Here is a 56,247-nt window from a genome sequence, read left to right as displayed (position 1 = left end):
CGAAAGCAAAAGCTGCGACGGCGGCGGCTGTGTAGTTGCCGACGCCCGGCAACCTCAGGAGCTCGTCATAAGTGTCAGGAACCTTGCCGCCGTGCTGCTCACGGATTGCGACGGCGGCCGCGTGCAGCCGCAGGGCACGGCGTGGATAGCCGAGCCGGCCCCAATGGCGGACGGCTGCGCCCGATGGTTCATCGGCAAGGTGGGAGGGTGTGGGCCAGCGTTCCATCCAATCGAGCCACACCGGCAGCACCCGGACGACGGGTGTTTGCTGAAGCATCACTTCGCTGACCAGGATGCCCCACGGGCTGCAATCGGGCGCGCGCCACGGAAGGTCGCGGGCAGTCTCGGCGAACCACTGATCGAGGGTTTGGTGGAGGCCTGCCAGCGGGCCTGAATCGGGAAGTGTCATGCTGCCATCCACTGTAGTGGAATCCGGACGCATCGCCGTCCCTGGAGTGGCCGACGAGCGTACGGGGGGCAATCCTGCTGGGCTCGGCCGACGGTCGGACGCCGCTCTTGCACACCAGATCCTCACCGGCCTCCACGCCCGAACCGGGGCAGCACCGAACAACATCTACGCGAGCCGCCGTGGTGACCCGCCCAGTCGCTTAACTCCGATAAGCCCCCATATGTTCGATGCGGATCGGTCGAGTCAGGGTTAAATCCGAGACATACTCTGGCAATTGTCAGAAGAGCAGAATAGGGCGAAATTTCCGCTCGTGACCTTCTCAAATCCCACCCTGAAGCTCGGGCTTGTGACGACAGAGCCGGAGTTCGAAGTATGCCCATAGTTTTCATAGGCCGATTTCGCCACAGAGTGAGCATGGGTCATCGCGTCGATTCCCCCATGGGCGCGAAAGCTCCGTGTCATCCCGTACTGGAACTCAGAGATCACAAGTGACCTCAGCCAAGGTCTTGCTGTTCTCGTTGTCGCCCACAGCAATTCACTTCGAGCCATCGTGCGGCATCTGGAACATACTTCAGACTCTGATCTGATGCACCTGAACGTGACCATTGCCGCCCCGCTGGTCTATCGCTTCAATGAGAATCTCCTCCCGATTTCACACCGGGACCTAGCTCTTCCGCCGGTGAGGGCTAACTAAACATCGGCAGCCAGTTCCAGCACCTGGCCAACACGGAGTGTTGGGGCACGGGGCCTCACAGAGGATCTCCGCTGGATTCACTGAACCCGGCTTCGCCAGCGTCGGATCCTCCAACCACGGCGATGGCGCCGACCAGGAGGGCGGCGTTGGCCCAGAAGATTCCGAGCACACCCAAGGGCGCTGCGAAGGAGCCAACAGCCAGTGGCAGGGCGATCTGGGCCAGTCTGTTGACGGTCATGCGGAGCCCAAGGACCGCGCCGTGATTGGCAGTGGCTGTCAGGGATACTACCCAGGCCATGGTCAGGGGCTGTGGAATGCCGAGGCCAAGGCCGAGCCCCACCATGACAGCAATGGCACCCCAAGGTCCTACAAAGGGAAGTGCGGCCAGGGAGGCGACGGCAGCCGCCATAGAGATGACCAGAATGGCCTTGCGGCCAAAGCGATGAATGAGCCGTGAAAGACCAAGCCGGCTAAGAACCGATACTGCAGCGCGCAGCGCCAGCAAGAGACCCACGGCGGCGGCACTGACGTTCTGCTCGGTGGCCCAGACCGGGACAAAGGCATACATGAGGTCAACGGTCACCAGCACGGCGCCGCTGACGACAAGTGAACGCCAGAGTCCCGGGGATTTGAGGACATGGGTGACTTTGATGGGCCCTGCAACGGAGCGCCTCCCTTCACGGAGACGCGCGTCCGTTCGGCGGAGAAAGAAATATGCGGGAGTCGCCAGGGTGCTGAAGCACAGGCAGACCACCAGGCCCAGGCTGGTGTCTGGCTGGGCTCCTTGCGCGACACCCAGTGAGGCGATGATGGTCACTGCGGGCGGTCCGATGAGCTGGCCAATTGAGGCCGCCGCTGTGAGGGTCCCGAAGGCGCTGTCAGAAGAGCCGCCTTTACTGATATGGGCGACAAAAGCCTGCTGGCCCACCATGACCATGAGGTGCCCCAAGCCAATGACGGCACTGGCGATCAGCAGGACCGGAAGGCCGCGGAGGGTCAGCATGGTGAGCGTTCCGGCGGCTGCAGTCAGCAGCCCGGTGAACGCCACGGCAGTGCCGCCAAATTTGTCTGCTGTCCGTCCAGCCGTGAGTGCCAGCAGCAGTGCCGGGAGCGCAAAGCTGGAGGCTAATAGTCCCAAGAAGGCGGGGTCGGCGCCTTCTGCCAGCGCCCGGTATCCGATGATCAGCCGGATGCCCACCCATGAGGCCTGGGCCATGATCGTCTGGGAGCTGAGGGCTAAGCGCCACCTGTCATTCACGCCCGGAGGGGAATCTCATCTGCGCCACCGAGCAGTCTGGTGAGGTCCTCGATCGCATCGCGTGCCGCCCGATACCGCGCTGGGTCCAGGTGGAAAATGGCGAGCTGCAAGGAATAGGCGAGCATAATTGGAACGAGCTGAGTGCGGTATTCTCCATCGTCACCCCGCCTGGCCGTGATGAGGTGATCGGGGCTGGGCCGGAAGCGGTAGCCGGGAACGTCCGAAAGCAGGATGGTCTTCCCGCCCCTTCGGGCAGCTTCGGAGACCAGTGCGGCGAGTTGGCTTGGCGCCTCACGCAGGGCCAGCCCGATCAGGGTGCTGTTGCTGTCAAAGCTGGCAAAACGTTCGGCCATGTCTTTGGGGGTCGTGCCCAGCGAAACAGTAGTCAGGCCCAGCCTCCGCAAGCGTCGGGCCAGAAGGTCCCGCGTTGGCTTGTCATCTTCGCGGGAGAACAAGTAGATCGTCTGCGATTCATGCAATGTCCTAGCGGCAGCATCCAGTACTTCTTGGGGGACGAAGTGGGGAAGACGCTTCAGGGCCAGGATTTCGTCAGCGACGAAAGCGGAGAGGTCGTAGCCCGAGTCACCCCGCATGACGCCGCCGTGGTGTTCGGTGATCTCCGTTTCGTCCTTGCGGAGATCGTTCCGCAGGTCGGGATAGCCGCGGTATCCGAGCTTCTTTGCGAGGCGAACCACCGTGGACTCGTGAGTTTTGGCCCGCTCGGCTACTTCCGCGGCCGGTATGCCGGACATGGTGCCTGACATGAGCACGTTCATGACGCGTTCTTCCGAGGCGCTGAGGCGGACGGTGCTGCTGGCAACTACTGCTTTGAAACTCAAGATGGCTCTCCTTTGAGGCCCAGCGGAAATTCCTGTGATGCTTGACACTCTCTCATGAACCTGCAATCCTGTGCAAGGTTGCAAGTTCGTCATGATGGCGAATGCTGCATCACTATTTTCTCCACTTTGCCGCAGAGAGGCGGACAACGAAGATGCAAACCCTCCAAGCACCCGTTGCGCTTGAATGGACGGTCGCTGCGGCGGCTGTCGCAGGCGGGCTGACCATGGCTGTGGTCGGCGCAGGGTATGGAATGACTAACACCTCCGGCGTTGGCGCCGGATTCTTTCCCACTGTCGCTGGATCGCTCATGGCGTTGGCAGGTGTTCTGTGGGCGGGGCAGCTATTGGCAGCCCGTCGGACCATCGCAGTAGTTCCTGCAGGCGATACCCAGGAGTCCGTACCACCCCACCACGATTCTGAATCCGCTTTAGTAGCACTGCTGGATGACGACAACAGCGACGAACCTGACGCCGGCGACTTCCCGGACCGCCAGGGCTGGATCCGTGTAGGGATCATCACCGCATCACTTTTGGGAGCAGCGCTCCTCCTGCCCCTCTTGGGCTACACGGTGGTGATGACGCTGATGCTCGGGACCATCCTCTTCTTCGTCAGTATACGCAAGCTCTGGCTCGCCGCTGTTGTCGCACTTGGCGCCGCATTGGCATCCCGTCTGGTCTTCGAGGTGTGGCTCGGAACGGCACTGCCCACCGCCAGCATCGAATTCCTCGCAGGGTTGGGACTCTAGCCATGGGATTCGATCAGCTTCTGGGTGGACTCGCCACCGTCTTCACTCCTGAACACCTTCTCTTTGCCCTTCTGGGGTGCGTCCTCGGCATGCTGGTGGGTGTCCTGCCGGGCTTCGGCCCGGCGGCCGCCGTGTCACTGCTGATACCGGTAACTTTTGGACTGGATGCCACTTCGGCGATCATCATGCTGGCCGCCATCCTTTACGGTGCAGCTTACGGCGGAACCACGACGGCGGTCCTGCTGCGGATCCCTGGCGAAGCCTCCTCCATCGCGACTACTTTGGACGGCTACCAGATGGCCAAGAAGGGGCGCGGCGGCCCGGCTCTGGTCATCGCAGCGCTGGCATCGTTCGTCGGCGGCCTCATCGGCGTGGTGGGATTCGTCGTCGTCGCACCGTTCAGCCGTCTGGCTCTCGAGTTCGGAGCTCCGGAACTGTTCCTCGTTTCCCTTCTGGGCTTCGCCCTGATCACCAGCTTTGCCGGCAACAATCCTGCCAAGGCTTTGCTCAGTGCGGCCGCGGGACTGGCGATCGCGACGGTGGGTGTTGACTCCGGTGTAGGGATCGCACGCTTCACCTTCGATATGCCTGAGCTGTTTGACGGCCTGGGCCTGGTAGCTGTGGTGATGGGTGTCTTCGGCCTCAGCGAAGTCCTCGGACAAGCGCAGAAGGGGCCGTTGGGTGTCCCCAGCCCCCTCAAGGTTGCCAGGCTGCTGCCCACGCGGACGGACCTCCAGCGTTCGGCCCTCCCGTCCATCCGAGGATCCATCATCGGATTCTTCATGGGACTTCTCCCCGGGTCCCCGGGCGCCGCGACGTCCCTGGCCTCCTACGCTGCCGAGAAGAAGCTTTCCAAGCACCGGTCCGAGTTCGGCAAGGGTGCCGTGGAAGGTATCGCGGGTCCGGAATCGGCGAACAATGCCCTGGCCGTGTCCTCCATGATTCCGCTGTTCACCCTCGGGATCCCCACATCGGCAACGGTGGCCATCATGGCCGGAGCGTTCACCATGAACGGGCTGATCCCAGGGCCGCTGTTATTCCGGGACAACCCGGACGTGGCATGGGCGATCATCGCCAGCCTCATCGTGGGCAACCTCATCCTGCTGGTGCTCAACGTCCCGCTGGCCCGGGTTTGGATCGCAGTATTGAAAGTCCCGTTCCACTACCTGATGGCAGCAATCCTCGCCTTCATGTTCCTGGGCACCTACTCCATCAACGGCAGCGCCTTCGACATCCTCATCATGCTGGCCGCCGGTGTCCTGGGATACATCTTCCAGCTGACCAAGGTTCCGCTCACCCCGCTGGTCCTGGGCCTGATCCTTGGACCGCTGCTCGAAGAAAACTTCCAGCGGTCCCTGGCACTGTCGCAGGGCGACTATAGCGTCTTCCTCCAGGGTCCCATCAGCCTGGTCCTCATCGGCGTCATAGCCATCGCCATCCTGTTCGGCGCCGTCCGTCCACTCATCGCATCACTGCTGAAGAAGAAATCAACCACCCCCATCGCACCAAAGGAGCTTGCGAAATGAAGAAGGCCACAACACTGATCACCACGGCCGTCGCCGCATCCATGGCCCTGGCGCTCTCTGCCTGTGGCGGCCAGGCCGGCAGCACCACGAGCGCAGCAGCCGTCGACTTCCCCAAATCGGGGACCACCATCGAATGGATCGTCCCGTCCGCGGCAGGAGCGGGCAATGACATCCTTGCCCGCATCGTGGCACCGGCAATGCAGGAAGACCTTGGAGCCAACATCAAAGTGGTCAACAAGGAAGGCGGAAGCCAAGTCGTCGGACTGAACTATGCAGCCCAGGCAAAACCCGACGGCCAAACTTTCGTCAACACCAACATTCCCTCCATACTCGGACGCTACCTGGACCCCAGCAAGAAAGCCGCATTCGACCGGAGCAGTTTCACCCCCATTGGCTCTTTCGCCACAAACTCCGTAGTGATCGGCGTCAACAAGGACAGCAAGTACAAGTCCATCAAGGAACTGTTCGACGCCGTGAAGGCAGCACCGGGAAAGATCACCGTGGGCACGGACTCGCGCGCCGGTGACGATCACATCAACCTGCGCTTGTTGGAGGACCAGTTGGGACTGGACTTCAACATCGTTCATTACAACAGCGGGGCCGATAAGGTAGCCGCCATCGTCTCCGGCGAAGTCGACTTCGCCCTTGGAGGAGTCTCCAGCTTCTTCGGCCAGTACAAATCAGGCGACATCAAGCTCCTTACCGTCATCGAAGACACGCCGAGCTCGTTTGTGCCGGATGTGCCCACCCTGAAGAGCGCCGGCTACGACGTCAAACCCATGTCCAGCACGTTCTCGCTATCGGTCCCGTCCAAGACTCCCAAGGAGATTGTCGCCAAGCTCGAAGCTTCCCTGAAGAAGGCCGCCGAGACCCCTGCGGTTCAGGAAAAGCTGAAGGGCGCAGCTACACAGCCTGCCTGGGTCTCCGCGGCGGACGTCAGCAAGCTCTGGGAGCAGCGCGAAGCCGAGATCAAGCCCATCATCGCCGAACTCCTTCAGCAGAAGTGACCGTGGACTCCATCAGAAAGGCCGGCGAACCCATGCAGCCGACACACCACTCCCTGACTACAGCAGACCTCGTACGGCGACTTGGAGCCATTCCGGCGGCCAACATCGGAGATGCCCAGGAAAGGATCGGGGTAGCCTCCGGACTGTCGCCCATATGGACCGGGGCCAAGCTCGCGGGCCCGGCCTACACGGTTTGGACCCGGCAGGGAGACAACCTGTTCATCCACAAGGCCCTCGAAGAGGCACAGCCCGGCCATGTAATCGTGGTCAACGGCGGCGGCGACCAATCACGGGCCCTCATCGGAGACATGATTGGCATCCGGGCGCGGAACCAAGGCATTGCAGGGTTTGTCATCGACGGAGCCGTCCGGGACGCTGACGCGCTGGCCGACTGTGGCCTCCCGGTGTTCGCCCGTTCCGTGACACCGGCGGGGCCGTACAAGTTCGGCCCCGGCCGACTGCAAGTGCCGGTGGCAATCGACGGCGTTGTAGTGGCGCCTGGGGACATCGTTGTGGGGGACGCTGACGGGATCGTTGTGGTCAGGCGCGAGGAAGCAGAGCACGTCCTCGCCGAAGCAGAAAAGATCGAGGCCAGGGAAGTCGCGAAGAGAGTCTCTTACGAGGCGCCTGTGGCGTAGGTTTTGATCACTACCTAATAACTGAAGATACCGGAGCCCTGGCCACTATGAATGGCCGGGGCTTCGGTGCGTGTCGTGGGTAACCAACGACGGCAGGGCTCTCATGAGGAAGTCATGTGGAAAAGGTCAGCCGTTCTATGGCCTTGAATCTCGAATTGCTTGCGCAACGCTCTCAAGATGCAGCCTCATGGCTTCTGCAGCCCCCTGGGGATCCTGGCGGCAAACAGCGTCGATGATGGCAAGATGTTGTGGCAAGGACACGCTGGGGCGACCTGGCTGCCGGGCAAGCTGGAATTGGTATCTGACAGCCTGTCCTCTGAGTCGCCGAATCGTGGCAGCCGCTGTTTCCTGTGCGCTGATCTCAATGATTTTGGCGTGCAGTCTCTTGTTGCAGGCCGAGTACGCCTCCCGGTCATTGCGGGCGACCGTGTCCTCCATCTCGCGGGCCAGAGTCCTGAGTCCTTCAGCCTCAATGTCGCTGATCTTCTCCGCGGCTTTTCGTGCGCAAAGTGCTTCCAACGCTCCGCGAACTTCCGTGATTTCTATGGCCTCCTCCATGGAAACCGCCCTGACGCGGGCACCGCGGTTTTGGACCCGCTCTACCAGTCCCTCAACGCTGAGCTCCGTCAGAGCCACGCGCACGTTTCCTCGGCTCGCACCGTAATCGACAGCCAAATCGGCTTCCACGAGCCTCTGTCTTGGAACAAGCTCACCGCTCACGATGGCTCTCCTCAAGATTTCCACCAGTTGCTGAGCCGAAAGCGACGGCCCTTTCGAGTCGGTCACCGTCGTCATGATGCACCCTCCTTCGCGCCTGACTCCAGTGTAAACAATTCCGTCACAGAGATGAGCCGCTTGAAAGCAAGAAAAATAGTTAGAGGGATTGCTAACAATTTTGCCAACGACTATTGTGTGTACTGCATCACCATCTACGAAAGGGAACGCTGTGGTTCCGACAGTCATCCGAGAGGCACTGGAAGCTGGCCCCCGCCAAGCCGGCAGTCAGTTTGCGGTCCCGTGTTGGGTTATGCGCGGAGGAACGTCGAAAGGGCCGTTCTTCCGCGCTGACGATCTACCCGCCGACGTGGACGCCCGAAACGCCATTCTTCTGGCAGCAATGGGTTCACCGGACCAGCGGCAGATCGACGGTTTGGGCGGGGCTCATCCTTTGACGAGCAAGGCTGGGATTGTCGCAGTGAGCCACCAGGACGGTGTGGACCTTGAATTTCTGTTCGCGCAGCTGCAGCCCGGGAGTAGCACGGTGGACACCTCTGCCAACTGCGGAAACATGCTGGCAGCTGTGGTTCCTTTCGCTATCGAAGCCGGGCTGCTGGTCCCCGTCGAGGACACGACAACCGCGCGGGTTCTCACACTGAACACAGGGGTCATTTCTGAGATTTCCATTTCGACGCCGTCCAGTGGGGAAGGCCGCTATGTCGAGTATGGCGGGGATACGAGGATCGATGGCGTCCCCGGAACCTCGGCTGCGGTAGTCATCAACTTCCTCGATACAGCCGGCTCGGTGTGCGCATCATTGCTTCCCACCGGAAACCTGCGGGACACGGTGGAGATCGAGGGTTTCGGTTCAGTGGACGTCACCTGCATCGACAACGGGCAGCCGCTGGTGATCATCGACGCAATCGTGCTGGAGCGCACGGGCCGGGAACCCGTCGTCGAACTTGACGCTGATACGGCGCTCAAAGAGCGGTTGGAAGCGCTCCGCCTGGACTGCGGGAAACTCATGGGACTCGGCGACGTGAGCGGCAAGAACTATCCCAAGATGACGCTCGTATCTGCACCGGCGAGCGGCGGCGCGATCGGAACCCGCAGCTTTATCCCCCATGCCTGCCATGAGTCGATCGGGGTACTGGCCGCCGTGACGGTGGCGACCGCTGCAGTGCTGCCCGGAACTGTGGCGCATGCTGTGGCGGCTCTGCCCGCCGGTGCGAAGCCGGCTGTTTCGGTCGAACACCCCAGCGGCGAATTCACGGTCCAACTGGAGCTTGACCCGGCCGATCCCACGCGCGTGACGAAGTCTGCGCTGCTAAGGACAGCACGCTTGATCATGGCCGGCGACGTCATGGTTCCTTCACGTCTCTGGCACTCGCCAACTGAATCGCCCAAGGAGCACCAACAATGATTATCGACATCCACGGCCACTACACCACGGCCCCTCCCGCTCTCGGACAGTGGCGCGACCGCCAGATAGCCGGATTGAGCGACCCGGCTTTGGCACCGCGTCCCTCGGAGCTGAAGATTTCCGACGCCGAGCTGCAGGAAAGCATCGAGCGGAACCAATTGCGGCTCATGGATGAGCGTGGGATAGACCTGACGGTCTTCTCGCCCCGGGCGTCCTTCATGGCGCATCATGTTGGATCCTTCGAAACGTCCGCTGAGTGGGCGGCCATCTGCAATGAACTTTGTTACCGTGTCAGCCAGCTGTACCCGGAGCGCTTCGTACCGGCAGCGATGCTTCCGCAGTCGCCGGGCGTCGATCCGGCGAGTTGCATTCCGGAATTGACCCGCTGCGTCGAGGAATACGGTGCTGTGGCCCTGAACCTGAACCCCGACCCGTCCGGCGGCCACTGGACTGCACCTCCGTTGACGGATCGATACTGGTACCCCATTTACGAAAAGATGGTGGAATACGACATCCCTGGCATGGTCCACGTCAGTACCAGCATCAACCCGGCTTTCCACACCACCGGCGCCCACTATCTGAATGCCGACACCACGGCATTCATGCAGCTGATCCAGGGCGATCTTTTCGCCGACTTCCCCACTCTGAAACTAGTGATTCCCCACGGCGGGGGAGCTGTTCCCTACCATTGGGGACGCTTCCGTGGGCTGGCCATTGCGATAGGGAAGCCCTCACTGGAAGAGCATCTGCTGGGCAATGTCTTCTTCGATACCTGCGTCTATCACCAGCCAGGCATCGATCTCCTGTTGGACGTCGTCCCCACCCGCAACGTCTTATTCGCGTCCGAAATGATCGGCGCCGTCCGCGACGTCGACCCCTGCACGGGCCACAACTTCGATGACACTGCCCGGTACCTCGACGCAGCCGGACTCACCGATCCCGATCTCGCAGTTATTCAGGAACACAACGCCCGTACCGTCTACCCCCGCCTCAACGCACTGCTCAAACAGCAGGGCCGCTAGCTACAAGGAGCTCAGAACCATGCAGGAACTAGGAGTAGTCCACCGCAATGTCACCCGCGCCGCGGACGTTGATGTTAAAGCCCTCTCGGAATTCGGTGTCAGCACCATTCACGAGGCCATGGGCCGGTTGGGGCTTATGCGCCCCTATATCAGGCCCGTGTTTCCAGGCGCCAAACTGTGCGGCACCGCCGTTACAGTGCTGCTGCAACCTGGTGACAACTGGATGATGCACGTAGCCGCCGAGCAGATCCAGGCCGGCGACGTTCTGGTAGCGGCCTGCACCACAGAAAGCGATGACGGCTTCTTCGGCGATCTGCTGGCCACTTCCCTCCAATCCCGGGGTGCTGCCGGTTTGGTGATCGACGGCGGCTGCCGGGACATCGCCACACTGCAGGAAATGAACTTCCCCGTCTTCAGCCGCGCCATCAACTCCAAGGGCACCGTCAAAGCGACACTGGGTTCAGTCAATATTCCCGTGGTGTGCGCCAACGCCCTGGTCACCCCAGGCGACGTTGTGGTTGCAGACGTCGACGGCGTCGTGGTGGTCCCGGCTGACCGTGCTGCAGAAGTCGCTGAAGCAGCCCGCAAACGGGAAGACAATGAAGAGAGCAAGCGTCAGCGCTTTGCCGCCGGAGAACTGGGCCTTGATATCTATTCGATGCGCGGACCGTTGGCCGATGCGGGGCTGCGTTATGTCGACTAATACAGGAACCACCGTGGAAACTTTTACAAAGACCCCTGGATGGCTGGACTGGTACAGCAACCCGTCCACGCCGCGTTTCCAGCTTCCCGCCGGAGCTGTGGACGCCCACTGCCACGTCTTCGGTCCGGGGGAGGAGTTCCCGTTCGCCCCGGAACGGAAGTACACCCCCTGTGACGGCGGTAAAGAGGATCTTTTTGCGCTCCGGGACCACCTCGGCATCAGCCGGAATGTGATTGTTCAGGCAACCTGCCACGGTGCTAACAACAGCGCCATGGTGGATGCCGTCCAGGCCGCCGGCGGCCGGGCACGCGGTATCGCCACCGTCCGGCCCGACATTTCCGATGCCGAACTCAACCGTCTGCACAGGGCGGGGGTGCGCGGCGTTCGATTCAACTTCCTGAAACGACTGGTCAGTTCCGCACCCCAGGAAGATCTGGCCACCATTGCCAGGAAGATCGCCCCTCTGGGTTGGCACGTGGTCATCTACTTTGAGGGCGAAGACTTGGAAGGACTCGAGGGATTTTTCGGTTCCCTCCCAACCCCTTTGGTGGTGGACCACATGGGGCGGCCGAATGTCACCAAACCCGTGGACGGTCCGGAGTTCAGCCGATTCCTGAGGTTCGTTGACCAGAACAATGTTTGGGTCAAAGTCAGCTGCCCGGAACGTCTCAGCGTCAGCGGTCCTCCCGCCCTGGACGGCGAACAACATGCGTACGCCGACGCCGTTCCCTTCGGGCGGAAAGTCATTGAAGAATTCCCGGACCGAACCCTCTGGGGCACGGACTGGCCACACCCCAATCTCACCGGCCACATGCCCGATGACGGCCTGCTGGTGGACTACATCCCACAAGTTGCGGTCACACCGGAACAGCAACACAAGCTCCTGGTGGCCAATCCCATGCGGCTCTACTGGCCAGGCGAAGACGCCTAGTCTCCCTCTAGTCCCACACCCCTGAGGATTTCAATGATGCACTCCAACGCGGCTAACCGGCTCGACCGGCTTCCTATCTCCCGCCTGCACAAAATCACGCTCATCGCAGTTGCCTTCGCCTACTTCTTCGAGTTCGCGGACATCAACAGCTTCGCCACTACGGTCCCCAAACTCATCAAGCTCTGGGGCGTCACCATCAACCAGATCGCCTACGTGACGTCATTGTCGTTCGTCGGCATGTTCTTCGGCTCCCTGCTCGCCAGCTGGCTCGCCGACCGATGGGGCCGCAAGAAGGCCCTGGTCATCACCACCGTGTGGTTCTCGGTCTTTTCCTTCGCCGCAGTCTTCGCCTGGGACATCATTTCCCTCGGCGCCTTCCGGGTCCTGACGTCTGCCGGTCTGGCAGCAATGACCGTAGTTGCAGTCATCTACGTCAATGAAATCTTCCCCGCTGCCGTGCGCGGCAAGTACCAGGCCTACGCCATCGTCATCGGCATTTGCGGAACCCCCGCCACGAACCTGATCGCCAGCTTCGTGGTACCCCTCAGCGACTGGTCCTGGCGCCTGGTATACCTCTGGGGAGCCATGGGCATCGTCTTCATCCTCTTTAGTCGACACCTCAAAGAATCACCCCGCTGGTACGAGAGCAAAGGTCAGTTCGACAAAGCTCACGCCGTATTAACGGAGATGGAAGCCCAGATCACCGCCGAAAAAGGAACGCTGCCAGAACCGGCCCCGGCTCCAGCGCTCACGGCCCCTGCCAAATCCAAGCCCAAGGCACCCCTGAAGCTCCTTCTCCAGAAGAAGTACCTCGGCCCCACCATTCTCCTGACCGTTCTGTGGGTAACCCAGACCATCGGGTTCTTCGGCTACTCCAGTTGGGCACCCACACTCCTTGCCCAGGAAGGATTCAGCGTCAGCGACTCCATCTTCTACGTCGCCCTGACCACCGTCGGCGCCCCACTGGGCTCCTATCTGGCCTCTTTGGTCACGGACCGCTTTGAACGCAAATGGTGCCTCGTGGTCTTCGGAACCACCATCGCCATCTGCGGCCTCTTCTACGGCCTCACGTTCAACCCGATCCTCATCGTAGTCTTCGGTTTCCTCGTGAACCTCTTCGAACGCGGCTACACAGCACTCGCCTACGCCTACTCGCCCGAAGTCTTCGACACCGCCGGACGCTCACTAGGCACAGGAGTTTCCTACGGGCTCGGACGCCTCTCCAACGCTGCAGGACCGCTGATTATCGCAGGACTCTACACAGGAAGCGGCTACCAAAGCGTCTTCTTCTTCATAGCCGGCACATGGCTGTTCGGAGCCATCGTCCTGGCCCTGTTCGGACCTAAAACACGCCCGAAAGCGATTGTAAGAAGCACGTCGGCCGAATTAACTATCCAGGCACCCTCCGGAAACAATCCCTGACCAGGCTTGCACAAACATAGCTGTCGACGGCGCGGGTTCCCGCCGTCGACAGCTATGAGCGCCTCGAAACCACCGACTTCTACTCCTGTGGATTAACGCCGAAAACGGACGAAACATCGCGTCGATGCTACCTAGGCCACCGCCCCGGGAGAGCCCATGGCCGACGTCACACAGAGCTGCATGAGGCCCTTCCGGCGTGGAGGTTAGGTGCCCGCGCGGCTGCGAGCCTAGCCTAGAACCATGGCCAACAAGGGTAAGCAGGATTCGACCGCGCGCACATCAGCGCCGGCGAAGGGTGCTGCCCCAGCGAAAAAGCGCCGGCCGAGCCCCGCAGTGTACCGCCGTCGTCGGCAGGTGGTCTTTGGCGCCCTGCTGCTGGTCCTCGCATTGGTGATCGGCGGAGTCGTGGCACTCACCGGCGCACTGGCCGGGAACCCGGAACCGCAGGCCGTCAGCACCCCTGATGCCTCAACGGTGCCCACGCAGGGGAGCGGACCGACGGGAACAGCGGCGGCATCGCCGTCGCCCACGCCGGTGTGCGACTTCAACCTGATGACCGTCGCCGCCAAGACTGACAAGCCCGCCTACGGCCCTGAGGAAAAGCCGCTGCTGACCATGACCATCACCAACGGCGGCACAGCCCCGTGCGAGGTCAACGTGGGCACCTCTCAAATGGAGTACCTGCTGATGAGCGGCTCGGATCGCATCTTCTCGTCAAAGGACTGCCAGACGGGCGGCGAGGATCTCATCAAGACCATCCAGCCCGGCAAGAGCGAGACCGCAAACTTTCCATGGCAGCGCAACCGGACGCTTGAAGGCTGCGCCTCGATCTCCGCCACTCCGGGCGCGGGCGGTGCCTACTACTCGTTCGAAGCGCGGCTCGGGAATAAGGCGAGTCCCAAAGTTGCGTTCCAGCTGAGCTAGGTTTCGTTTGAACTGACGCCCGACGGCGGCGGTTGGCTTTAGAGGAAACGGTCCAGCAGGCTCGCCTCGGCCATGCGGCTCAAGCCTTCGCGGACTGTACGGGCTCGTTGATCGCCGATTCCGTCCACGGTCATGAGGTCATCAATGGTGGCTGCCATGAGGTTCTGGAGCCCACCGAAGTAGTCCACCAAACGGTCTGCCACTGCCTTGGGAACGGACTTGAGACCGGACAGCAGGCGGTAGCCCCGCGGCTGGACCACTGCGTCCAACTGCTCAACCCCGCCAGCGAAGCCAATGATGTGGGCAATACGGCTGAGGTCGATCAGTTCCGTCGGTCCAAGGTTGAGGAGCGCCTGGACGGCTTCCTCTATTTCCTCAGGCGAGGCGTCCGGGTCCGAGTAGTCGCGGATGATGACGTCGCTGCCGGGCCCTCGGCCCATGGTGAGTTCTTCCACCTGGAGGGAAAGGAGCCGGCCGTCTTCGCCAAGTTCCAGCACGTACTGGGCGATTTCCTCGGAGATGCGCCGGACCATTTCCTGGCGCTGGAGAGTGACTGCCACGTCCCGGACGGTAACGAGGGCTTCAATTTCGAGGGCTGAGAGGGAACTGGTGACCTGGTCCAGCCTGGCGCTGTACCGCTCGAGGGTTGCCAAGGCCTGGTTGGCGCGGGCAAGGACCTTCTCGGACCCCTCCAGCACGTGGCGCAGGCCGTTCACGTAGAGCGCGATGATTTGCATGGACTGACTGACGGAGATCACGGGAACGCCGGTCTGGATGGCCACCCGCTCAGCCGTGCGGTGCCTGGTGCCCGATTCCTGGGTTTCGATGCTTGAATCCGGGACCAACTGGACTGCGGCGCGGACGATGTTGCTGGCGTCCTTGTCACAGATGATGGCGCCGTCCATCTTGGCCAGCTCACGCAGGCGTGTGGGCGAGAAGTCGATGCCGATATCGAATCCGCCCGAACAGATGGAGTCGATGGTGCGGTCGTAGCCCAACACGATCAGGGCGCCGGTCCGTCCGCGGAGGATGCGTTCCAGGCCATCACGCAACGGAGTTCCGGGTGCGACTCTGGCCAGGGTCGCCTTAAGCGACTCTTCCGGGCTCCGGGCCATAGGGTTTCCCTTCGAAGGTGCAAGCCACGGCTCACAGACAAGCTGAATCCGGCGTCAGCGGGCACTCACAAAAAATGCCCCAAAGACGACAAGCACCATGATAGGGCTTCCGGGCACCGTTAACCGCACCAGCAAGCCGCAAAGTGGGTCATTTCGTTATCTTCGGGGATGCCCGGAAAGTGGTTTGGCGGCCAATCGCCGGGACCCCCATTTCCGCTGATCAGCCGCCTGCCGCCTAGATCCGGCCGCGCCCAAGTCCAGTCAGCAAAGCTCCTCCCGCCTCGCGCCAAAACCCGTGGCTTCCCGGTCCAGCCGCCTTGTTCTCCAGGTATTTAATCCAATCGCGGTACTCGGTAATGTCCCGTCCTTCTGCCGCCGCCACGGCATCACAGGCAAAGCCGACGCCTTTGCTGCCATCGTCCAGCGTGATGGAACCCAGCAGCATGGGTTCCGGCAGTTCAGCAAGAAATGATCCAAGCCCGGCCTCTGAAAGCAGCCACCTCTCGGCCACGAGCCCGGCCCCGTGTTCAGATCGAGCCACGCCGGGCTTAGGAGGGGTGGTTTCCAAGGCCACCATTCGGTACCGGGCCGCAGTGACTACCCGCCCGTCCCAGAAAGCCCCGCGCCGCTCAAGTTCAGCCGCCAGCGGCTGCCCCTTCCGGTGCGCCCCCACCACGACGAGGGGAACGACGGCGGCTCCCGCAGCAACCGGCCACGGAACCTTGCGGCCGGGCGACGTGGCGGGTGCGGCTCCGGCTGCGACCAACTCCGGATTCTCCGGGGTCAGTTCAATACGCCGCGCGATGTCCGCGGCCACCCCGTCCTCGAAGGTCCGGGCAACCACAGTCAGGCCGAACTGCGCGATGCTGCTTGTTTCGCCCACGCCGCCTGTTTCGGTGACGGTACCCGCCGGTACCGCAACGGCACTGAGATCGAAGAGGTTGCAGAAATTGGTATAGGTACCCATCCGGGAATTGACCCCCACGGGATCGGCTGCGACCTCTGCCAGCGTCGGATGGAACGGTGCCGTGGGAACTATCAGCGCATCGAAACCGTCCAACCGCTCCATGGCCTGGTGCTTGAGATGCTCCAACGCCGCCGTGTCCGCCACGTACTGGTGCGCAGGGACCGTGCCTGCAGCCTTGATGATGCCGGCCACCGTTGCGTCGAGCGTTGCGGACACCCCGCCGGCTTGCACCTGGTCAATGAAGCTGCCGACGGCGGCGTAGCGTTCGGCCACCAATCCGCCGTCGTACAGCAGCCGTGCGGCCTCCAGGAAAACGTCAAGTTCGATGGGCTCGGCCACCACCCCGGTGGACCGCAACCGCTCAATCTGCTCCTGGAACTCGGCCGCCCAGGCGTCCGGGAGTGCCGGCAGAGCGGCCGGATAGGCCACCCGCGGCGTGGACGGCGCCGCAACCTTGGCGTCTGCAGGCCAGGGGCGGCCCTGCCCGGCCATGATGCCCATGGCGAGCTCCGCAGTGGCGAGGTCGCGGGCGAAGATGGTTGCCGTATCCCAGGAACGGCATGCCGGGACCACACCTTCGGTGGACACCACGCCCAGGGTGGGTTTGATCCCCACGATTCCCTGCAGCGCGGCGGGAATCCTGCCCGAACCCGCAGTGTCCGTGCCGATGGCAATGTCCACAAGGCCCAAGGCCACCGCCACGGCAGATCCTGAACTTGAGCCGCCGGAGATCCTCCCGGGACGCCTCGCATCACGGACGGCTCCATACGGGCTGCGCGTTCCGACCAAGCCAGTGGCGAACTGGTCCAGATTGGTGGCCCCCAGCACCAGGGCGCCCGCAGCGCGGAGCCGCGCAACCGGCACCGCATCCCGGGCGGGTGCATCCCCAAAGCCGGGGCACGCCGCCGTCGTGACCAAACCGGCAACATCCACGTTGTTCTTCACGGCGAGCAGGAGGCCGGCAAGCGGCAGGTTCTCACCGGCCGCCACGGCGGCGTCAATCCGGGCCGCCTCTTCCATCAGTTCGGCCCGCCCCCGCAGGTGGATCCAGATTTCAGGACGGTCGACGGCGTCAATCGCCTTAAGCGCGGCGAGGACGCGTTCCACGGTGGGCCCGCTCATGATGCGCTTCCTTCCAGCACAAGTGCGGGTTCCCGGACGTCCACGGGCTCCAGGACCACCAGTGCTTCGCCTGCCACCACTTGGGCGCCGGCCATGGGCAGGACCCGTTGGACCACGCCATCTACCGGAGCCTGGATGACCGTCTCCATCTTCATCGCTTCCAGGGAGACCAGCGGCTGGCCGGCGACCACGAGGTCCCCGGGTTCCACGTCCACTTTCCAGACGCTGGCCGCGAACGGCGACGTCACCAAAGTGCCGCCGTCGGGCACTACGACGTCGTCGGCCGGTGGGGCCAGTGAAACGGCTTGTTCGGCACGGTCGAACTCGCCGGCCTCCTCCCAAGCCTGGCGCTCCACGGCGAAAGCGGCCGACTGGGTCTCGCGGAACTCTGCAACGGACACGCTGTTGCGGTCCAGGAATTCCTCATGCTCGGCCAGCGAGAACGTGCCGTCCTGGATCTCTACGCCACGGCCGCGGCCCGCAGCCATGTCTGCGCGGAGGTCCAGGAGCTCCTCGGGGCTGACGGGGTACCAGGAAATGCGGTCGAAGAACCGGAGCAGCCACGGGGAGCCTGGTTCAAACGGCGCCGAATCCGCGTACCGCGACCAAACCTGGGTGGTGCGGCCCACGAACTGGTAGCCGCCGGGTCCCTCCATGCCGTAAATGCACATGTAGGCCCCGCCGATGCCCACGGCGTTCTCAGGGGTCCACGTGCGGGCGGGGTTGTACTTGGTGGTGACCAGCCGGTGCCGCGGATCCAATGGGGTTGCCACCGGTGCTCCGAGGTACACGTCGCCCAGGCCCAGGACGAGGTACTCGGCGTTGAAGACGGTATCGAAGACGTCGTTGACGGAGTCCAGGCCGTTGATGCGGCGGATGAACTCGATGTTCCACGGGCACCACGGGGCGTCGTCGCGGACACCGGCCATGTAGCGCTCGATTGCCTCGCGGGTGGCGGGATCGTCCCAGGACAAGGGGAGACGGACGCTGCGGCTGGGTACCACCAACTCCGAGCTCGCTGGGAGCGAAGCGTCCACCTCGCGCACCAGGCCCAACAGCTTCGAGGTGGGCAGGACGGAAGGATCGGCCTTGATCTGCAGGGAACGGATGCCCGGGGTCAGATCCACGATGCCCCGGACTGCGAGGCGTTCAAGTTCCTGGTGGAGGGCGTGGACGCGGGCGCGCAGGCCCAGGTCCAGCACCATGTCGCCGTACTCCACCAACAGGTTGTCATCACCGGAGCGTCGGTAGGTGACCGCAGGCCGTCCGTCGCCTTCGGGCACCCGGCCCAGCACGCCGTCGTCGCCATCTCCGCGAAGTAGTCCGGTAGTGCCGGACGCAATGCCTGTACTGAAGTCGGCACTGCCCGGGAGTATCAGTTGCCGCGCGGCGCCGAGTTCCTTGACAGAGGGCGCCTCGACGGAACGGATGGGCACAAAGCGGACCTTGTCACCAGGCCGCAATTGCCCCAGCTTCCAGCGCTCGCCGGTCACCACCGTTACCGGGCAGACGAAACCGCCCAGGCTGGGACCATCAGGGCCCAGGAGAATGGGGGTGTCGCCGGTGAAGTCCAAGGCACCTACCGAATAGGCGGTGTCGTGGATGTTGGAGGGGTGCAGCCCGGCCTCTCCGCCATCGTTGCGTGCCCAGCGCGGTTTGGGGCCGATCAGGCGGACGCCGGTGCGGGCCGAGTTGAAGTGGACCTCGTATTCGGTGGCGTACAGTTCCTCGATGTCTTCGCGTTGGAAGAATTCCGGTGCACCGTGTGGCCCCTCCACCACTTTCAGCTGCCATTCCGAGGTGAGTGCCGGGCGGCTCTCTGCCGGAACCGCGCCGGGGACGGTCTCAGGCAGGTGACCGGTGACCGTGCGGAGCACATCGCTGGCCCGCAGCACGCGGCCGCCGTGGCCACCGAACTGGCCCAACGTGAAGGTGGACGCGCTGCCGAGGTACTGGGGAACGTCAAGCCCGCCTTCAAAGAGAATGTAACCTCGCAGCCCGGATCCGTCAGCCGATCCGACATCCAGAAGGCCGTTGTCGGGCACGGTGATGGGCTCCCAGGCGTTTGCCGCGATGCCGTTGACAGTCACGGCGACGTCGGCGCCGGTGACGCACACCGTGGTGGCGTGGGTGAAACGGAGAGCCGGGCCGGCCATGGTGAATTCCAGGCCGGGTGCTCCCTCTGGATTGCCCAGTGCGGTGTTGCCAAGCCGGAACGACAAATCATCCATGGGGCCGCTGGGCGGGGCGCCGATCTGCCACAGCCCGGTCCGGCCAGGCCAGTCCTGCACGCTGGTCTGGAGGCCTGGCCGTTCAACGGTAATCCGAGGTTCAGGGTCGCCCACGGTGTTGAGGGTTCCGGTGGAATGCTGTGCCGTACGGACCACGTCCATCCCGGCAACGGCACGCAGCATGCCCAGGTTGGTCTCGATGCCATCGATGCGGGTCTCCGCCAGCGCAGCGGCCAGGGCGTCGAAAGCGGCGTCACGGCTGGTGCCGGACGTGATGACCTTGCCCAGCAGGGGATCGTAGCTGGTGGAGACTTCGCTGCCGGTCTCCACCCAGGCGTCAATGCGTACGACGTCGGAGCCCGGGTACTGCGCGTTGGTAACCGTTCCGGCGCTGGGCTGGAAGTTCCGGGCAGGGTCTTCTGCATAGATGCGGGCTTCCACAGCGTGGCCTGAGACGGGCACGCTGTCCGGCACACCATCAAGCACGGGCTCCTGCTGGGCCAGATTCAGCATCCACTCCACCAAGTCCACGCCGGTGATGGCCTCGGTGACTGGGTGCTCAACTTGCAGCCGTGCATTGACTTCCAGGAAGGATGCTTCCTGGCGGACGGAATCGTAGACGAACTCCACCGTTCCGGCCGAGCGGTAGCCCACGGAGGCGCAGAGCGCGCGGGAGCTTCGGTGCAGTTCCTCCCTTAACGCATCAGGGAGGTCCGGTGCGGGGGCTTCCTCAAGCACTTTCTGGTGGCGGCGTTGCAGCGAGCAGTCACGGTCGCCGAGGCTCACCACGCGGCCCTCGCCGTCGCCGAACACCTGGACTTCCACATGGCGTGCATGTTCGATGAAGCGTTCGGCAAAGACGCCGGCCGTTCCAAAGCTGGAACTGGCCAGGCGGGCCACCCGGGAGTAGTTCTCGCGGAGCCCGGCTTCGTCGCGGCAGACGGCCATGCCGATGCCGCCGCCACCGCCGGTTGCCTTGAGCATGAGCGGGAAACCGATGGTTTCCGATGCTGCCACGGCTTCGTCCAGGTCCTCCAGGAGGCCGGATCCGGCGATCATGGGAACGCCGGCGCGTTGCGCGGCATCGCGGGCCGTGTGCTTGGTCCCGAAAATCCGGAGCTGGTCCGGGGTGGGGCCTACAAAGACCAGGCCGGCCGCTTCAACAGCTTCCGCGAAGGCTGCGTCTTCGGACAGGAACCCGTAGCCAGGGTGGATGGCTCCGGCCCCGGTGGAAGCTGCCGCACTGAGGATGGCGTCGATCTTGAGATACGACTCCTTGGCCGGTGCAGGTCCCAGGAGGACGGCCTCGTCAGCGAGCTTTACATGCTTGGCGCCGCGGTCCGCTTCGGAAAAGACGGCGACGGTGCGGAGCCCGGCCTTGCGGGCGGACTCGATGATCCTGCAGGCGATCTCGCCGCGGTTGGCAATGAGGAGGGTGTCGAAACGGTTCATGCGCGGGCCTCCGGACGTGTGACGATCATGCGCACCGGCGTGGGGTTGAAGCCGTTGCAGGGGTTGTTTATTTGGGGGCAGTTGGATACGAGCACCAGGGTGTCCACCTCGGCGCGGAGTGCTACGCGCTTGCCCGGAGCGGACAACCCGTCCACGATGCCCAGCGCGCCGTCGGGATCCACCGGCACGTTCATGAACCAGTTGATGTTGGACACCAGGTCCTTCTTTCCGAGGTCCCACTTGGCGCCCTCAATGAGGAAGTTCTCAACGCAGGCGTGCTGTTCATGGGTGTGCTGGCCGTAGCGGAGCGTGTTGGATTCCTGGGAGCAGGCGCCGCCGATGGTGTCGTGGACACCAACTTCGTCCGCCACCACTGTCATGAGTGCCTGGCCGCTGTCGGCGCGGAGGACCGAGCCAGTGGTGAGGAAGATGCTGCCCTGGGTTGCGATGGTCACGGCGGCCGAGTACCGGGTGCTGGTGTCTTTGGCCGCGTAGAGAATGCAGTCCACGGCCTGGTTGCCGTCGTGGTCCACGATGGTGAGCACGTCTCCGGCCTCAACCACGGCCGACCACGGGCCGCAGGCTTCCACCAGTTCGTCCAGTACGGCGCGGCCAGGGACCAGTGCGGGGCTGACTTCTGTGATGGCGTTCATGCGGAGGTCCTTGCGTTGTAGTCGAGTTCTGTGTTGTGGAGGGCCAGACGCCCCTCTGGGCCGAGGTCCACGTTGAGGGTTCCGTCCACCAGGGCTTGGAGGTCCTGCGGCGCCTGCCACGCGACGATGTCCACGGCGCTTCCCGTGAACTCAGGACGGGGGTCCAACGGGTGGGCGGTATTGGCCAGTACCAGCACTGCGTCCATGTGGAGGAGAAGTTCGACGGCGGCCCCGGCTTCGGCGCTGCCGGCGAACGTGATGCTGCCGTCCACGTCCACGGTGACGCCCTTGAAGAACGACAATGACGGAGGGAGTTCTTTCTGGCTGATGCCATGCTTCATGCCACCAAGGGTCAACAGTTCACGGCCGGCCGGTGATGGGCTGTGCGCTGACCCGGCACCGTACTTGGCGGTGTTTCCGGCCAGATGGGTGGTGCCGGTGAGGGCATCGTGGTTGCCGGACGAGTCGGCCACTACAGTGGCCATCAGCCGCCCGGCGTCGGACAGCAGGGGGTGGCCGGTGGTCAAGTACGCCTGCCAGGGGACCTTGACCGTGTCCGCGACGTTGAGCCGCTCGTGCTGTGCGCCGCTCCGGATGAGGACAGCGTGAACACAGGCATCGCCGTCGAGGTCTGTGATCCTGATGCGCGTCCCGCGGGCCAGTTCCAGATGGGTGTAGCGGCCAAAGGCCAGTGTCTCGGCCCAGGTCAACGCGGTCTTTGCCTCCGAAGGGAGGCTCTCCGTCAACCGGGCCGGAGCGGAAGCGGGCGGGACATGGATCATGGTCTCCGCTGCCCGGCCATGCTGGGCCCGGGCGTGCAACCTGGCGCCTGACGTGGTGGCGGTTCCGTTTTCAGTAGTCCGTGTTTCGAGAATCTGTGTCATGGCATTCATTTCTGTGCTTGAGCGGGATGGTGGTGCGGCGGGTCAGCCGGCAGGGTTGGCGGGGTCCAATGCGTCTGCCGCTTTGTTCTGCCGGACCCGGAGGTTCCTCCGGACCCAGATGCCCAGGAGCAGGACGGCGCCAACCATGATGGGGGCGGAGAAGAGAAGGATTCCGTGTTCGCCGGAGGGGTCATACACCTCGGGGCGGGGCCATGACAGGTTGATGACCATCAGGGCGCCGTACAGGACGGCCAGGACGTTGACGGGCAGGCCCCAACGGCCCAAGGAGAACAGTCCCGCCGGCATGGTCTGGCCCACCCGGCCCCAGTCACCCCGGAAGCGGCTGAGCAGTTGAGGGACCGTGACCATCAGGTACGCCAGGTACACCATCACGATGCACACACTGCAGAGAGTGGTGAAGAGTGCGGAGTTGCCGATATTGATGGCGAGGATCCCCACCGCCAAGGCGCCGATCGCGATGGAGGGCCACATGGGGGTTCCACGTTTGGGGTGGACCTTCGCGAGCCGGGCCGAGGCAGGCAGCTTGCCGTCGCGGGCCATGGAGAACACCAGGCGCGAACCGGCCGTCTGGATGGCCAGGGTGCAGACAAAGATGGCGATTGCCACGTCCACCAGCAGCACCTTGCCCCAGAACGTGCCCAAAACGGCCGTCAGCACGTAGGGGAGTCCCTCGGTGGCGAGCCTGCCGTCGTCGAGGCTTGGCGCTGCCATGAGGGCAGCGATAATCATCAGCCCGCCGCCAACACCTGAGATGATCAACGCCGACAAGATGGTGCGTGGTGCGGTCTTGCGGGGGTTCTTGGTTTCCTCCGAGAGTTCGCCGGCTGAGTTGAAGCCGACCATCACGTACGCGGCCATCAGGCCGGAGACCAGGAAGGCGCCCACGGCACCAAGGTCCGAGGTAGTGACCACACTGACGTCTGCTACCACCTCCGGGCCACGCTGCGCGGCTGAGAACAAGGCGAGAATCACCGCAGCGACGCCCACAATCTCGCAGGTAACACCAATGGAGTTCACATGGGACATGAGCCTCACGCCGAGGCAGTTGATCACAGTGGTGATCACCAGGAGTATGGCTCCAAGGATCACTGCGTTGGCCGCGCCCGTGGGGGATGCCAGGGAGGGGTCGCCGCCCACCACCTGGAATCCGTCCCACAGCTGGGGGAGGACCACCTGGAGGGCGATGGCAGCTGCGGCAGCTGTGATCACCTGGGCGATTGCCATGAACCAGCCGGCGAACCATCCCACCACTTCGCCACCCATGCGCCGCGACCACTGATAGACGGCGCCGGACAATGGGTATCGGGCGGCGAGTTCGGCGAAGTTCAGGGCTACCAGGAGCTGGCCCACCAGAACCACGGGCCAGGTCCAAAAGAAGGCCGGGCCGGCGAAGGAGTAGCCGAAAGCGAAGAGCTGAAAGATGGTGGTGAGGATGGAGACGAACGAAAAACCTGCGGCGAACGATGCGTAGCGGCCCAGCTTGCGGTGCAGGGTGGGCTGGTAGCCGAGGGCTGTCAGGTCTGCGTCGTCAGTGCGGCTGGCCGTCGTCGAAAGGGTGGAAGTCATCGGGTTCTCCGTGTCTGGAACGGGATAGGGGACCAGCCCGGAGAGGTTTCTGATGACCCGTCCGGAATATCGGTCACTTGATAGTTTTCCAGCGCGGTGTCCCCGCAGCGTTTCGCCGATGTAAAGCCTTGGTTACCGTGCGTTTCGGGGAGGTAAAGGAAATCTCACCGTCGGCTCAGCAGGCCGTGAACGGCTCCTTTGGCGGTGCTGCGATGCAAGAATGAAAGGGTGAGTACAGTCGGACCGGGACGCCCCCGCAAGCAGCAAGCGGTACGACGGGGAGCCACAGCCCGCGACGAAATCCTGGATGCGGCAGCCGAGCTCTTTACGGGCCAAGGATTCGCCAACACGTCCACGCGTGCCATCGCTGACGCCGTCGGAATCCGGCAGTCATCGCTGTATCACCACTTCTCCACCAAGGACGAGATCCTGGGCGAGCTTCTTGGCGGGACGGTGTCCACCAGCCTGGACTTCGCCCGTGCGGTGCACGGCCACCCGGAGGAAGCCGGGCGTGGCCCGGTTGCCGCCGCAGCGCGGCTGCATGCGGTGGTGCTGTTCGACGGTTCGCAGCTCTGCAGTTCCCGCTGGAACCTCGGCGTGCTGTACCACCTTCCGGAGGCCAGGGCGGAGGTCTTCCAGCCGTTCATGGACGCCCGGACGGAACTTCGGACCATTTACGCTGACTTGGGGCGGGAACTGACGGCGGTGGCGGACTCGGACGCCAGCCTCGGAGATACGGCCTTCCGACTGGTGGAGTCCTTGATCAACCTCCGCGCGGACGGACTGATCTCAGCAGACTCGGCGTCCACTACGGCCGACACCGTGATGTTCCTCGCGGGACTCAGGCACGAACTTCCGGCAGTGAGGGCCACCAGTGGAGAACTCATCGGCCGGTTTGGAGCGGCGCCTGAGCCGGCGCTCGCAGCGAAGAGCGCCTAGTAGTCCACTTGCCGCTTCAGCTTGTTCCCAAGCCACAGCATTGCCAAGCTCACCACGAGGAAGCCAACGGAGATGGCGAGTGCAAAGATGATCACGCCGCCCCAGCCGCCGGCGCGTGAGGGGTCGATGAACCAGTACGGGTACCAGTTGACGAAGGCTCCCCGGATCAGGCTGTAGACGAGGTAGCCGATGGGATAGAGCAGCCAGTACCAAATGTGCTTGGGCTGCAGGGTGGCCAGCGGAGGCTGGAAGAGCCAGTCCGCCACCATCACTACGGGGATCAGGTAGTGCACCACGAAGTTGACCCACGGCAGCAGCGAACCGAGGTCTTCGCCCGCCAATAGTGCGCCAAAAACAAGGCCCACCACGGCCATGGCGATGGTGGCTGAGCCACGGGTGACATCGTCGATTTCGCTGGGGCGCTTGCGGATCAGGACCCTGTACCCGCTGATGAGGAGCACCAGCGCGGCAAAGATATTGGACAGATTGGTGAAGTAGCTGAAGAAGTTCCAGAGGTCATAGCCCATGCCCAGATGAACTGTCAGCTGTGTCCCCACCGCCACCAAGGTCAAAAGGCCAAAGAAAAAGCGTCCCCCGATAAGCACAGTTCTCTTGGTCATGACCCAATCCTTGCCGAAACCGCAGCTCAGAGCCGCTCGACACCCCGGAAGGGTTAAGTGATCAGAAGTTCGAGGGCCTCCGCCAAGTGGCCTACTTCGCGCACCGAGAAGCCATCGGGGATGACCCCGGCGCCCGCCGGGCTGGCCGGAACGATCGCGTGGGTGAAGCCGAGGCGGTGTGCTTCCTGGATGCGTTGGTTGATCCCGGGAACAGGGCGGACCTCTCCGGCCAAGCCAACCTCGCCAAAGGCAATCAGGCGCTGGGGGAGGGCCTTCCGGGACTTGGCGGAGGCAACCGCGAGGGCAACAGCCAAGTCAGTGGCGGGCTCCGTGAGCTTCACGCCGCCGACCGTTGCCACGTAGGAGTCGTCCTTGTGCAGCATGCAGCCTGCCCGCTGCTGGAGAACCGCGAGCAGCATGGCGACGCGGGAACTCTCGAGCCCGCTGGTGGCCCGGCGTGGCTGCGAATTGGCGCTCTCGGCCAGGAGGGATTGAACCTCTGCCAGCAGTGGTCGGCGACCCTCCATGGTCACCGTGATGCACGTTCCCGAGACTGGCTCGCGGGTGCGTGAAACGAACAATCCGCTGGGATCAGCCAATCCCTCGATGCCGGCTTCGTTCAGGTCAAAGCAGCCGACGTCGTCTGTTGCACCGTAGCGGTTCTTGACGGCTCTCAGCAGACGCAGGCGGGAGTGGCGCTCGCCCTCGAACTGGCAGACGACGTCCACCAGGTGTTCCAGCAGCCTCGGCCCCGCGATGGTGCCTTCCTTGGTCACGTGGCCCACCAGGAGCGTGGTCATGTTGCGCCGCTTGGCCGCAGCAATAATCGACGCAGCGACCTCGCGCACCTGGGATACACCGCCGGCGCTGCCTTCGACATCCGCGCTGCTCAGCGTCTGCACGGAGTCCACAATCAACAGCTTGGGTTCGAGCTTCTCCACTTGGCCCAGCGCCTGCCCGAGGTCGGTCTCCGCGGAAAGGTACAGCGTATGGGCGACGGCGTCGATCCGCTCCGCGCGCAGCTTCACCTGTGCCGCAGATTCCTCACCGGTGATGTACAGGACATCCTGCCCGGTGCGCGCGAACTTCGCTGCGACATCCAGCAACAGCGTGGACTTTCCGACGCCGGGTTCCCCAGCGAGCAGGATGACGGCACCGGGGACGAGCCCTCCTCCCAGGACACGGTCCAGCTCGTCCACGCCCGTGGGCAGGAACGCCGCAGTGGTCCCATCCACCTCAGCGATTCGGCGGGCCGGCTCCAAAACTGTAGCGGCCGCCGTCGTACGCGCGACAGTGGCGCCGTACTCCTCAACGGTTCCCCAGGCTTGGCACTCACCGCACCTGCCCACCCACTTGATGGCGGTCCAGCCGCATTCGGCGCACTTGTAGGCGGGTGTCTTGGATGCGCGGGAGGTCTTGGAAGCCATGGGTTCAAGGTTAGCCGCGGGGACTGACAGTATTAGCCGAGCCGTCCCCCGTGCCGCGCCGCGTCCACAAACACCGCAATACCCGTCACACCAAGCGCAAGCCCGAGCGAAGCAACGACGTCCGTCAGCCAGTGGTACCCAAGGTAGACCCGGCTGTAGGCGACCAGCAGCGTCAGCAAGGCGGCGCCAGTGAAGGCGAGCACCGCCGTCGTTCGCGTGCCCGAACGCGAGACGATCAGGTAGGTGAGGACCAGCGCGAAAATGCCGGCGCCAAGCGTGTGGCCGGAAGGGAAGGACAGGGCGTCGTCCGGGCCGAGGAGGAAATCGGATGATGGCGGTCGGGAGCGGCCCACATCCTGCTTGATGACGGTGGAGAGAATACCGGCGAGCAACATAGCGCCCATCAGCACAGCCGGCCGCCATAGTTCCCGCTTCCAGGCCGTCCATGCGGCGGCCACCGCCACGCTAATGACCGTCATCCACACGGGTGAGGTGACCGTAGTCAACGCCGTGAGGAAGGCCGTGACCACCGGGCCGCGCGAATCGACCATGAAACTGTGGACCGTGCCATCCACGGTGGCCAGCCCGGTCTCGGACAGCACGGCGGCGAACATCAACCAGAAGATGGCATCGCCGGCCACCAGCAAACCACCTGCCCACAGGAACAGGAGCCGCTGCCGTTGCCGGAGCGCCGGGGCAGCCCGGAAGCGTGTGGATAAGGCAGGGATCATCGGCCCATTCTGCCAAACAGGTCTGGGGCTTCTCTGGGAGGAACGGAGGGCTACAGCGCCGGCAGCACTGCCCGCGCTTCCTCCGCCTCCATCCCGCTGGCCTCCAACAGGTCAACCATGAGGGGCCGGAACAGCATGACCACGGTTTCGCCCTCCAGCCTTTGGACGTCCAGCATCTTGGGGTGCAGGCGGGCGGCGATGTCGGAGAGTTCGTTCCGGGCGCGGCGCAGGTGGACCCGGCGGGTACCTTCACTCTGCTCGGACAAGCCAATGGTCATCTCGTCGATCGCCGCAGCGGTTTCCTGCAGGACTTCGGAGATGCTGTCGATCGCTTCATCGGACAACGCGGCATGGTTGATGGCGCTGGTGAGCCGCCGGGCGAACACCCGGCTGTTACGCAGGGCCAGGTCGATGTACTCCAGAGAGTGCTCCAGGCCGGCCAGCTCGTCGCGGTGCCTCCGGTGCGCGGGAGCCAGAGTTGCTACTTCGCCCGAGGCACGCAGCGTCTGCCGCATCCGGTCCACCAAAGGCTGGCAGTTGCGGCCGCGGATCAAGGCGTGCCAGGCGATGGTGGAATCGCTCTCGGTAAGGGCCTTGCCGCATTCGCGCAACACTTCCGCGAGCTCGTGCAGGATCTTCTGGACATCTTTCCGGGGCTCCCGCCGCGGATCCTTCGGCACCAGGATGGTCACCAGCAGAGCGAACACACCACCAACCACGGCATCCAGGCTGCGCGTAAAAGGCCCGCCGGCCGGTGCCGGCAGCAGCACCACCAGCAAGGACTGCAGCCCCAGTTGAGTGGTGAAAATAGTGCCGCTGTCCAGGAACCTGGCCAGCAGGATGGAGAAAAGAAGTACGACGGCGGCCTGCCAGATCCCGGCGCCCAGCCAGTGAAGCAGCAAATCACCAACAACGATGCCCAGTGTGCAGCCGAGGCCCACCTCTATCACCCGGCGCAGCCGCGGGTCACGGGAGAACCCGAGGGCAATCAGGGAAGACGTAGCTGCAAACAGCGGTCCTTGGTGGCCCAGGACATACTCGGCGAAAGCGTAGGCGCCTACAGCGCACACTGTCATCTGGATTGCCGGTGTCAACGAATTCCGGCTGCGGACCAAACCGGTCCTGACTCTGGCGCGCAGGAACCTCTTGCTTGCAGAAAATCCCTTCGCGGCAGCCATGTCGTCCAGTCTATTTGCCCGGCTCGAATTCGGACGAAGGCACCAAGCGCATCCCGGGTGCCGCTCAAGGTGGCGCGCGCCACATAACCCAATGGTCCGCCGTCGTTCACTTTCCGTTCACCTTCCACTGCAGGTCCCGTTACCTGCGCTCCTTACCTTCAGTAAAGGAACAAAAGGTCCTCAGCTCGCGCACGCCGAAATCTCCGTTCGGCCCGCATCGAAGAATCCCTGGAAGGGGCACATCCAAGTGAAGGCAACTCACTTCGGCCGCAACGCGGCAATCGCGGTCATCGCAGCCGGCGCTCTCGCGCTCACTGCTTGCGGTTCAGACAACGCAACGGGCACCACTGGCGGCACCCAGTCGGCCGCATCCGGCACCAAGGTCACCGGCACGCTGACCGGCATCGGCGCCTCCTCCACCGGCGCAGCCATGGACGCTTGGAAGGCCGGTTTCTCCACCGCCAACTCCGGCGCCACGGTCCAGTACTCCCCGGACGGTTCCGGCGCAGGCCGCAAGGCCATCATCGACGGCTCGGCACAGTTCGCCGGTTCTGACGCCTACCTGAAGGATGAAGAGCTCGAGAGCTCCAAGGCCAAGTGCGGCCCCGACGGCGCCATCAACATCCCGGTGTACATCTCCCCGATCGCTGTGGCCTTCAACATCCCGGACGTCAAGGAACTGAAGCTCGACGCCGCAACCGTCGCCAAGATCTTCCGCGGCGAAATCGCCAACTGGAACGACCCCGCAATCGCCGCCCTCAACGAAGGCGTCACCCTGCCGGACCTCAAGGTCACGCCGGTGAACCGCTCTGACGACTCCGGCACCACCACCAACTTCACCGACTACCTCGCAGCTGCTGCTCCCGAGGTCTGGACGGACAAGGCTGCCGGCATCTGGCCCGCAACCCTGGCCGGCGAAAACGCCAAGGGCACCTCCGGCGTCGTCAAGACCGTCACCGACACCCCGGGTGCCGTGACCTACGCCGATGACTCCGCTGTCTCCGGCAAGCTGGGCACCGCCTCCATCAAGGTCGGCGAGGAGTTCGTCAAGATCTCCGCCGAAGCCGCCGCCAAGGCAGTCGAAGCCGGTAAGCCCGTTGACGGCCGCGCCGCCAACGACGTCGCCATCAAGCTGGACCGCAAGACCACCGCATCGGGCGCCTACCCCGTAGTCCTGGTTTCGTACCACGTTGTTTGCACCACCTACGAGACCAAGGAAGTTGCTGACCTGGTCAAGGCCTTCGAAAGCTACGTCGTCTCCGACGAAGGACAGAAGACCGCAGCCGACGCCGCAAAGTCCGCGCCGCTCTCCAAAGCCCTGCAGGACAAGGCCACGGCCGCTATCGAAACCATCAAGGCCAAGTCCTAAGGTTTCCCGGCGGGTTTGCTTGAACCCGGCTGAACATTGAAGTTCCCTGTCCCGCTCTCCGGTGGCCGCCGCGGCACCGGCGCGGGGCAGGGAACTTAGCCATGTAAGACCAGTTCACTGAGACTGAAGGATCGTGAAGTGACCACCAACTCCCTGACAACCTCCCAAGGCGCCGGACGCGCCGGGGACAAGGTTTTCTCCGGGGCCGCCATGGCCGCAGGGTGCCTGATTCTCGCGGTCCTCTTCGGAGTCGCGTTGTTCCTTGTGGTGCAGGCAATCCCTGCGCTCACCGCCCCTGCCGAAGACATCCAGGGCGGAAACGGCTTCTTCGCCTACATCGCCCCGATCGTGGTGGGCACCCTGATTGCCGCAGTCATCGCACTCGTCATCGCCACCCCCGTGGCCATCGGTGTGGCACTGTTCATCTCCCACTACGCTCCCCGTCGGCTCGCTTCGGGCCTGGGCTACGTAGTGGACCTCCTCGCTGCCATTCCCTCCGTGGTTTACGGCGCCTGGGGCGCGGCCTTCCTGGCCAAGGAAATCTCCCCGGCCTACGACTGGCTGGCCACCTACCTCGGCTGGATCCCGATCTTCGAAGGACCGGCATCCGCCACCGGCAAGACCATCCTGACGGCAGGCATCGTCCTTTCCGTCATGGTCCTGCCCATCATTACCTCCCTGTCCCGCGAAATCTTCCTGCAGACCCCCAAGCTGCACGAGGAAGCAGCGCTCGCACTTGGAGCTACCCGCTGGGAAATGATCAAGATGGCCGTTCTGCCGTTCGGCCGCCCGGGCATCATCAGCGCCATCATGCTGGGCCTTGGCCGAGCACTTGGCGAGACCATGGCCGTTGCGCTGGTGCTCTCCTCCGGTGTCCTGACGGCCAGCCTCATCCAGTCCGGCAACCAGACCATCGCTGCCGAAATTGCCCTGAACTTCCCCGAAGCCAGCGGCATCAAGGTCAACACGTTGATCGCTGCCGGCCTGGTGCTGTTCGTCATCACCCTGGGCGTGAACATGATCGCCCGCTGGATCATCACCCGGCACAAAGAATTCTCGGGAGCCAACTAAATGACCGCCACAGTAGTCCGCAAGCGCTCAGCGCTCACCAAGGGCCAGCTGCCCAAGTTCGCGCCCTACATTGTCCTGGCCGTCGCACTCGTTGTGGGCGCGGCCATCATGGCGCTCATCGGCTTCAACGCCTTCGGCTGGGGCCTCGTCTCCGCCATCCTGTTTGCCGTAGGCCTGGTCTCGTGGAGCGGTGCTGTTGAAGGTGCCCGGAAAGCCAAGGACAAGCTCGCCACGTGCCTGGTGGTCGGCTCGTTCCTGGTTGCACTCTTGCCCTTGATTTCGGTGATCTTTACCGTGCTGGTCAATGGCATCCCCGGCCTCATCACTCCCGGCTTCCTGGGCACGTCCATGAATGGCGTTACCGGCGCGTTCGACAACAAGGCAGTAGAGGAAGGCGCCCCCGTTCTCGGCGGCATCTACCACGCGCTGATGGGCACCCTCCAGATCACCCTGTTGGCCACTGTCATCTCCGTGCCGGTTGGCCTGCTCACCTCGATCTACCTGGTGGAATACGGCAACGACCGTCCGCTGGCCCGCGCCATCACGTTCTTCGTGGATGTCATGACCGGCATCCCGTCCATCGTGGCCGGCCTCTTCGCGGCAGCGTTCTTCTTCGCCATCGTGGGCCCCGGCACCAAGACCGGTGCGGTTGCCGCCGTCGCGCTTTCCGTCCTGATGATCCCGGTGGTGGTCCGCTCCAGCGAGGAAATGCTCAAGATCGTCCCGAACGAGCTCCGCGAGGCCTCCTACGCGCTGGGCGTCCGCAAGTGGCGCACCATCACCAAGGTGGTTATCCCGACGGCGATCTCCGGCATTGCGTCCGGCGTCACCCTGGCGATCGCCCGGGTAATCGGCGAAACTGCGCCCATCCTGGTGACTGCAGGCTTCGCGACGACTATCAACAACAACGTGTTCGGTGGCTGGATGGCCTCGCTGCCCACGTTCATTTACACGCAGATCCTCAACCCGACGTCGCCGTCCAATCCTGAGCCCTCGGACCAGAGGGCGTGGGGCGCCGCGCTGGTGCTGATCATCCTGGTGATGCTCCTGAACCTCGGAGCCCGCCTCATCGCCCGTCTGTTCGCACCCAAAACGGGACGCTAGCCGGGCTGGCCGCCGGTTTTGCGGCGGCACCTTCAAACTTCCACACCCCCAAGGAACAAAGGAACACCATGTCCAAGCGCATCGACGTCAAAGACCTCAATGTCTACTACGGCAACTTCCTGGCCGTCGAGGACGTCAACATCAACATCCAGGCCAAATCCGTTACGGCCTTCATCGGCCCGTCCGGCTGCGGTAAGTCCACCTTCCTCCGCACGCTGAACCGCATGCACGAGGTCCTTCCCGGCGCCCGCGTCGAGGGCGAGGTCCTGTTGGATGGCGACAACCTCTACGGCCCCGGCGTGGACCCCGTCACCGTACGCACCCAGGTGGGCATGGTCTTCCAGCGCCCCAACCCATTCCCCACCATGTCCATCCGCGATAACGTCCTGGCCGGCGTGAAGCTGAACAACAAGAAGATCTCCAAGGGTGCAGCCGATGCCCTCGTGGAGAAGTCCTTGGTGGGTGCCAACCTGTGGAACGAGGTCAAGGACCGCCTGGACAAGCCCGGCTCCGGCCTTTCCGGCGGTCAGCAGCAGCGTCTGTGCATCGCCCGCGCCATCGCCGTGGAGCCCCAGGTGATCCTGATGGACGAGCCTTGCTCAGCCTTGGACCCCATCTCCACGCTGGCCGTCGAGGACCTCATCAACGAGCTCAAGGACCAGTACACCGTGGTGATCGTGACCCACAACATGCAGCAGGCTGCGCGCGTGTCGGACAAGACCGCGTTCTTCAACATCGCCGGCACCGGCAAGCCAGGCAAGCTGATCGAGTTCGCGGACACCACCAGCATCTTCAACAACCCTGGCCAGAAGGCAACGGAAGACTACGTCTCCGGCCGCTTCGGATAAGGGTTCTTGCAGGTTCCGGCTTCTATGGGGGGAGTCGGCACAGAACGACGGCGGCCGTCGCCTTGGGGGTACGGCCGCCGTCGTTTTTTGTACCCAACTAGGTCGCAGTTCAGGTCGTTCCCAGCGCTGGGAACGACCTGATCTGCTACTTACTTGGGTGCGTCCGTGAAGGTTACAGGTCCGCGAGCGGCGAGAACGCCAACTCCAGGATGAACGCCGCGGCGGCGGTGACCAGCGGAGTCACCACCCAGAACAGCAGAATCCGCCGGACCAGACGACGATTGACTGTGTGGAACCGCTGGTTCACGCCCGCTCCCAGCACAGAGGCCGTCAGTGTGTGCGTGGTGGACAGCGGCAGATGAAAACCGATGGCGCCGACAAAGAGCATCACGGACGTCAGCGTTTGCGCCACGAAGCCGCGCAGGGGATCCACCCGGATGAGTTTGTGGCCCAGAGTGTGGGAGATCCGCCAGCCACCAAACAGGGTGCCCGCGGTAAGCATGACGGCCGTGAGCAGCAGGATCCACAGCGGCACATCCTCTCCGCCTGACAGCCCCGCGGCCACCATGGCCAGCACAATGACGGCAGCTGTTCGCTGCCCATCCTGAAGGCCGTGACCGAACGCCACAGCGGCAGTGGACACGGCCTGCGCGCGGCGGAAGCGCCGGTTCACCACATTGGGTTGTGTGTACCGGGCAGCCCACGTTACAGGCCAGACCAACAGGTACGCTGCTGCGAACGCGATAATCGGGGACAGGATCAAAGGCAGTGCCACTTGCGTGAGCAGGGCGTTGTCCATGCCACCCGCGGCGTTGCCGCCCACCAGGACACTCGCGGCGCCGGAGCCAATCAGGCCGCCGACCAACGAGTTGGTGGAGGACAAGGGGATACCGCGCCACCACGCGTACACACCCCACAGGATGGCTGCCGTGAGGGCCGAGGCGAGGATGGTCAGCCCGCTGGTGCCACTGGGCAGGGTGATCCAGGACTGAGTGAAAGCCAGGATGAAGGTGCCGCTGAGCATGGCACCCAAAAAGTTGAAGAGGGCCGCCAGGAGCACCGCGATTGAAGGAGTAAGGGCGCGGGTCCGCGTGGACAGCGCGACGGCGTTGGAGACGTCGCGGAAGCCATTGAGGAACGCGAACCCAGAGGCCAGGCCAACTACCAGGACCAGGATGGCGATGGTCACGTCATGATTCCTTGACGATGATGCTGCCTACCTGGGTGGCGACCTTCCGCATGTCCTTGGTAACTTCCACCAGTTGGTTGGCGATGTCCCGGTGCCGCGCGTATTGCGTGGACTTCATGTCCTTGAGCATCTCGGCCACCCAGATCCGGTGCGTGCGCTCTGCGCGCTTGGCCAGCCGGAGGATTTCGATCCAGTAGTCCTCGAGTTCGTCCAGGTCTTCGAGTTTCCGCATTGCGTCCACTGTGAGCTCAGCCTGCCTGCTGATGATCTCCAGCTGGTCTGCCGCCCGTTTGGGGAGGCGATCCAATTTGTACAGGGCTACGAGGTCGCCGGCGGCATCCAGCTTCTCCATGGCCTCGTTGAGGTGGCGGGAGAGCGTGTACATGTCCTCGCGGGGGAGCGGGTTCACGAAGCTGGTGCGCATGTGGGTCAGGAGCGCGAAATGCAGGTCCAGGGATTTGGACTCATGCTCGTGAAGTTCTTCTGCAAGGCGCTCGTGTTCGCTTGCCGGGGCTCCGAGGATTTCGGAGAGCGTTCCGGTGGCGGCCACGATGACGCCGGCCATCTGCGCGAGCAGTACGAGCCCGGCAGGTTCCTGGGGGAAAAGGCGCAGCTTCATGTCGCTTCCGGGCCGGGGACGGATGGGCACGGGCAGTTTGACTTGACGGCGCCCGTTTCGGTCTCAACTTTACCGGCACGGCCGAGGCGTCTGCGAAGTTCGGGGAGCGTTGCGGGCAGATCTCCCCATCGCTGCGCCCCCGCAACCGTGCGACACTAGGTCAGGCACCGATTAATCCACTCAATGGGGGAACCATGCGCTTCAACAATGTCATCAAAATTTCCGGCCTCGCCGCTGCCGGCCTGCTGGCCCTGACCGCCTGTGGCGGAGCAACAGCCGGCTCGACGACGGGTGGTTCCGAACCGTCGTCGTCCTCCTCGTCTTCGTCCGCCTCATCATCTGCTGCCTCGGCGTCCGCTTCCTCGTCCGAAGGTGCCGATTCGTCATCGGGCGACTACAAGCTGGCAGCCTGGGCGCTCCCCATCTCAGATGCCGGCGAGAAGCTCGGGAACCTCAAGGGCGACAGCTTCAGCGTTGACATCTACCAGGTGGCCACGGACGTCGCGTCCAAGGACAGCATGTTCGTGGACAAGGACACCAAGGAGAACCTGCTCAAGAAGGGCGATCCCGTGGTGTACCTGAACTACGTGGTCACCAACACCTCATCGGCCGAGATCCCCTTGAGCCACTCGCTGATCACGCCCAAGGCAAAGTACACGGACTGGAAGTACATGGGCGGCATGCCGTCAGATTCCAGCAGCGATGGCTACAAGAAGCACGGGCTGAGCAGCTCCGGTGTGAAGCTGAAGGAGAAGGACCCGTTCATCCTGAAGCCGGGCGAGTCTTTCAACATCGCGGAGAACTTCGGCTACACCGCCGGCAAGGAAACCGAGATCTCGGCGACCATGACCCCGCAGGACGCTGCAGGCGACCTTGACCACGACAAGAAGGAAACCGCGGAAACCATTGTCACGTTGAAGTAGTTTCCCAGTGCACTTTGCCCGGGTCCGCTTCAGTGCTGGCCCGGGCAAACTTCGTTCGGGCATAAAAATGGTGCCGAACCGGATACGCCTCTCGGCGGTAGGCCGCTCGAAGCGGCTATAAGTTGAAGCCCGGGGGTTTCGCGGTTCGACACCAGTTTTAGTTTTCACCGTCAGGCGGTCTAAGTCAACATTGACAGTCCGGGGCCGGCGTGGGTACGTTTCGCCCTCTTTGTTGGCTAGTCCAGCTCGCCCAGGCGCCACGCATTGGCGGCGTGCTCAAGGTCCTCGGCCGTTTTGACCAGCTGGTGCGAGTTGCGGGTCAGCTTGCTCGCATGGCCTTCATTGCTGTGCTCTGCACCGTCGGCGAGGGTGGCCTGGCCGAGTGCTACTACCCGGCAGAAAGCGGCGGAACGTTCCAGCGCGACGTCGAACTCGCCGTCGAACGCGCCGGACAAAATGGCGTCAGCCATGGTTTTCATTTCGTCGGCTCCGGGCGGCTCCGCAGCGCCGGCCACCACGTTGGAAACCTGCGCGGTATCGCGGCCGGCTCTGAAGTAGACGGAGATCTTCTCGGGGTTCTGGATGGTGGCGGCGCGGAGGGCGTAGAGCCGCCACAGCGCGCCGGGAAGGCTGCGGGCGGGGCTTTCTGCCCACATCTCGGCGATGGCTTCCAAGCCCTGCTCATCGGCCAGTTTCACCAGGCGGCGCGTGACCTTCGGGTCGTCGCTGTCGCGGCCCCGCCTCACCAAAGCCTGGGCAGCAAGGTGGGCAGCCTCGGAAACCCGCGCGGGGTCGGCGCCACCTGCGAACGGTTCAAAATCGATGGGCGCGAAGGGCTTCGGCTTGTGATGCCGGTTTGCTCCGCCGTACGCTCGCGGTTCTGGCTGTTCGCTCATGAGTTCACCGTACTCCTGTGCTCTGGTGGGGTCGAGTAACGGTTGCCGGGGCTGCCTTGGTACTGGTGGCGTGCCGTCACCACCCACTTTGCCGCCGCGCTGGGGCCCGACACGCCGCGGCCGCCGCGTGCCGCCGTCGAACGTTCGCCCAAAGAAGGTGACGACGGCGCACGTCACGTTGAGTTCCTTGCTGGCCTTGACCTTGGGGTACAGTATTCATGGCTGTTTCTACAGCTGGAGGGGCCTTTAGCTCAGTTGGTAGAGCATCGGACTTTTAATCCGTGGGTCGTGGGTTCGATCCCCACAGGGCCCACCCTCCAAGACAGGCCGGAGACCTTGAGTCTCCGGCCTGTTTTTTTGTTTCCCGGTCACGTCCCACACTCTGGTCCCGTCAGTTATGCTATTCGATGGATTAACTATTCAAGTGAGGGGGCTCGGCGTGGGGATCTTTGATACGGCGGTGGAGATTGCGTTCGACGATGGCGCCGCCGACGCTCTGATCAGCGCTGCTGATTCCGCGGATCAGACCCTGCGCTCCGAAGGTAGCTTCCTGGTTGTCGCCACGGGTTATGCGATGGAGGACTTTAGGGGCGGCTATGCGACCTTGTTCGCCCGCGCTTTGGCCGTCCGGGCCGATGACCGTGGCCGGCTTGCCGGTGTCCTCGCGGCGTTGGCGGAGGACGTCAGGCAAGCAAAGGTCCAGGCACGGGAAGAGAAGTCCCGGGTGAAGGAACTTGCTGCCTGGCAGCAACGCGCCGATTTCCGTGAACAACACTTTCAGACTTTCCAGGGTGTGGTGATCGATCCGATGCCCATGGAATGGCCGGTCGCTGCACCGACGATTTCAGCGGTGTTCTCGGCGAGGGCCCGGGCCCGGTTCGCCGGTGGATCGGGGGGCGCTACCAGCTCGGCTGATCCTGGAAAGCTGCGCGAATTTGTGTCGCAATCCCGCGCCTTCACCAACATCCTGGACACGGAGCTGGGGAGAATCCGGAACGCGTGGAGCGGTTTCACCTCAGCGTGTTCGTGGGTGAATAGCGGCAGTGTCACGTTTGTGTCGGGGTTCGAGGAACTGCTGACTGAGAACGCCGCTGACGCGACGTGGCTTGAGCAGATCGCCGCGGCATTCGAAGCAGCCGGCAGCGGGCCCACGGCCGACACCATGCTCAATAGCGCTCTCATAATGTACGCACCACCGGGGCAAGTCGGTTTGAACGATATCGGGGCCCTGAACGCCGCACAACTGAAAGCCTGGCTCGCCGTACCTGCCAACAAGGACCGACTTCAGGGGCTGCTTGAACAACCAGGGCAGGACCCCGTGGTGATAGCAAAGTGGTGGGCTGGGTTCGGCCAGACAGTCGCTGGCGGGACACTTGAACCCGGCGAGGCCCAGTTGCTCCTGATCGAGGCCATCCCCGGAGTCATCGGGAATCTGAACGGAATCACCGCGACCGCCCGGAACCTCGCCAACCGCAAACGCCTCATCACCGAGCAGGACCGCATCAACGCCGAACTGGCCAGGACACCTCAACTCCTGCCCGCCAGCCAAGGCATGTCCATGACCAACCCGGCTTGGACACGGCTGCAAACGCAGCAGAAAGCCCTGGATGGCATCACCGACGCACTGAGGAACGCGGGCGGAACCAAAGCTGTCCTGCTGGGTTTCGACCTGACTCACGGCTCACCGAAGGCACAGGTCTCTGTGGGTAATCCCGACACGGCTGACAATGTTACCTACGCTGTGTCGGGTATGAACATTACACCGCAAAGCGGCTTCAATGACTGGGCAACAAACGCCGCGAACCTCAAGTTGCGGCAAAGCCTGAACGACGCGGGTGAGTCCTTCGCGGTGGTGGCGTGGATCAACTACGAGCCGCCCACGGTTCCGACGGTGAACAGCGGTGATGCCGCCCGCACCGGTGCCGAACGGTTCGTCACAGACCTTCAGGCGTTCAACGCCGTCAGAGAGAGCTTGGGCAACAGGACCCCGGAGACCCTGCACGTCTTGGCCCATTCCTACGGCACCACCGTGACGTCCAACGCCCTTGCCGCCGCGGCATTGAACGTCGCCTCCTTCACGATGCTCGGCTCCGCCGGCATCGAAAAAGAGATCCGAAACACCGGAGACCTCCACGTGCCCGGGGGGCATGTCTACGCCTCCGAAGCCAGCGGTGACGGGCTGGCTGACCTGGGTCGCTTCCAACGCCAAGATCCGCGGCTGGAATCCTTCGGTGCGAAAGTGTTCTCCTCAGAAGAAGCGACGATCGACGGGACCCAGTACCAAGGCACTACCGAACACAACACCTTGGTACACAGGACAGCCAGTGACGGCTACGGCTACCTGGATAAAGAAACCACGGCCCTGTATGAAGCTGCCCTCACAACAACCGGCAACGGAGACCGTATCCTGCCAAACGGACGGCCTGTTTCGCCTCCCCTTGGATTTGCTGGCCGTTGAACAACACAGGAAGAGTGAACCACATGCCCTTTGAACCCAAAGCCCGGCTCGCGGGCCGCCGCCTACTCGCCACGTTGGTCGGCGCGGCCGTTGCACTGAGCGCCTGCACACCCACCACGGAGAACCCCATGACCGGCTCAGCCAATCCCAGCGACCCTGCAACTGTCAAAGCACAGGTTGAAGAACTCAAGCAAGCCCTGAAGGATCTCCACGCGTTCAAAACCGAAACCCAGAAAGCCATCGGACCCCAGAAATGGGTCGATAAAGGCACCCGAAACAGCGCCTGCAATGCAGGTGATGGAAGGGAGGGCGTGAACTACAGCGTCATGAGCCAAACCCCTGATCCCGTCGACCTGGAAGCATCAGTCATCGTGGTCAAAATGTTCTGGGAATCGAAGGGCTTTACCACCCGCGTGGAAACCAACCCGTTGGACCCTGGTCTCATCCGCCTCTACGCCAATCAGAACGGCGGAAACCTCATATCCTTCACCGCGAATGTCAAAGGCTCCGGCCTGGAAATGGACACTGTCTGCATCGCTGGGAACCAACACGAAATCTATGAGGAATTGGACAGGCAGGAAGCAAGCGCCAGTCCCTCGCCGAGTACCAAGGAGAGCTGACGCAGAGTGCTGGCTTCTGGGGTGTCCTGTCCTGCCTCATGCTGGCGCGTGAGTCTGGAACGATTTCAGGAAGCGTGAACCACATGCCCTTTGAACCCAAAGCCCGGCTCGCGGACCTCCGCATACTCGCCGGACTGTTCTGCGCGGCCCTTGCACTGAGCGCCTGCACACCCACCACGGAGAACCCTATGACCGGCTCAGCCAATCCCAGCGACCCTGCGACCGTCAAAGCCCAAGTCGAAGAGCTCAAACAAGCCCTCGCGGATCTCCACGCCTTCAAAACCGAAACCCAACAAGCCATCGGACCCCAGAAATGGGTCGATAAGGGCACTCGTAACATGGATTGCAGAACCTCCGACGGGCAAGACGGCGTGAACTACAGCATCCTGACCCAAACGCCTGACCCCGTGGACCTGGAAGCATCAGTAAGCGTGGTCAGAGCGTTCTGGGAATCCAAGGGCTTCACCACCCGTACCGAAACCAACCCCAGGGAACCGGGCCTCATCCGCCTCTACGCCAACGAGAACGGCGGACACCTTTTGTCCTACTTCGCAAACATCAAAGGCTCCGGCCTGGAGATGAACAGCGCCTGCGTCGCCGGAGACCAGACCGCAATCTACAAGGAGCTGTATCCCGAAATTTACGGGACCCCGTCTAGCCTCGGCTCCTCTCCGTCTGCTAATTAGGCTGTCTGGTGCGCCAAAGGAGCTGCCTATGTCGCCTCGTGCTGGCTATGGCCTGTGGAACGGCTTCAGGAAGAGTGAACCGCATGTCCTTTGAATCCAAGGCCCGACTAAAGGCCCGCCGCCTACTCGCCGGACTGTTCTGCGCCGCCCTTGCGCTGAGCGCCTGCACGCCCACGACCACGGAGAACCCCATGATCGGCTCAAACAGTTCCAGTGACCCTGCAACTGTCAATGCCCAGGTCGAAGAACTCAAGCAAGCTCTCTCGGATCTCCGCGTCTTCAAAACCGAAACTGAAAACGTTGTCGGGCCCCAGACCTGGGCGGATAAGAGCCTTCGAAACATGGACTGCAGCACCCCTAAGGGAGAAGAGGGTGTGAACTACAGCGTCATGAGTCAGACCCTTGAAACCCTCGACATGGAATCGTCGGTCAACGTTGTCAAGACGTTTTGGGAATCCAAAGGCTTCACCACCCGCGTCGAATCAAACCCAAAGGACCCAGGAAACATCCGTCTCTATGCCAATAAGAGCGGCGGACATCTCGTATCCTTCACGGCTACCACCAATGGCTTGAGCCTCGAGATGAACAGCGCCTGCGTCGCTGGGAATCAGCATGAAATCTACAAGGAATTGGACAGGCAGGAAGCGAGTGCCAGTCCCACGCCGAGTACCAAGGAGAGCTGACGCAGAGTGCTGGCTTCTGGGGTGTCCTGTCCTGCCTCATGCTGGCGAGTGAGTCTGGAACGATTTCAGGAAGAGTGAACCGCATGTCCTATGAATCCAAGGCCCGACTAAAGGACGGCGGTATTCTTGCCGCCTTGTTTTGTGCCGGCATTGCACTCAGCGCCTGCACGCCGACCACCACGGAGATCCCCATGACCGGCTCAAGCAACCCCAGCGACCCCGCAACCGTCAAAGCCCAGGTCGAACAACTCAAACAAGCCCTCGCGGACCTCCACGCCTTCAAAGTCGAAACCCAACAAGCCATCGGACCCCAAAAATGGGTCGACGAAGGCCTCCGAAACATGGACTGCAAGACACCCGACGGAGAAGGTGGCGTGAACTACAGCGTCCTGACCCTCACGTCCGACCCCGTAGACCTGGAAGCCTCAGTCAACGTCGTCAAAACGTTCTGGGAATCCAAGGGCTTCACCACCCGCACCGAAACCAACCCCCGGGAACCGGGCCTCATCCGCCTCTACGCCAACGAAGACGGCGGACACCTCGTGTCCTACTTCGCAAACATCGAGGGCTCCAGCCTGGAGATGAACAGCGCCTGCGTCGCCGGAGACCTCAGCGCAATCTACAAAGAGCTGGACAGGCAGGAAGCAAGCGACAGCCCCTCACCGACTGCAGAGTAGAGGCGTTGCGGCATGATGCCTTCCGGGAGGCTGGACAGTCCTGCCTCCTGCCGGTGTGTGGGCTGTGGAACAGTTTCAGGAAGAGTGAACCATATGCCCCATGAACCCAAGGCCCGACTAAAGACCAGCCGCATACTCGCCGCGTTGGTCGGCGCGGCCGTTGCACTGAGCGCCTGCACACCCACCACGGAGAACCCCATGACCGGCTCAGCCAATCCCAGCGACCCTGCAACTGTCAAAGCACAGGTTGAAGAACTCAAGCAAGCCCTGAAGGATCTCCACGCGTTCAAAACCGAAACCCAGAAAGCCATCGGACCCCAGAAATGGGTCGATAAAGGCACCCGAAACAGCGCCTGCAATGCAGGTGATGGAAGGGAGGGCGTGAACTACAGCGTCATGAGCCAAACCCCTGATCCCGTCGACCTGGAAGCATCAGTCATCGTGGTCAAAATGTTCTGGGAATCGAAGGGCTTTACCACCCGCGTGGAAACCAACCCGTTGGACCCTGGTCTCATCCGCCTCTACGCCAATCAGAACGGCGGAAACCTCATATCCTTCACCGCGAATGTCAAAGGCTCCGGCCTGGAAATGGACACTGTCTGCATCGCTGGGAACCAGCATGAAATCTATGAGGAATTGGACAGGCAGGAAGCAAGCGCCAGTCCCTCGCCGAGTACCAAGTAGAGCTGACGAGCCCTGGCCCCTTGTTGACTCTGGGCTGGTGCACAGTTATCAATGCGCGTAGGTGCGTTCAGCCAACGCGACCGGGAGTGAGCAGCCGTTGCGCGACGATGGCCGCGTGGGGACGCACTCCGGGGTCGGCGCGCGAGTGCGTGCCAATCACGCTGAAACCGGCTTCCTGCAACCGTCCCGACATCTCCTCCAGAGACCAGAAATAGGCAGGAGTCACTGCATGCGAGAACGACTCACCCGCCGGGCCATCGAAGAAGCCGATCAGGAGGCCACCGCCTGGTTTGAGGCACCGGGCAAACTCGTTCAGAACCCGGCTGATCCCAGCCGGGGGAGTGTGAATCAGTGAGTACCAGGCGAGGATTCCCGCCAATGAGTGATCCGGGGTGGGCAGCCGATCAAGTGACCCGACAGAGAACTGGGCATCCGGGCAGAATTGCTTGGCTGTCTCAATGAACTCCGGTACCAAGTCCACGCCTTGGACGTCCACCCCGGCGGAGTGCAGAAAGGCTGTCCATTGCCCAGGCCCGCAGCCGGCATCGAGGACTTTCCCGGACAATCCCTGGGCCCATGACAACACCAGCTCCCTATCGACCGGATGCGTGCTGCTGATGGACCCGAACAATGAGGTGTACTCGTCGGAACGCGCAGAATAGGCGGCTCTCACTGCTCCAAAGGACATGCGTCTCAGCCTAGGAGCCGGAACGCCCGCCAAGAAATCCCTTGACTCCCACACCAACACCACGTCAGCATGTTTCTATAACGTTGTAAATCGATAAGCAGAACAAGCAGACAAGGACCCACCCTTTGGGAACCCCAGAAAACCCCACGGCCAAGATCACCATCGACCCCGCGTTCGTCGTAGGCCCCGTCAGGAGGAAGACATTCGGCGCCTTCGTTGAGCACCTCGGCCGCTGCGTCTACACGGGCATTTTCGAACCTGAGCACCCTAAAGCCGACGACGACGGTTTCCGCACCGATGTACTCGACCTCACCAAGGAACTCGGCGTCTCCACGGTCCGCTACCCCGGCGGAAACTTCGTGTCCGGCTACCGCTGGGAAGACGGAGTGGGGCCCAAGGAGGACCGCCCAACAAGGCTCGACCTCGCCTGGCACTCCAGCGATCCCAACCTGGTGGGCGTGGACGAGTTCGCCAAGTGGTCGGAGAAGGCCGGGGTTGAACCCATGATGGCGGTCAACCTGGGTACCAGGGGCCCGCAGGAAGCGCTGGACCTGCTGGAGTACTCCACCATCAAGGGTGGAACGGCCTTGTCCGAACAGCGCAAGGCGAATGGCGCCGTCGAGCCTCACAACATCACCATGTGGTGCCTCGGGAACGAGATGGACGGCTTCTGGCAGATCGGCCACAAGAAAGCCGGCGAGTACGCTCGGGTTGCCGCCGAAACGGCGCGGGCAATGCGCATGGTCAACCCGGACCTGGAACTGGTGGCTTGTGGAAGTTCGGGACCAACCATGCCCACGTTCGGCGAATGGGAGCGCGTGGTCCTCAACGAGACATACGAGTTGGTGGACCTGATCTCGGCGCACCAGTACTTTGAGGACTTCGGGGATTTGCAGGAGCACCTGTCAGCCGGGCACCGGATGGAGGCGTTCATCAAGGACCTGGTCTCGCACATCGACCATGTGAAGTCGGCCAACAAGTCCGGGAAGCAGGTCAATATCTCGTTCGATGAGTGGAACGTCTGGCACATGTCCCGCGACGAGTCCAAGGTGCCCACAGGCGACGACTGGCCCGTGGCGCCAGTGCTCCTCGAGGACCGGTACACGGTTGCCGACGCCGTGGTGGTGGGAGACCTTCTCATCACGCTGCTGCGCAACACGGACCGCGTCCACTCCGCGAGCCTGGCTCAGCTGGTCAACGTGATCGCACCCATCATGACCGAGCCAGGTGGCCGGGCCTGGAAGCAGACCACGTTCCACCCGTTTGCGCTCACTTCGCAGAATGCCTCTGGCACGGTGTTGAACCTCGCCGTCGAATCCCCGCTGCTGGAGACCGAAAAGACGACGGGCTTCACCGCCCTGTCAGCCGTGGCGACCTATGATGCAGAAGCCAAAGAGGCCGTGGTGTTCGCCGTGAACCGCTCGGCGTCGGACGCGCTGACGCTGGATGCCGCCGTCGGAAGCCTCAACGCAAGCAAAGTCATTGAGGCCGTCACCTACTCGAACAAGGACCCTTACTGGCAGGCCACTGCCGACGATTCGACGTCGGTCCTGCCGTCCGAGAACGTCAGCGTAAAGCTCGACGGCGGCCGCCTCACCGCCGAGCTTCCGGCCGTGAGCTGGACCATGATCCGGTTGTCGCTTGAGGACCAGGTCAACTGAAAGCTAGGCGATCTGCTGCGTGCCGTCGTGGAACATGGGGTACGCGGAGATCGGTGTGACCGTAGCTGACGGAGTTGGTTCCGGTGCCCGCGATGCGGGTGCCGGAGCCGGCTCGTCAACGGTGACGATTTCCATGGACTCCATGTCCAGGAGCCGCCTGCTCCCGGTGTAGTCCGTGAGCCAGAAAAGGTCGGTGCCAGCAACGGTTTTGACCACGGTGCCCCGGTGATAGAGGCGGCCGTTATGCCAAGCCTCCACATGATCGCCCGCGCTCAGGGCGTGCGGCTCGTCTTTGCTCCCCGGCATGGTGCCGAATGCTTGGGCCAGGCTCGCCTGCATTTTCAGCGCCTGGAAAAGATCCCTGTTTGCAATACTCATGTCTGCTCCCCTCAGCTTTCGCCGTCCTTGTCCTCAGCTTTGCGCATGTTTGTTGCAGGCGCGTTGCAAGGGGATGAGCGATGTGTGACGGCTGCAGGGCCTTGAGTGGCGGCCCGACTGCCGCCCCATCTGCAACGATGTATGCCAACAGTACAAAAGGAGCACATTGATGGCCGTCACCATGAACGACGTCGCACGTGCGGCCGGCGTCTCGTTGAAGACGGTCTCCAACGTGATCAACAACTACGAGTTCATCCGGCCAACCACCAAGCAGCGCGTCCTGGACGCCATTGAAGAGCTTGGCTATGAAACCAACCTGACGGCCCGCAGCCTCCGCTCGGGCAAGACCAGCATGCTCGGATTGGTTTTGGCTGACCTTTCCATCCCGTATTACGCCGAGTTGGCGTCGGACATCATGAAAGCGGCGTGGGCCCGGGGATACCGCGTTCTGGTGGAACAGTCCGGGAATGAGGCCGGCCATGAAAGGGCGGCGCTCCAAGGCCAATTCCGCACGCTCACGGATGGCCTTCTTTTCATACCTCTCGCCTTGGACGCTGAGCAGATAATCGCCGCCGCGGGCAGGAAGCCACTGGTACTCCTTGGTGAGTACGTGCAGGATCCGCGGCTGGACATGGTCCTCATCCAAAACCACAGAGCCGCCGCCGCCGTCACCACGCACCTGCTGGCGGGTGGCCGCCGTCGTTTAGCTGTTGTGGGCGCGCACGACGGCGACACCACCGGCAGCGGTGGCCTGCGCCTTGAGGGGTACAAAGCTGCGCTCGCTGACGCCGGCGTGGAGTATGACCCCGCCTTGGTGGTTCCGTGCGATTGGCGGCGCGACGGCGGTGCTGATGCCATTGCAAGGCTGCTGGACAGCGGCGTGGAGTTCGATGCTGTTTTCGGGCTCAACGATGCACTTGCCCTCGGAGCACTTCACGAACTCCTGGTCCGCGGCAAGAAGGTGCCGCAGCAGGTTGCCGTTGCGGGCTTCGATGACATCGACGAGGCACGGTTTGCCTCGCCATCGCTGACCACGGTGGCGCCGGGGCGTGCGGAAATTGCGGAGCGCGCCGTCGAACTCCTCATCAACCGGATTGAAAGCAAAACCGCAGCAGCCAAGGTTCAGCAGCCGGAGGCGGCCTTCGAGCTGCGTGTCAGGCAGTCCGCGCCCTGACCGCCTGCAGTTAGTGTTCCGGGCCGTTAGTGTTTGAGGAATGAACGTGATCCCCGCTGAAGTCGTCACCCCCGCCGTCATGATCGATGTCGATGTCCTGGATCGGAACATCGAACGCATGGCGTCCAGCATGCTCACCAGGGGGCTCAAGCTCCGCCCGCACGTCAAGACGCACAAGACGCTGGAGATCGCCCGTAAGCAGTTGTCGGCCGGTGCCGTGGGGATCACCGTTGCCACCATCGGCGAGGCTGAGGTTTTCGCGGCGGATGGAGTGAAGGACATCTTTATCGCCTACCCGCTCTGGGTTGAAGCCCCTCATGCGGAACGCCTTCGGGCTTTGGCAGCCAAGGGCCGCATCGCCGTTGGCGTGGATTCTGCTGAGAGTGCGACGGCGATGGGTCGCCACTTGGGCGCGGATGCCGGCAGCATTGAGGTGCTGATCGAAGTGGACAGTGGACATCACCGCAGCGGCGTATTGCCCGACGAGGCGGTGGACGTTGCCCACGCAGCGGCTGCCGCCGGACTGAGCGTGCAAGGCGTCTTCACGTTCCCCGGACACAGCTACAAGCCGGGAATGCCCACGGGTGCGGCCAGCAACGAGAATGAGGCGCTTGGCCTGGCCGCGACGGCGCTGACCTCGGCCGGGTTTGAAGTCACCACCATCAGTGGAGGGTCTACGCCAACGGCCCTGATTGACGGCGAGACGGTGGCCACAGAGCTCCGCCCCGGTGTCTATGTATTCGGGGATGCCCAGCAACTGGAACTCGAACGATGCACGTGGGACGACATTGCGCTGACGGTTGCCGCCACCGTGGTCAGCCGGCACGAGGCCAACGGTGGCAACGTCCGCCGGGTTGTGGTGGACGCCGGCAGTAAGGTCCTGGGCAGCGACCGTCCGGATTGGGCCACAGGATACGGGCGGCTCCCCGAATACCCCGAAGCCAAGGTGACTGCGTTGTCCGAGCACCACGCCACGGTTGTTTGGCCGGACACGGCGGAACTGCCGCCGCTGGGTACCCGGCTCCGGGTGATCCCCAACCATGTGTGCCTGACCATGAACCTGGTGGATGAGGTCACCGTTGTCCGCGACGGTGCCGTGGTGGATCAGTGGGCTGTGGCGGCGCGCGGGCGCAACAACTAGCCCAGCACCGGAACGCCCTGGAACAGGGTGTGGAACTCCCGGTTGTGGTAGACCAGCGGGGCTGAATCGGCGGGGCTGAACCGGATATCCACAACGGTTGCGGCCAGCAAGACAGAGCCACCCAGAGGCGCCCTATGGACGATTTCGCATCGCAGCGCCCATGGTGCTTCCCTGAGCAGGGGCTCGCCTGTGGGCAGCAGTTCCCAGTCCATGTCGCTGGTGAAGCGCGGGGCGTTGGGGTCGGAGAATGTGCGCACGAGGTTTACCTGGTCCGCGCCCACCAGGTGCACGACGATCGTTTGCGCGGCAGCGATGTGCGAAGCTGACCGGCCGCCTGTGACGGAGAAGGCGAGCGTCGGCGGATCCACCGCCACCGATGCCACCGAGGACGCCGTGAGCCCCACGGCTCCTTCCGGCCCTGACGCGGTGATGATGGCAACTCCTGCTGGATGTGAGCGGAAGGCGGCCTTGAAGAGCTCGCCGACCGGTTCTGCCGGCAAGGGGGTGTGATGGGACATTCATGAACCTTCGTGGGACTGGTTGGGGTTGGCGCCGCTTTGCGGAAGCGCACCTGAACGATGCTAAGACCTCAACTTAAGTTGAGGTCAATTCGGCATATTCGACCCCCGCCTGTGACGCCGTGGAAACGTAGCTGAAACTTCCGCTCCTTACGCTGGTCACACTCTGTCCTTAAAGTGCCCAGCTATCAGGAGAATCGATGCATCTTTTGCCCCGTGAGCAGGAGAAACTCATGATCGTGGTGGCTGCCGATCTCGCGCGGCGCCGCCAAGGGCGCGGCCTCAAGTTGAACTACCCCGAAGCCGTGGCCGTCATCAGCTACGAGCTCATCGAAGGTGCCCGCGACGGCCGGACGGTCGCCCAACTGATGAGCTACGGGACCACGGTGCTCCGGCGCGAAGACGTGATGGAAGGCGTCCCGGAGATGATCCACGACGTCCAGATCGAAGCCACCTTCCCAGACGGCACCAAGCTCGTCACCGTCCACAACCCCATCCGATAGGAGCCCCATGATCCCCGGCGAATACAGGCTCCAACCCGGTTCCATAGCGTGCAACAGCGGCCGTGAGGCGATCGCCGTCGAGGTGGTCAACCGCGGCGACCGCCCCGTGCAGATAGGTTCGCACTACCACTTCGCCGAGGCGAACCGCGCCCTGGAATTCGACCGCGAAGCAGCTCACGGCCGCCGACTGGATATCCCGGCGGGCACGGCCGCGCGCTTCGAACCCGGTGACCGGAAGACCGTCCAGCTCATTGCCTTGGCGGGAACACGTGAGGTTTTCGGCCTCAGCAACGCAGTTAACGGAAGGCTCGACGGCGGAACTGGCGTTACCGGGGAACTGCGCCCGGGCGTCGCAGCGGAAAGGGACCACCAGTGAGTTTCGAGATTTCCCGCAAGCAATACGCCGAGCTGTACGGCCCGACGACGGGTGATGCCATCCGCTTGGCCGATACTGAGCTCTTCCTTGAGATCGAGAAGGACCACACGGTTCATGGCGAAGAAGTAGTGTTCGGCGGCGGCAAGGTCATCCGGGACGGCATGGGCCAGAACGGCCAATTGACCCGCGCAGAGGACATCCCGGACACCGTCATCACCAACGTGATCGTCCTGGACTACAGCGGAATCTACAAAGCCGACGTTGCCCTCAAAGACGGTCACATTTTTAGGATCGGCAAGGCCGGTAACCCCCAGATTGCCGACGGCGTGAACATCGTGATCGGCGCCAGCACGGAGATTATTGCCGGCGAACGGAAGATCCTCACCGCCGGCGGCATCGATACCCACATCCACTTCATCTCCCCGGAACAGGTCCCGGCCGCCCTGTGCAACGGCATCACCACGATGGTGGGCGGGGGCACCGGTCCGGCCGAAGGAACCAAAGCCACCACCATCACGCCGGGCGCCTGGCACATCTCCCGGATGCTCCAGGCCGCCGAAGGACTCCCCGTCAACATCGGCCTGTTCGGCAAGGGCCACGCGTCCGCCGTCGAGCCTCTCGCGGAACAGATCCGGGCAGGTGCCGTCGGATTGAAAGTGCACGAGGACTGGGGTTCAACCACGTCCTCCATCGACATGTCCCTGCGCGTTGCCGACGAATACGACGTCCAAGTGGCCATCCACACTGACACCCTCAACGAATGCGGGTTCGTGGAAGACACCATCCGTGCCATCGATGGCCGGGTCATCCACACCTTCCACACCGAAGGCGCCGGAGGCGGACACGCCCCGGACATCATCAAAATCGCCGGCCTGCCCAACGTGCTCCCGGCTTCCACCAACCCCACGCTGCCCTACACCAAAAACACCATCGAAGAGCATCTGGACATGCTCATGGTCTGCCACCACCTCAACCCCGATATCCCGGAAGACGTGGCCTTCGCAGACTCCCGCATCCGCGCCGAAACCATCGCCGCGGAAGACGTCCTCCACGACCTCGGAATCTTCGCCATCACGTCCTCCGACTCCCAAGCCATGGGACGGGTGGGTGAAGTGGTGACCCGGACCTGGCAGGTAGCCGACGCCATGAAACGGCAACGAGGCGTGCTGAAGGATCCATCCGGCACTACCCATGGTTCCGCTGAATCCGACAACTTCCGCCTCAAGCGCTACGTGGCCAAATACACCATCAACGCGGCCATCGCGCAGGGCATGGCAGACGTCATCGGCTCCGTGGAAGAGGGCAAATTCGCTGACCTCGTCCTCTGGGATCCCGCGTTCTTCGGAGTGAAACCCGAGCTCGTCATCAAAGGCGGCCAGATCGCCTACGCACTCATGGGCGATGCCAACGCCTCCATCCCCACACCACAGCCGCGCACCATGCGGCCCATGTTCGCCACGTACGGCAAGGCCCTCCAGCAAACATCCATCACGTTCCTGTCCAAGGCAGCCATCGACGCCGGAGTGCCCGCCGAACTGGGCCTCGAACGCATCATCAAACCCGTCTCCGGCATCCGCAACCTCACCAAAGCGGACCTCAAATACAACGGCGAAACCCCGGACATCGCCGTCGACCCCGAAACGTACAAAGTGACAGTCGACGGCGTCGAAGTCACCTCCCAGCCCTCCGACGTGCTTCCCATGGCGCAGCGCTACTACCTCTTCTAGGAGCCTTCATGATCATCGAAAAAATCCTAGGCAACCTCCACGAACAGCCCAACGACTACGCCGGCCACCACAAAGAAAAAGTGGTCCTCCCCAGCGCCCTGCTGGTCAAACGCATCCAACGCGTCACCACCGACCACGGCAAAGAACTCGGCATCCGCCTGCCCATCGGCACCGGCGACCTCCGCGACGGCGACATCCTCGCCGTCGGTGACAACAACCTCATCGTCATCTCCGTACTGCCCACGGACGTCCTGGTCATAGGGCCGCGAAGCATCCACGAAATGGGCGTCGTGGCCCACTCGCTCGGCAACCGCCACCTGCAGGCGCAGTTCTTTGATGCTGAGTCCGAGTACGGAGCCGAAGTGATGGTTTGCCAGTATGACCACACCGTGGAGGACTATCTGAAGAGCGTCGGCGTCCCCTACGACAGGCAAGAGCGGGTCATGCCGGTGCCGTTCCGCCATGCTGAGCATTCGCACTAAGCAAATTCCGGTGCTGGCTTTTGGGGTTGGCAAGCCTGCGGCGGGTGATAGGGGCCGTGCCCGCTTCGCGGTGCCCACCACGCCGCGGCCCCTATCACCCGCCTCCGCCGAGGTTCGCCGCGGCAGCGTCGCGGTTGAGCCCACTAGCGAGGCAGCATGACCTCATATCAGCTGGCTCTTCAACAGTTGACCGACTCTGCTTTGCCTACGGGGGCGTTTGCTCATTCTTTGGGGTTTGAGAGTTACATACATCGTGAGTTGGTTCATGATGAGGGGTCGTTTGGGGTTTGGCTTTCCTCTTTTGTGGGGCAGCAGTTGACCTATTCCGATGGGTTGGCTTTGCGGTTCTTGTATGAGGGGGTGGGGGTTGGGCTGTTGGATTCCGTTCTTTCGGCGCAGTTGTTGGCTCGGGAAGTGCGGGAGGCTTCGCTCAAAATGGGTGGGCGGTTGTTGGAGATTGGTGGGGAAGTGTTCCCATCGGCGGAGTTGGAGTCGTATCGGGGGCTTGTTCGTGGGGGTGGCGCATCGGGGCATCAGCCCTTGGCGTTTGGGGTGATCGCGCGGTCATTGGGTGTTCCCTTTGAAGCGGCGCTCTCTGCGTATTTGTTCGCCACCGTTACTTCGCTGACCCAGAACGCCGTGCGCGCCATTCCGTTGGGGCAGAACGCCGGGCAGCGGGTACTTCGCCACGCGCACGACGCCGTTGCTGCCGCCGTCGACGATGTAGCACAGCTGTGCTGGGACGACTTTGGGGCCGTCAGCCCCGGACTTGAAATTTCACAAATGCGGCACGAACGGCAACGCGCCCGCATGTTCATGAGTTAGCTAGTGCAAAGGACAGAAAACATGTCAGAACCCATCAAGATCGGCGTCGGCGGACCTGTCGGAGCCGGCAAAACCCAGCTCGTGGAACGTATCACCCGGCACATGAGCGGCGACATCTCCATGGCCGCCATCACCAACGACATCTACACCATCGAAGACGCCAAAATCCTGGCCGCCAACGGGATCCTCCCCGAAGACCGGATCATCGGCGTCGAAACCGGCGGATGCCCCCACACCGCCATCCGCGAAGACACCTCCATGAACACCGCGGCCATCGAAGAGCTCAAGGCCCGTCACCCCGACCTCCACGTCATCTTCGTCGAATCCGGAGGCGACAACCTCTCCGCCACCTTCAGCCCCGAACTCGTCGACTTCTCCATCTACATCATCGACGTCGCCCAAGGTGAGAAGATCCCCCGCAAAGCCGGCCAGGGGATGATCAAATCCGACCTCTTCATCATCAACAAAACGGACCTGGCGCCCCACGTCGGAGCTGACCTGGCCATCATGGAGCGGGACTCCAAGGAATTCCGCGGCAATAAACCGTTCTGCTTCACGAATCTGAAGACCGACGAAGGGTTGGACGCAGTCCTCAACTGGATCCGGCGGGACGTCCTGATGCTCGACTTGGCCCTATGACCTTGCCTGCTACGGCGGCTACGCCGGGTGATAGGGGCCGTGCCCGCTTCGCGATGCCCGCCACGCCGCGGCCCCTATCACCCGGCTCCGCCGCTTCGGAGATCGGGTCACCCCGGCGCGAAGAACCTGTGAGTTCGTCGATGTGGGCCCCGGAGGTCGATGCAGGCTCTTTGGGGAACGTGGGGCCCCACACCGGGTTAAACGTTGCGGGGCGGGAGGTGCGGGAGGTGCGGGGGCGGTTGGAGCTTGGTGTCAGTGTGCGGGGCGGGCGGTCCGTTGCTTCGCGGCAGTTTCATGAGGGCGCGTTGCGGGTGCTGAGGCCTCATTACCTGGATGAGTCCGGGCAGGTTTGTTATGTCATGGTCAACCCCGGCGGGGCGTATTTGGGGGCAGATCTGTTCCTTATCGATGTGGAGGTTGAGGCGGGGGCGGATCTGTTGTTGACCACGCAGTCGGCCACCAAGGTGTACAGGACTCCGGGGTCGTTTGCTGAGCAGCGAATGAGTGTGCGGCTGGGGGAGTGCTCGCGGTTGGAGCTGGTGCCTGACCAATTGATTGCGTATCGGGAGGCCAGCTATCGGCAGAATTCGCGCCTCAGCCTGCACCCGACGTCGAGCCTTGTCATGGCCGAGGTCGTCACGCCTGGCTGGTCGCCGGACGGTGCATCCTTCAAATACGAAGAGGTGCGGCTGCGGAATGAGATCTGGATAGAGGGTGACAGCGGCGCGAAACTGTTGGCGCTCGATAACCTCCTGATTCGCCCACCTGTCAACGACGTGACCGGGATGGGGTTCATGGAAGGCTACAGCCATCTGGGGTCGTTGGTGGTGGTGGATCCGCGGGTGGATCAGGCGCTCGCCGATGAGCTGGACCAAATAGCCCGGGATTTTGACGCCTACACTGGCGTTTCCTTGACGGCGGCTATTGCCGGGACTGCCGGGCTTGTGCTGCGATCGTTGTCGAACAGCACTGAGGAACTCAACAAACTGCTGGGTACTTGCACCGGCGTTCTGCGGGAACGTTGGTACGGGCAGGGACCCTTGAACCTGAGGAAGTATTGATGACTGCGCTGACCGAGTTCGCCACCATGTATCGGGAGCGGGAGACGCTGTCCCTGCGGACCCGGCTGTTGTTCACGTTTGGTGCCGTCGCCGCTTTGCACGTTGCCGCCGTCGTGCTCTTGATTGCTGGTACGGCAGGTGCCGCGCAGCCGTTGGCGCTGGGGTTGGTGGTCACCGCGTATGTGGCCGGCATCAAGCACAGTTACGACTGGGACCACATCGCCGCGATCGACAATTCGACCCGCAAATTCGTGGCGCAGCGCAAGGACCCCGTGAGCGTGGGATTCGCGTTCAGCCTGGGCCACAGCTCGGTGGTGATCCTGGCGGGATTGCTGGTGGTGGCGGGTGCCACGTTGATCGGGCAGTTCATGGAGGACGGGACCACCGGAAACAAGGTGCTGGGCCTGATCGGCAGTGGGGTTTCCGGTCTGTTCCTGTTGGCGATGGGACTGTTCAACGGCTCCGCCTTCGTTCGTGCCAGCCAGGTCTATCGCAGGGTACAGGCTGGCGGTGGGGTTCGTCCCGAGGACCTTGAGGCCAAGGGCTTTGTTACCAGGCTTCTCGCCAAGCCGCTGTCAAAGGTGGAGCGCCCGCGGAATATCTACGTGATCGGCTTCCTGTTCGGGCTTGGCTTCGACACCGCCACCACCATTGGGCTGCTGGTCATCACGACGACGGCGTCACTCGCCGGAGTTTCGCCGCTCGCCTTGATGGCCCTGCCTCTCGCTTTCACAGCGGCCATGACCCTGTGCGATTCGATCAACGGCGTGGCGATGATGAAGATGTACAAATCCGCCATCCACAACCCGCAACGCAAGCTTGGCTTCAACGCCGTGATCACTGGCATCTCAGCCGTCTCGGCGCTCTTTATCGCCGTGATCACGCTGGGCGGGTTCTTCAACTCGGCCTTTGAACTGGGCGATCCGCTGACTACCTGGCTCGCTGGCATCGACCTGGGCGATGCCGGGCTGATCCTGGTGGGCCTGTTCGTGCTGGTGTGGGCCGTGTCCGCGATGCGCGGCCGGCATGCGCGGGCCGGAGCCTAGGAGGCTGCCACCGCGTTGAACGGCTCGTTCGTGTCCACGCCGCGGTCCATCGGCCGTGGGCTACCGCAAAGAGAATTTCCCGCACCCTGTAACCGATGGTCTTGAGCCGGAAACTATACAAGTATCCTGCAGTTCAGGGCTCAATATTTTCAGGGGGAAATCGTGCTTTCCGAGCGCGAATTGGCGTTTATCGCCATTCACAAAGACAGCTATCCATCCGTTTTCAGGTTTGTGCGCCGACGCGTGGAATCGGCGGAGATGGCTGAAGAGATCGCCGCCGACGTTTTCCGCGTCATCTGGCAAAAGTGGTCCGACGATGTCCGCCCGGATCTCGCCTACTTACTGACCGTTGCCCGCAACCTGGTGGGCAACGCCTACCGTAGCCGCGACCGGCAGCAGGCCCTGCAGGAAAAACTGCGGACGACGGCGGTGGAGCGTTACGGCAATGACTCCGAGAACGTCGCGGTACAGGATGCGATGGCCCGCCTGCGTGTCCAGGACCGGGACATCCTGCAACTGGCCTATTGGGATGGCCTGGGCACGGCCGAGATGGCAAGTGTCCTGCAGTGCAGTGAATCCGCCGCAAAAGTCCGTCTGCACCGCGCCCGTGCAGCTTTCCGGAAGCAACTGCCGGCGGGCATAGAAACGACTACAGAGAAGTTGGGGGTCTGAAGAAAATGGATCCGATCAAGAACCTGGTTGCCTCGACCGACCCACTGGCGAACGAGCCTGCTGAGCTCAACGCCGAAGAAGCCCTGGCCCGCATGCTCACTGGGCCGCGGGTCTTCAGTGACAACAATCCGGCAGCGGCCGTGGTGTCCCTGGAGGACCGAAGGCGCCGTAAAGCCCGGATCGCTGGTGGGCTGCTGCTCGGTGCTGCGGCCGTGACTGCAGGCGTCCTCGTGGCGGCCAACTTCGGGCCGCTGACGACTGCTCCAGCGCCGGCAGTCTCTGTCACGCCGACAGAAGCGAACCCGTCACCCAGCGTGTCCCTCACACCGACGCCGACCGCGACGTCGTCGGCCACTCCGGAGGC

The 56,247-nt window shown here is 63.0% G+C and carries 55 protein-coding genes and 1 tRNA gene (2 of these 56 only partly in view); 36 read left to right on the top strand and 20 right to left on the bottom strand.

All coding sequences use genetic code 11. The annotated features are described in order from the left end of the window. The 3 genes from ACSSVG_RS09265 to ACSSVG_RS09255 all read right to left on the bottom strand — a co-directional run. On the bottom strand, positions 1-409 hold the 5' end (the start) of the coding sequence (locus ACSSVG_RS09265) for an HhH-GPD family protein (RefSeq protein ID WP_492418557.1). 542 nt of this gene lie to the left of the window's left edge; only the first 409 of its 951 coding nucleotides appear in the window; it begins with the start codon at positions 407-409; the stop codon falls past the left edge of the window. Between the two features lie 749 nt (positions 410-1,158). Next, positions 1,159-2,319, bottom strand: coding sequence for an MFS transporter (locus ACSSVG_RS09260; protein WP_024819006.1), 1,161 nt, complete (start codon positions 2,317-2,319; stop codon positions 1,159-1,161). A 38-nt stretch (positions 2,320-2,357) separates the two neighbouring features. Then, the gene (locus ACSSVG_RS09255) at positions 2,358-3,200 is read right to left on the bottom strand and encodes a MurR/RpiR family transcriptional regulator (protein WP_024819007.1); all 843 of its coding nucleotides are present in this window, start codon (positions 3,198-3,200) and stop codon (positions 2,358-2,360) included. A 152-nt stretch (positions 3,201-3,352) separates the two neighbouring features. Here ACSSVG_RS09255 and ACSSVG_RS09250 point away from each other — a divergent pair, with 152 nt between their 5' ends. From ACSSVG_RS09250 to ACSSVG_RS09235, 4 genes are read left to right on the top strand one after another with little or no spacing between them, the layout of a single operon-like run. Then, positions 3,353-3,946 carry a tripartite tricarboxylate transporter TctB family protein gene (locus ACSSVG_RS09250; protein WP_492418555.1) on the top strand — a complete coding sequence of 198 codons (594 nt, stop codon included), beginning with the start codon at positions 3,353-3,355 and terminating at the stop codon, positions 3,944-3,946. A gap of 2 nt (positions 3,947-3,948) precedes the next feature. After that, the gene (locus tag ACSSVG_RS09245; protein WP_024819009.1) at positions 3,949-5,472 is read left to right on the top strand and encodes a tripartite tricarboxylate transporter permease; all 1,524 of its coding nucleotides are present in this window, start codon (positions 3,949-3,951) and stop codon (positions 5,470-5,472) included. After that, on the top strand, positions 5,469-6,479 hold the full coding sequence (locus ACSSVG_RS09240; RefSeq protein WP_024819010.1) for a Bug family tripartite tricarboxylate transporter substrate binding protein: 1,011 nt from the start codon (positions 5,469-5,471) through the stop codon (positions 6,477-6,479). The genes ACSSVG_RS09245 and ACSSVG_RS09240 overlap by 4 nt, the downstream gene beginning before the upstream one ends. 2 nt (positions 6,480-6,481) lie before the next feature. Next, positions 6,482-7,117 carry an RraA family protein gene (locus ACSSVG_RS09235; protein ID WP_492418553.1) on the top strand — a complete coding sequence of 212 codons (636 nt, stop codon included), beginning with the start codon at positions 6,482-6,484 and terminating at the stop codon, positions 7,115-7,117. Positions 7,118-7,252: 135 nt separating this feature from the next. On the opposite strand, the gene ACSSVG_RS09230 is transcribed toward ACSSVG_RS09235, so the two are convergent. Beyond that, positions 7,253-7,912: a GntR family transcriptional regulator gene (locus ACSSVG_RS09230; RefSeq protein WP_492418551.1), complete on the bottom strand. Its 660-nt coding sequence runs from the start codon at positions 7,910-7,912 to the stop codon at positions 7,253-7,255. Between the two features lie 232 nt (positions 7,913-8,144). On the opposite strand from ACSSVG_RS09230, the gene ACSSVG_RS09225 reads away from it, so the two are divergent. From ACSSVG_RS09225 to ACSSVG_RS09200, 6 genes are all read left to right on the top strand, one after another. Continuing rightward, complete coding sequence (locus ACSSVG_RS09225) at positions 8,145-9,257, top strand: 4-oxalomesaconate tautomerase (protein ID WP_492418549.1); 1,113 nt, start codon at positions 8,145-8,147, stop codon at positions 9,255-9,257. Then, the gene (locus tag ACSSVG_RS09220) at positions 9,254-10,279 is read left to right on the top strand and encodes an amidohydrolase family protein (protein ID WP_492418547.1); all 1,026 of its coding nucleotides are present in this window, start codon (positions 9,254-9,256) and stop codon (positions 10,277-10,279) included. The genes ACSSVG_RS09225 and ACSSVG_RS09220 overlap by 4 nt, the downstream gene beginning before the upstream one ends. 19 nt (positions 10,280-10,298) lie before the next feature. Beyond that, entirely contained in the window at positions 10,299-10,982 is a 684-nt protein-coding gene (ligK, locus tag ACSSVG_RS09215; RefSeq protein WP_024819015.1) for a 4-carboxy-4-hydroxy-2-oxoadipate aldolase/oxaloacetate decarboxylase, read from the top strand. 13 nt (positions 10,983-10,995) lie between these two features. Beyond that, the gene (locus ACSSVG_RS09210; RefSeq protein ID WP_492418545.1) at positions 10,996-11,913 is read left to right on the top strand and encodes an amidohydrolase family protein; all 918 of its coding nucleotides are present in this window, start codon (positions 10,996-10,998) and stop codon (positions 11,911-11,913) included. 33 nt (positions 11,914-11,946) lie between these two features. Continuing rightward, on the top strand, positions 11,947-13,335 hold the full coding sequence (locus ACSSVG_RS09205; RefSeq protein WP_024819017.1) for an MFS transporter: 1,389 nt from the start codon (positions 11,947-11,949) through the stop codon (positions 13,333-13,335). Between the two features lie 240 nt (positions 13,336-13,575). Then, the gene (locus tag ACSSVG_RS09200) at positions 13,576-14,259 is read left to right on the top strand and encodes a hypothetical protein (RefSeq protein WP_024819018.1); all 684 of its coding nucleotides are present in this window, start codon (positions 13,576-13,578) and stop codon (positions 14,257-14,259) included. A 38-nt stretch (positions 14,260-14,297) separates the two neighbouring features. On the opposite strand, the gene disA is transcribed toward ACSSVG_RS09200, so the two are convergent. The 6 genes from disA to ACSSVG_RS09170 form a co-directional block, all read right to left on the bottom strand. Then, positions 14,298-15,374, bottom strand: coding sequence for a DNA integrity scanning diadenylate cyclase DisA (gene disA, locus ACSSVG_RS09195; protein WP_231339680.1), 1,077 nt, complete (start codon positions 15,372-15,374; stop codon positions 14,298-14,300). 235 nt (positions 15,375-15,609) lie between these two features. Further along, positions 15,610-17,463 (bottom strand): allophanate hydrolase, encoded by a 1,854-nt coding sequence (gene atzF, locus ACSSVG_RS09190; protein WP_492418542.1) that lies wholly within the window; start codon positions 17,461-17,463, stop codon positions 15,610-15,612. Beyond that, complete coding sequence (uca, locus tag ACSSVG_RS09185) at positions 17,460-21,146, bottom strand: urea carboxylase (protein WP_492418540.1); 3,687 nt, start codon at positions 21,144-21,146, stop codon at positions 17,460-17,462. Before uca ends, atzF begins: the two co-directional genes overlap by 4 nt. Next, positions 21,143-21,799: an urea amidolyase associated protein UAAP2 gene (locus ACSSVG_RS09180; RefSeq protein ID WP_492418538.1), complete on the bottom strand. Its 657-nt coding sequence runs from the start codon at positions 21,797-21,799 to the stop codon at positions 21,143-21,145. Before ACSSVG_RS09180 ends, uca begins: the two co-directional genes overlap by 4 nt. Further along, positions 21,796-22,683, bottom strand: coding sequence for an urea amidolyase associated protein UAAP1 (locus ACSSVG_RS09175; protein ID WP_492418537.1), 888 nt, complete (start codon positions 22,681-22,683; stop codon positions 21,796-21,798). The genes ACSSVG_RS09180 and ACSSVG_RS09175 overlap by 4 nt, the downstream gene beginning before the upstream one ends. 42 nt (positions 22,684-22,725) lie before the next feature. Beyond that, entirely contained in the window at positions 22,726-24,270 is a 1,545-nt protein-coding gene (locus ACSSVG_RS09170) for an amino acid permease (protein ID WP_492418535.1), read from the bottom strand. Between the two features lie 228 nt (positions 24,271-24,498). On the opposite strand from ACSSVG_RS09170, the gene ACSSVG_RS09165 reads away from it, so the two are divergent. After that, positions 24,499-25,209 carry a TetR/AcrR family transcriptional regulator gene (locus ACSSVG_RS09165; RefSeq protein ID WP_492418533.1) on the top strand — a complete coding sequence of 237 codons (711 nt, stop codon included), beginning with the start codon at positions 24,499-24,501 and terminating at the stop codon, positions 25,207-25,209. Here ACSSVG_RS09165 and ACSSVG_RS09160 read toward each other — a convergent pair. The 4 genes from ACSSVG_RS09160 to ACSSVG_RS09145 are packed head-to-tail and all read right to left on the bottom strand — an operon-like array spanning position 25,206 to position 29,165. Further along, on the bottom strand, positions 25,206-25,829 hold the full coding sequence (locus ACSSVG_RS09160; protein ID WP_231339673.1) for a Pr6Pr family membrane protein: 624 nt from the start codon (positions 25,827-25,829) through the stop codon (positions 25,206-25,208). The genes ACSSVG_RS09165 and ACSSVG_RS09160 overlap by 4 nt on opposite strands. 53 nt (positions 25,830-25,882) lie before the next feature. Next, positions 25,883-27,256, bottom strand: a complete 1,374-nt coding sequence (radA, locus tag ACSSVG_RS09155) for a DNA repair protein RadA (RefSeq protein WP_159704441.1) — start codon at positions 27,254-27,256, stop codon at positions 25,883-25,885. A 32-nt stretch (positions 27,257-27,288) separates the two neighbouring features. After that, a complete protein-coding gene (locus ACSSVG_RS09150; RefSeq protein ID WP_253465601.1) occupies positions 27,289-27,987 on the bottom strand; it encodes a phosphatase PAP2 family protein in 699 nt (232 codons plus the stop codon). Between the two features lie 50 nt (positions 27,988-28,037). After that, positions 28,038-29,165: an FUSC family protein gene (locus ACSSVG_RS09145; protein WP_492418530.1), complete on the bottom strand. Its 1,128-nt coding sequence runs from the start codon at positions 29,163-29,165 to the stop codon at positions 28,038-28,040. 247 nt (positions 29,166-29,412) lie between these two features. On the opposite strand from ACSSVG_RS09145, the gene pstS reads away from it, so the two are divergent. From pstS to pstB, 4 genes are all read left to right on the top strand, one after another. Beyond that, positions 29,413-30,534, top strand: coding sequence for a phosphate ABC transporter substrate-binding protein PstS (pstS, locus tag ACSSVG_RS09140; RefSeq protein ID WP_253465604.1), 1,122 nt, complete (start codon positions 29,413-29,415; stop codon positions 30,532-30,534). Positions 30,535-30,672: 138 nt separating this feature from the next. Beyond that, entirely contained in the window at positions 30,673-31,605 is a 933-nt protein-coding gene (gene pstC / locus ACSSVG_RS09135) for a phosphate ABC transporter permease subunit PstC (RefSeq protein WP_017197022.1), read from the top strand. Continuing rightward, positions 31,606-32,709, top strand: a complete 1,104-nt coding sequence (gene pstA, locus ACSSVG_RS09130; RefSeq protein ID WP_231339668.1) for a phosphate ABC transporter permease PstA — start codon at positions 31,606-31,608, stop codon at positions 32,707-32,709. Between the two features lie 68 nt (positions 32,710-32,777). Beyond that, positions 32,778-33,557, top strand: a complete 780-nt coding sequence (gene pstB / locus ACSSVG_RS09125) for a phosphate ABC transporter ATP-binding protein PstB (RefSeq protein ID WP_011772968.1) — start codon at positions 32,778-32,780, stop codon at positions 33,555-33,557. 172 nt (positions 33,558-33,729) lie between these two features. Here the strand turns inward: pstB and ACSSVG_RS09120 are convergent, their stop codons facing one another. Continuing rightward, complete coding sequence (locus tag ACSSVG_RS09120; protein ID WP_492418528.1) at positions 33,730-34,746, bottom strand: inorganic phosphate transporter; 1,017 nt, start codon at positions 34,744-34,746, stop codon at positions 33,730-33,732. 1 nt (position 34,747) lies between these two features. Continuing rightward, positions 34,748-35,365 carry a DUF47 domain-containing protein gene (locus tag ACSSVG_RS09115; protein WP_231339666.1) on the bottom strand — a complete coding sequence of 206 codons (618 nt, stop codon included), beginning with the start codon at positions 35,363-35,365 and terminating at the stop codon, positions 34,748-34,750. Between the two features lie 194 nt (positions 35,366-35,559). Between ACSSVG_RS09115 and ACSSVG_RS09110 the strand changes: the two genes are divergently transcribed. Beyond that, a complete protein-coding gene (locus ACSSVG_RS09110) occupies positions 35,560-36,288 on the top strand; it encodes a hypothetical protein (RefSeq protein WP_492418526.1) in 729 nt (242 codons plus the stop codon). 236 nt (positions 36,289-36,524) lie between these two features. On the opposite strand, the gene ACSSVG_RS09105 is transcribed toward ACSSVG_RS09110, so the two are convergent. Next, on the bottom strand, positions 36,525-37,184 hold the full coding sequence (locus tag ACSSVG_RS09105; protein ID WP_231339664.1) for a hypothetical protein: 660 nt from the start codon (positions 37,182-37,184) through the stop codon (positions 36,525-36,527). Positions 37,185-37,424: 240 nt separating this feature from the next. Between ACSSVG_RS09105 and ACSSVG_RS09100 the strand changes: the two genes are divergently transcribed. The 7 genes from ACSSVG_RS09100 (at position 37,425) to ACSSVG_RS09070 (ending at position 42,992) form a co-directional block, all read left to right on the top strand. Further along, positions 37,425-37,497: transfer RNA gene (locus ACSSVG_RS09100), tRNA-Lys, on the top strand. A 126-nt stretch (positions 37,498-37,623) separates the two neighbouring features. Continuing rightward, complete coding sequence (locus tag ACSSVG_RS09095) at positions 37,624-39,642, top strand: alpha/beta hydrolase (RefSeq protein ID WP_492418524.1); 2,019 nt, start codon at positions 37,624-37,626, stop codon at positions 39,640-39,642. Between the two features lie 23 nt (positions 39,643-39,665). Next, the gene (locus ACSSVG_RS09090) at positions 39,666-40,262 is read left to right on the top strand and encodes a hypothetical protein (protein ID WP_492418523.1); all 597 of its coding nucleotides are present in this window, start codon (positions 39,666-39,668) and stop codon (positions 40,260-40,262) included. 83 nt (positions 40,263-40,345) lie between these two features. Then, positions 40,346-40,948 carry a hypothetical protein gene (locus ACSSVG_RS09085; RefSeq protein ID WP_231339660.1) on the top strand — a complete coding sequence of 201 codons (603 nt, stop codon included), beginning with the start codon at positions 40,346-40,348 and terminating at the stop codon, positions 40,946-40,948. Positions 40,949-41,031: 83 nt separating this feature from the next. After that, positions 41,032-41,631 (top strand): hypothetical protein, encoded by a 600-nt coding sequence (locus ACSSVG_RS09080; RefSeq protein WP_231339659.1) that lies wholly within the window; start codon positions 41,032-41,034, stop codon positions 41,629-41,631. An 83-nt stretch (positions 41,632-41,714) separates the two neighbouring features. Then, entirely contained in the window at positions 41,715-42,308 is a 594-nt protein-coding gene (locus tag ACSSVG_RS09075; RefSeq protein ID WP_231339658.1) for a hypothetical protein, read from the top strand. 93 nt (positions 42,309-42,401) lie between these two features. After that, a complete protein-coding gene (locus ACSSVG_RS09070) occupies positions 42,402-42,992 on the top strand; it encodes a hypothetical protein (RefSeq protein ID WP_492418521.1) in 591 nt (196 codons plus the stop codon). Between the two features lie 67 nt (positions 42,993-43,059). Here ACSSVG_RS09070 and ACSSVG_RS09065 read toward each other — a convergent pair whose 3' ends face one another. Continuing rightward, entirely contained in the window at positions 43,060-43,680 is a 621-nt protein-coding gene (locus ACSSVG_RS09065; RefSeq protein ID WP_253465618.1) for a class I SAM-dependent methyltransferase, read from the bottom strand. Between the two features lie 125 nt (positions 43,681-43,805). Here ACSSVG_RS09065 and arfA point away from each other — a divergent pair, with 125 nt between their 5' ends. Continuing rightward, a complete protein-coding gene (arfA, locus tag ACSSVG_RS09060) occupies positions 43,806-45,341 on the top strand; it encodes an arabinosylfuranosidase ArfA (RefSeq protein WP_492418519.1) in 1,536 nt (511 codons plus the stop codon). 3 nt (positions 45,342-45,344) lie between these two features. Here arfA and ACSSVG_RS09055 read toward each other — a convergent pair whose 3' ends face one another. Continuing rightward, complete coding sequence (locus ACSSVG_RS09055; protein WP_492418517.1) at positions 45,345-45,719, bottom strand: hypothetical protein; 375 nt, start codon at positions 45,717-45,719, stop codon at positions 45,345-45,347. 169 nt (positions 45,720-45,888) lie between these two features. On the opposite strand from ACSSVG_RS09055, the gene ACSSVG_RS09050 reads away from it, so the two are divergent. Beyond that, positions 45,889-46,893, top strand: a complete 1,005-nt coding sequence (locus tag ACSSVG_RS09050) for a LacI family DNA-binding transcriptional regulator (RefSeq protein ID WP_492418515.1) — start codon at positions 45,889-45,891, stop codon at positions 46,891-46,893. A gap of 40 nt (positions 46,894-46,933) precedes the next feature. Next, the gene (locus ACSSVG_RS09045; RefSeq protein ID WP_492418513.1) at positions 46,934-48,034 is read left to right on the top strand and encodes a D-TA family PLP-dependent enzyme; all 1,101 of its coding nucleotides are present in this window, start codon (positions 46,934-46,936) and stop codon (positions 48,032-48,034) included. On the opposite strand, the gene ACSSVG_RS09040 is transcribed toward ACSSVG_RS09045, so the two are convergent. After that, positions 48,031-48,552: a flavin reductase family protein gene (locus ACSSVG_RS09040; RefSeq protein ID WP_261611175.1), complete on the bottom strand. Its 522-nt coding sequence runs from the start codon at positions 48,550-48,552 to the stop codon at positions 48,031-48,033. The genes ACSSVG_RS09045 and ACSSVG_RS09040 overlap by 4 nt on opposite strands. 200 nt (positions 48,553-48,752) lie before the next feature. Here ACSSVG_RS09040 and ACSSVG_RS09035 point away from each other — a divergent pair, with 200 nt between their 5' ends. The 10 genes from ACSSVG_RS09035 to ACSSVG_RS08990 form a co-directional block, all read left to right on the top strand. After that, complete coding sequence (locus ACSSVG_RS09035) at positions 48,753-49,055, top strand: urease subunit gamma (RefSeq protein WP_231339650.1); 303 nt, start codon at positions 48,753-48,755, stop codon at positions 49,053-49,055. Positions 49,056-49,062: 7 nt separating this feature from the next. Then, positions 49,063-49,431: an urease subunit beta gene (locus ACSSVG_RS09030; protein ID WP_231339649.1), complete on the top strand. Its 369-nt coding sequence runs from the start codon at positions 49,063-49,065 to the stop codon at positions 49,429-49,431. Next, the gene (gene ureC / locus ACSSVG_RS09025; protein WP_492418510.1) at positions 49,428-51,158 is read left to right on the top strand and encodes an urease subunit alpha; all 1,731 of its coding nucleotides are present in this window, start codon (positions 49,428-49,430) and stop codon (positions 51,156-51,158) included. The genes ACSSVG_RS09030 and ureC overlap by 4 nt, the downstream gene beginning before the upstream one ends. An 8-nt stretch (positions 51,159-51,166) precedes the next feature. Continuing rightward, complete coding sequence (gene ureE / locus ACSSVG_RS09020; protein ID WP_492418509.1) at positions 51,167-51,640, top strand: urease accessory protein UreE; 474 nt, start codon at positions 51,167-51,169, stop codon at positions 51,638-51,640. A 156-nt stretch (positions 51,641-51,796) separates the two neighbouring features. Beyond that, complete coding sequence (locus tag ACSSVG_RS09015; RefSeq protein ID WP_492418508.1) at positions 51,797-52,465, top strand: urease accessory protein UreF; 669 nt, start codon at positions 51,797-51,799, stop codon at positions 52,463-52,465. Positions 52,466-52,486: 21 nt separating this feature from the next. Continuing rightward, a complete protein-coding gene (gene ureG / locus ACSSVG_RS09010) occupies positions 52,487-53,104 on the top strand; it encodes an urease accessory protein UreG (protein ID WP_231339645.1) in 618 nt (205 codons plus the stop codon). Between the two features lie 140 nt (positions 53,105-53,244). Further along, positions 53,245-54,165 (top strand): urease accessory protein UreD, encoded by a 921-nt coding sequence (locus ACSSVG_RS09005; RefSeq protein ID WP_492419172.1) that lies wholly within the window; start codon positions 53,245-53,247, stop codon positions 54,163-54,165. Continuing rightward, positions 54,165-55,211 carry a HoxN/HupN/NixA family nickel/cobalt transporter gene (locus ACSSVG_RS09000; protein WP_492418506.1) on the top strand — a complete coding sequence of 349 codons (1,047 nt, stop codon included), beginning with the start codon at positions 54,165-54,167 and terminating at the stop codon, positions 55,209-55,211. Before ACSSVG_RS09005 ends, ACSSVG_RS09000 begins: the two co-directional genes overlap by 1 nt. A 162-nt stretch (positions 55,212-55,373) precedes the next feature. Then, a complete protein-coding gene (locus tag ACSSVG_RS08995) occupies positions 55,374-55,883 on the top strand; it encodes an RNA polymerase sigma factor (RefSeq protein WP_492418505.1) in 510 nt (169 codons plus the stop codon). A gap of 5 nt (positions 55,884-55,888) precedes the next feature. Beyond that, a protein-coding gene (locus tag ACSSVG_RS08990) for a hypothetical protein (RefSeq protein WP_492418503.1) crosses the window boundary here: on the top strand, positions 55,889-56,247 show its 5' portion. The gene runs 679 nt beyond the window's last position; only the first 359 of its 1,038 coding nucleotides appear in the window; the start codon lies at positions 55,889-55,891; its stop codon lies off the right edge, out of view.

The sequence above is a fragment of the Paenarthrobacter sp. E2MeOHC11 genome (genome assembly GCF_058744955.1).
This window is presented reverse-complemented; position numbering and strand designations above follow the sequence as displayed.

Coding starts and splice junctions, on each gene's coding strand:
- ACSSVG_RS09260 (WP_024819006.1), bottom strand. CDS start 2,319: ATGGCCCAGGCCTCATGGGTGGGCATCCGGCTGATCATCGGATACCGG.
- ACSSVG_RS09250 (WP_492418555.1), top strand. CDS start 3,353: ATGCAAACCCTCCAAGCACCCGTTGCGCTTGAATGGACGGTCGCTGCG.
- ACSSVG_RS09245 (WP_024819009.1), top strand. CDS start 3,949: ATGGGATTCGATCAGCTTCTGGGTGGACTCGCCACCGTCTTCACTCCT.
- ACSSVG_RS09240 (WP_024819010.1), top strand. CDS start 5,469: ATGAAGAAGGCCACAACACTGATCACCACGGCCGTCGCCGCATCCATG.
- ACSSVG_RS09230 (WP_492418551.1), bottom strand. CDS start 7,912: ATGACGACGGTGACCGACTCGAAAGGGCCGTCGCTTTCGGCTCAGCAA.
- ACSSVG_RS09225 (WP_492418549.1), top strand. CDS start 8,145: ATGCGCGGAGGAACGTCGAAAGGGCCGTTCTTCCGCGCTGACGATCTA.
- ACSSVG_RS09220 (WP_492418547.1), top strand. CDS start 9,254: ATGATTATCGACATCCACGGCCACTACACCACGGCCCCTCCCGCTCTC.
- ligK (WP_024819015.1), top strand. CDS start 10,299: ATGCAGGAACTAGGAGTAGTCCACCGCAATGTCACCCGCGCCGCGGAC.
- ACSSVG_RS09205 (WP_024819017.1), top strand. CDS start 11,947: ATGATGCACTCCAACGCGGCTAACCGGCTCGACCGGCTTCCTATCTCC.
- ACSSVG_RS09200 (WP_024819018.1), top strand. CDS start 13,576: ATGGCCAACAAGGGTAAGCAGGATTCGACCGCGCGCACATCAGCGCCG.
- disA (WP_231339680.1), bottom strand. CDS start 15,374: ATGGCCCGGAGCCCGGAAGAGTCGCTTAAGGCGACCCTGGCCAGAGTC.
- atzF (WP_492418542.1), bottom strand. CDS start 17,463: ATGAGCGGGCCCACCGTGGAACGCGTCCTCGCCGCGCTTAAGGCGATT.
- uca (WP_492418540.1), bottom strand. CDS start 21,146: ATGAACCGTTTCGACACCCTCCTCATTGCCAACCGCGGCGAGATCGCC.
- ACSSVG_RS09180 (WP_492418538.1), bottom strand. CDS start 21,799: ATGAACGCCATCACAGAAGTCAGCCCCGCACTGGTCCCTGGCCGCGCC.
- ACSSVG_RS09175 (WP_492418537.1), bottom strand. CDS start 22,683: ATGACACAGATTCTCGAAACACGGACTACTGAAAACGGAACCGCCACC.
- ACSSVG_RS09170 (WP_492418535.1), bottom strand. CDS start 24,270: ATGACTTCCACCCTTTCGACGACGGCCAGCCGCACTGACGACGCAGAC.
- ACSSVG_RS09160 (WP_231339673.1), bottom strand. CDS start 25,829: ATGACCAAGAGAACTGTGCTTATCGGGGGACGCTTTTTCTTTGGCCTT.
- radA (WP_159704441.1), bottom strand. CDS start 27,256: ATGGCTTCCAAGACCTCCCGCGCATCCAAGACACCCGCCTACAAGTGC.
- ACSSVG_RS09150 (WP_253465601.1), bottom strand. CDS start 27,987: ATGATCCCTGCCTTATCCACACGCTTCCGGGCTGCCCCGGCGCTCCGG.
- ACSSVG_RS09145 (WP_492418530.1), bottom strand. CDS start 29,165: ATGGCTGCCGCGAAGGGATTTTCTGCAAGCAAGAGGTTCCTGCGCGCC.
- pstA (WP_231339668.1), top strand. CDS start 31,606: ATGACCGCCACAGTAGTCCGCAAGCGCTCAGCGCTCACCAAGGGCCAG.
- pstB (WP_011772968.1), top strand. CDS start 32,778: ATGTCCAAGCGCATCGACGTCAAAGACCTCAATGTCTACTACGGCAAC.
- ACSSVG_RS09115 (WP_231339666.1), bottom strand. CDS start 35,365: ATGAAGCTGCGCCTTTTCCCCCAGGAACCTGCCGGGCTCGTACTGCTC.
- ACSSVG_RS09110 (WP_492418526.1), top strand. CDS start 35,560: ATGCGCTTCAACAATGTCATCAAAATTTCCGGCCTCGCCGCTGCCGGC.
- ACSSVG_RS09105 (WP_231339664.1), bottom strand. CDS start 37,184: ATGAGCGAACAGCCAGAACCGCGAGCGTACGGCGGAGCAAACCGGCAT.
- ACSSVG_RS09090 (WP_492418523.1), top strand. CDS start 39,666: ATGCCCTTTGAACCCAAAGCCCGGCTCGCGGGCCGCCGCCTACTCGCC.
- ACSSVG_RS09085 (WP_231339660.1), top strand. CDS start 40,346: ATGCCCTTTGAACCCAAAGCCCGGCTCGCGGACCTCCGCATACTCGCC.
- ACSSVG_RS09080 (WP_231339659.1), top strand. CDS start 41,032: ATGTCCTTTGAATCCAAGGCCCGACTAAAGGCCCGCCGCCTACTCGCC.
- ACSSVG_RS09075 (WP_231339658.1), top strand. CDS start 41,715: ATGTCCTATGAATCCAAGGCCCGACTAAAGGACGGCGGTATTCTTGCC.
- ACSSVG_RS09070 (WP_492418521.1), top strand. CDS start 42,402: ATGCCCCATGAACCCAAGGCCCGACTAAAGACCAGCCGCATACTCGCC.
- ACSSVG_RS09065 (WP_253465618.1), bottom strand. CDS start 43,680: ATGTCCTTTGGAGCAGTGAGAGCCGCCTATTCTGCGCGTTCCGACGAG.
- ACSSVG_RS09055 (WP_492418517.1), bottom strand. CDS start 45,719: ATGAGTATTGCAAACAGGGATCTTTTCCAGGCGCTGAAAATGCAGGCG.
- ACSSVG_RS09050 (WP_492418515.1), top strand. CDS start 45,889: ATGGCCGTCACCATGAACGACGTCGCACGTGCGGCCGGCGTCTCGTTG.
- ACSSVG_RS09045 (WP_492418513.1), top strand. CDS start 46,934: ATGAACGTGATCCCCGCTGAAGTCGTCACCCCCGCCGTCATGATCGAT.
- ACSSVG_RS09040 (WP_261611175.1), bottom strand. CDS start 48,552: ATGTCCCATCACACCCCCTTGCCGGCAGAACCGGTCGGCGAGCTCTTC.
- ACSSVG_RS09035 (WP_231339650.1), top strand. CDS start 48,753: ATGCATCTTTTGCCCCGTGAGCAGGAGAAACTCATGATCGTGGTGGCT.
- ACSSVG_RS09030 (WP_231339649.1), top strand. CDS start 49,063: ATGATCCCCGGCGAATACAGGCTCCAACCCGGTTCCATAGCGTGCAAC.
- ureE (WP_492418509.1), top strand. CDS start 51,167: ATGATCATCGAAAAAATCCTAGGCAACCTCCACGAACAGCCCAACGAC.
- ACSSVG_RS09015 (WP_492418508.1), top strand. CDS start 51,797: ATGACCTCATATCAGCTGGCTCTTCAACAGTTGACCGACTCTGCTTTG.
- ureG (WP_231339645.1), top strand. CDS start 52,487: ATGTCAGAACCCATCAAGATCGGCGTCGGCGGACCTGTCGGAGCCGGC.
- ACSSVG_RS09005 (WP_492419172.1), top strand. CDS start 53,245: ATGTGGGCCCCGGAGGTCGATGCAGGCTCTTTGGGGAACGTGGGGCCC.
- ACSSVG_RS09000 (WP_492418506.1), top strand. CDS start 54,165: ATGACTGCGCTGACCGAGTTCGCCACCATGTATCGGGAGCGGGAGACG.